At 54.8% G+C, this 57671-nt stretch carries 50 protein-coding genes and 1 other RNA gene (2 of these 51 only partly in view); 13 read left to right on the forward strand and 38 right to left on the reverse strand.

Annotated elements, in window-relative coordinates; translation table 11 throughout:
* Window positions 1-245, reverse strand: partial view of an RNA polymerase sigma factor gene (locus AEAE_RS03260; RefSeq protein WP_094689701.1) — the beginning only. 1285 nt of this gene lie to the left of the window's left edge; the window shows 245 of its 1530 coding nt (coding positions 1-245); the start codon lies at window positions 243-245; the stop codon falls past the left edge of the window.
* Between the two features lie 168 nt (window positions 246-413).
* On the reverse strand, window positions 414-1292 hold the full coding sequence (locus AEAE_RS03265; protein WP_158520480.1) for a hypothetical protein: 879 nt from the start codon (window positions 1290-1292) through the stop codon (window positions 414-416).
* 169 nt (window positions 1293-1461) lie between these two features.
* Here AEAE_RS03265 and AEAE_RS06780 point away from each other — a divergent pair, with 169 nt between their 5' ends.
* Window positions 1462-2820 (forward strand): polyprenyl synthetase family protein, encoded by a 1359-nt coding sequence (locus AEAE_RS06780; protein ID WP_158520481.1) that lies wholly within the window; start codon window positions 1462-1464, stop codon window positions 2818-2820.
* Between the two features lie 53 nt (window positions 2821-2873).
* Window positions 2874-5072 (forward strand): protein kinase domain-containing protein, encoded by a 2199-nt coding sequence (locus tag AEAE_RS03275; RefSeq protein WP_158520482.1) that lies wholly within the window; start codon window positions 2874-2876, stop codon window positions 5070-5072.
* A gap of 51 nt (window positions 5073-5123) precedes the next feature.
* Here AEAE_RS03275 and AEAE_RS03280 read toward each other — a convergent pair whose 3' ends face one another.
* A complete protein-coding gene (locus AEAE_RS03280) occupies window positions 5124-5879 on the reverse strand; it encodes a lysophospholipid acyltransferase family protein (RefSeq protein ID WP_094689704.1) in 756 nt (251 codons plus the stop codon).
* A 45-nt stretch (window positions 5880-5924) separates the two neighbouring features.
* On the opposite strand from AEAE_RS03280, the gene AEAE_RS03285 reads away from it, so the two are divergent.
* Entirely contained in the window at window positions 5925-6638 is a 714-nt protein-coding gene (locus AEAE_RS03285; RefSeq protein ID WP_094689705.1) for an AAA family ATPase, read from the forward strand.
* A 107-nt stretch (window positions 6639-6745) separates the two neighbouring features.
* On the opposite strand, the gene AEAE_RS03290 is transcribed toward AEAE_RS03285, so the two are convergent.
* The 3 genes from AEAE_RS03290 to hpf form a co-directional block, all read right to left on the reverse strand.
* Window positions 6746-7717, reverse strand: a complete 972-nt coding sequence (locus AEAE_RS03290; protein WP_094689706.1) for an ROK family glucokinase — start codon at window positions 7715-7717, stop codon at window positions 6746-6748.
* Window positions 7718-8068: 351 nt separating this feature from the next.
* Window positions 8069-11050 carry a preprotein translocase subunit SecA gene (gene secA, locus AEAE_RS03295; protein ID WP_094689707.1) on the reverse strand — a complete coding sequence of 994 codons (2982 nt, stop codon included), beginning with the start codon at window positions 11048-11050 and terminating at the stop codon, window positions 8069-8071.
* A gap of 281 nt (window positions 11051-11331) precedes the next feature.
* Entirely contained in the window at window positions 11332-12033 is a 702-nt protein-coding gene (gene hpf, locus AEAE_RS03300) for a ribosome hibernation-promoting factor, HPF/YfiA family (protein ID WP_094689708.1), read from the reverse strand.
* 318 nt (window positions 12034-12351) lie between these two features.
* On the opposite strand from hpf, the gene AEAE_RS03305 reads away from it, so the two are divergent.
* Window positions 12352-13371 (forward strand): SDR family oxidoreductase, encoded by a 1020-nt coding sequence (locus tag AEAE_RS03305; RefSeq protein ID WP_094689709.1) that lies wholly within the window; start codon window positions 12352-12354, stop codon window positions 13369-13371.
* A 77-nt stretch (window positions 13372-13448) separates the two neighbouring features.
* An RNA gene (gene rnpB / locus AEAE_RS03310) (RNase P RNA component class A) lies at window positions 13449-13800 on the forward strand.
* Between the two features lie 47 nt (window positions 13801-13847).
* Here rnpB and AEAE_RS03315 read toward each other — a convergent pair.
* The 8 genes from AEAE_RS03315 to miaA form a co-directional block, all read right to left on the reverse strand.
* Entirely contained in the window at window positions 13848-14633 is a 786-nt protein-coding gene (locus AEAE_RS03315; protein ID WP_094689710.1) for a regulatory protein RecX, read from the reverse strand.
* A gap of 127 nt (window positions 14634-14760) precedes the next feature.
* Complete coding sequence (gene recA / locus AEAE_RS03320; RefSeq protein WP_094689711.1) at window positions 14761-15873, reverse strand: recombinase RecA; 1113 nt, start codon at window positions 15871-15873, stop codon at window positions 14761-14763.
* A 158-nt stretch (window positions 15874-16031) separates the two neighbouring features.
* On the reverse strand, window positions 16032-16286 hold the full coding sequence (locus tag AEAE_RS03325) for a DUF3046 domain-containing protein (RefSeq protein WP_094689712.1): 255 nt from the start codon (window positions 16284-16286) through the stop codon (window positions 16032-16034).
* Between the two features lie 146 nt (window positions 16287-16432).
* Window positions 16433-16981 carry a helix-turn-helix domain-containing protein gene (locus AEAE_RS06995; RefSeq protein WP_275542014.1) on the reverse strand — a complete coding sequence of 183 codons (549 nt, stop codon included), beginning with the start codon at window positions 16979-16981 and terminating at the stop codon, window positions 16433-16435.
* Window positions 16982-17110: 129 nt separating this feature from the next.
* Window positions 17111-17680 carry a CinA family protein gene (locus tag AEAE_RS03335; protein ID WP_094689713.1) on the reverse strand — a complete coding sequence of 190 codons (570 nt, stop codon included), beginning with the start codon at window positions 17678-17680 and terminating at the stop codon, window positions 17111-17113.
* A gap of 94 nt (window positions 17681-17774) precedes the next feature.
* Window positions 17775-18491 carry a CDP-diacylglycerol--glycerol-3-phosphate 3-phosphatidyltransferase gene (gene pgsA / locus AEAE_RS03340; protein WP_094689714.1) on the reverse strand — a complete coding sequence of 239 codons (717 nt, stop codon included), beginning with the start codon at window positions 18489-18491 and terminating at the stop codon, window positions 17775-17777.
* A 63-nt stretch (window positions 18492-18554) separates the two neighbouring features.
* Window positions 18555-21824, reverse strand: coding sequence for a DNA translocase FtsK (locus AEAE_RS03345; RefSeq protein WP_244569607.1), 3270 nt, complete (start codon window positions 21822-21824; stop codon window positions 18555-18557).
* Window positions 21825-21866: 42 nt separating this feature from the next.
* Entirely contained in the window at window positions 21867-22835 is a 969-nt protein-coding gene (miaA, locus tag AEAE_RS03350) for a tRNA (adenosine(37)-N6)-dimethylallyltransferase MiaA (RefSeq protein WP_094690098.1), read from the reverse strand.
* Window positions 22836-23301: 466 nt separating this feature from the next.
* Between miaA and AEAE_RS03355 the strand changes: the two genes are divergently transcribed.
* The 3 genes from AEAE_RS03355 (at window position 23302) to AEAE_RS03365 (ending at window position 26782) form a co-directional block, all read left to right on the forward strand.
* Window positions 23302-24288, forward strand: coding sequence for a Bax inhibitor-1/YccA family protein (locus tag AEAE_RS03355; protein ID WP_158520483.1), 987 nt, complete (start codon window positions 23302-23304; stop codon window positions 24286-24288).
* Window positions 24289-24403: 115 nt separating this feature from the next.
* Window positions 24404-25351 (forward strand): DMT family transporter, encoded by a 948-nt coding sequence (locus AEAE_RS03360; RefSeq protein WP_094689716.1) that lies wholly within the window; start codon window positions 24404-24406, stop codon window positions 25349-25351.
* A 213-nt stretch (window positions 25352-25564) separates the two neighbouring features.
* Complete coding sequence (locus tag AEAE_RS03365) at window positions 25565-26782, forward strand: RNA-guided endonuclease InsQ/TnpB family protein (protein ID WP_094689717.1); 1218 nt, start codon at window positions 25565-25567, stop codon at window positions 26780-26782.
* A 102-nt stretch (window positions 26783-26884) separates the two neighbouring features.
* On the opposite strand, the gene AEAE_RS03370 is transcribed toward AEAE_RS03365, so the two are convergent.
* The 15 genes from AEAE_RS03370 to AEAE_RS03440 all read right to left on the reverse strand — a co-directional run bounded on the left by AEAE_RS03370 (window position 26885) and on the right by AEAE_RS03440 (window position 45892).
* Window positions 26885-29374, reverse strand: a complete 2490-nt coding sequence (locus AEAE_RS03370) for an HAD-IC family P-type ATPase (protein ID WP_094689718.1) — start codon at window positions 29372-29374, stop codon at window positions 26885-26887.
* 12 nt (window positions 29375-29386) lie between these two features.
* Window positions 29387-30511, reverse strand: a complete 1125-nt coding sequence (locus tag AEAE_RS03375) for a sugar ABC transporter substrate-binding protein (RefSeq protein ID WP_094689719.1) — start codon at window positions 30509-30511, stop codon at window positions 29387-29389.
* A gap of 313 nt (window positions 30512-30824) precedes the next feature.
* The gene (locus AEAE_RS03380; protein WP_211277522.1) at window positions 30825-31439 is read right to left on the reverse strand and encodes a Crp/Fnr family transcriptional regulator; all 615 of its coding nucleotides are present in this window, start codon (window positions 31437-31439) and stop codon (window positions 30825-30827) included.
* A 60-nt stretch (window positions 31440-31499) separates the two neighbouring features.
* Complete coding sequence (locus AEAE_RS03385; RefSeq protein ID WP_094689721.1) at window positions 31500-31781, reverse strand: iron-sulfur cluster repair di-iron protein, ric; 282 nt, start codon at window positions 31779-31781, stop codon at window positions 31500-31502.
* Window positions 31782-31831: 50 nt separating this feature from the next.
* The gene (locus tag AEAE_RS03390; protein ID WP_094689722.1) at window positions 31832-32059 is read right to left on the reverse strand and encodes a heavy-metal-associated domain-containing protein; all 228 of its coding nucleotides are present in this window, start codon (window positions 32057-32059) and stop codon (window positions 31832-31834) included.
* 21 nt (window positions 32060-32080) lie between these two features.
* Window positions 32081-34009 carry a heavy metal translocating P-type ATPase gene (locus AEAE_RS03395; RefSeq protein WP_094689723.1) on the reverse strand — a complete coding sequence of 643 codons (1929 nt, stop codon included), beginning with the start codon at window positions 34007-34009 and terminating at the stop codon, window positions 32081-32083.
* Window positions 34010-34248: 239 nt separating this feature from the next.
* A complete protein-coding gene (locus AEAE_RS03400) occupies window positions 34249-35583 on the reverse strand; it encodes a class I SAM-dependent RNA methyltransferase (protein WP_094689724.1) in 1335 nt (444 codons plus the stop codon).
* Window positions 35584-35613: 30 nt separating this feature from the next.
* Window positions 35614-36399 carry a DUF3159 domain-containing protein gene (locus AEAE_RS03405; protein ID WP_094689725.1) on the reverse strand — a complete coding sequence of 262 codons (786 nt, stop codon included), beginning with the start codon at window positions 36397-36399 and terminating at the stop codon, window positions 35614-35616.
* Window positions 36399-37313, reverse strand: a complete 915-nt coding sequence (locus tag AEAE_RS03410) for a DUF3710 domain-containing protein (protein ID WP_094689726.1) — start codon at window positions 37311-37313, stop codon at window positions 36399-36401. Before AEAE_RS03410 ends, AEAE_RS03405 begins: the two co-directional genes overlap by 1 nt.
* A 28-nt stretch (window positions 37314-37341) precedes the next feature.
* Window positions 37342-38199, reverse strand: a complete 858-nt coding sequence (locus tag AEAE_RS03415; RefSeq protein WP_094689727.1) for an exodeoxyribonuclease III — start codon at window positions 38197-38199, stop codon at window positions 37342-37344.
* Window positions 38200-38433: 234 nt separating this feature from the next.
* Window positions 38434-40512: a dipeptide ABC transporter ATP-binding protein gene (locus tag AEAE_RS03420; protein WP_094689728.1), complete on the reverse strand. Its 2079-nt coding sequence runs from the start codon at window positions 40510-40512 to the stop codon at window positions 38434-38436.
* Between the two features lie 18 nt (window positions 40513-40530).
* Entirely contained in the window at window positions 40531-41577 is a 1047-nt protein-coding gene (locus AEAE_RS03425) for an ABC transporter permease (protein ID WP_094689729.1), read from the reverse strand.
* 15 nt (window positions 41578-41592) lie between these two features.
* Window positions 41593-42519 (reverse strand): ABC transporter permease, encoded by a 927-nt coding sequence (locus tag AEAE_RS03430; RefSeq protein ID WP_094689730.1) that lies wholly within the window; start codon window positions 42517-42519, stop codon window positions 41593-41595.
* A gap of 228 nt (window positions 42520-42747) precedes the next feature.
* A complete protein-coding gene (locus AEAE_RS03435; RefSeq protein WP_094689731.1) occupies window positions 42748-44406 on the reverse strand; it encodes a peptide ABC transporter substrate-binding protein in 1659 nt (552 codons plus the stop codon).
* A 439-nt stretch (window positions 44407-44845) separates the two neighbouring features.
* Window positions 44846-45892 carry a tyrosine recombinase XerC gene (locus tag AEAE_RS03440; protein WP_094689732.1) on the reverse strand — a complete coding sequence of 349 codons (1047 nt, stop codon included), beginning with the start codon at window positions 45890-45892 and terminating at the stop codon, window positions 44846-44848.
* Between the two features lie 45 nt (window positions 45893-45937).
* Between AEAE_RS03440 and AEAE_RS07020 the strand changes: the two genes are divergently transcribed.
* On the forward strand, window positions 45938-46264 hold the full coding sequence (locus tag AEAE_RS07020; protein ID WP_338064394.1) for a DUF6725 family protein: 327 nt from the start codon (window positions 45938-45940) through the stop codon (window positions 46262-46264).
* Here the strand turns inward: AEAE_RS07020 and AEAE_RS06700 are convergent.
* The 9 genes from AEAE_RS06700 to infC all read right to left on the reverse strand — a co-directional run bounded on the left by AEAE_RS06700 (window position 46152) and on the right by infC (window position 53931).
* A complete protein-coding gene (locus AEAE_RS06700) occupies window positions 46152-46622 on the reverse strand; it encodes a hypothetical protein (RefSeq protein WP_148139954.1) in 471 nt (156 codons plus the stop codon). The two genes, AEAE_RS07020 and AEAE_RS06700, sit on opposite strands and share 113 nt — an antisense overlap.
* A 262-nt stretch (window positions 46623-46884) precedes the next feature.
* Entirely contained in the window at window positions 46885-48819 is a 1935-nt protein-coding gene (gene typA / locus AEAE_RS03450) for a translational GTPase TypA (protein ID WP_094689733.1), read from the reverse strand.
* A gap of 188 nt (window positions 48820-49007) precedes the next feature.
* Complete coding sequence (gene scpB / locus AEAE_RS03455) at window positions 49008-49721, reverse strand: SMC-Scp complex subunit ScpB (RefSeq protein ID WP_094689734.1); 714 nt, start codon at window positions 49719-49721, stop codon at window positions 49008-49010.
* On the reverse strand, window positions 49718-50503 hold the full coding sequence (locus tag AEAE_RS03460; RefSeq protein WP_158520484.1) for a segregation and condensation protein A: 786 nt from the start codon (window positions 50501-50503) through the stop codon (window positions 49718-49720). The genes scpB and AEAE_RS03460 overlap by 4 nt, the downstream gene beginning before the upstream one ends.
* Before the next feature lie 10 nt (window positions 50504-50513).
* Window positions 50514-51356, reverse strand: a complete 843-nt coding sequence (locus tag AEAE_RS03465; RefSeq protein WP_094689736.1) for a ParA family protein — start codon at window positions 51354-51356, stop codon at window positions 50514-50516.
* Window positions 51357-51508: 152 nt separating this feature from the next.
* A complete protein-coding gene (gene xerD / locus AEAE_RS03470; protein ID WP_094689737.1) occupies window positions 51509-52420 on the reverse strand; it encodes a site-specific tyrosine recombinase XerD in 912 nt (303 codons plus the stop codon).
* A gap of 216 nt (window positions 52421-52636) precedes the next feature.
* Window positions 52637-53020 carry a 50S ribosomal protein L20 gene (gene rplT / locus AEAE_RS03475; protein WP_094689738.1) on the reverse strand — a complete coding sequence of 128 codons (384 nt, stop codon included), beginning with the start codon at window positions 53018-53020 and terminating at the stop codon, window positions 52637-52639.
* Between the two features lie 37 nt (window positions 53021-53057).
* On the reverse strand, window positions 53058-53252 hold the full coding sequence (gene rpmI, locus AEAE_RS03480) for a 50S ribosomal protein L35 (RefSeq protein ID WP_094689739.1): 195 nt from the start codon (window positions 53250-53252) through the stop codon (window positions 53058-53060).
* Entirely contained in the window at window positions 53245-53931 is a 687-nt protein-coding gene (gene infC, locus AEAE_RS03485) for a translation initiation factor IF-3 (RefSeq protein WP_094689740.1), read from the reverse strand. The genes rpmI and infC overlap by 8 nt, the downstream gene beginning before the upstream one ends.
* A 397-nt stretch (window positions 53932-54328) precedes the next feature.
* Between infC and AEAE_RS03490 the strand changes: the two genes are divergently transcribed.
* The 4 genes from AEAE_RS03490 to AEAE_RS03505 form a co-directional block, all read left to right on the forward strand.
* Window positions 54329-55300, forward strand: coding sequence for a thiamine diphosphokinase (locus tag AEAE_RS03490; protein WP_094689741.1), 972 nt, complete (start codon window positions 54329-54331; stop codon window positions 55298-55300).
* A 205-nt stretch (window positions 55301-55505) separates the two neighbouring features.
* Window positions 55506-56567, forward strand: coding sequence for a type I glyceraldehyde-3-phosphate dehydrogenase (gap, locus tag AEAE_RS03495; protein ID WP_094689742.1), 1062 nt, complete (start codon window positions 55506-55508; stop codon window positions 56565-56567).
* Between the two features lie 188 nt (window positions 56568-56755).
* Complete coding sequence (ybaK, locus tag AEAE_RS03500; RefSeq protein ID WP_094689743.1) at window positions 56756-57265, forward strand: Cys-tRNA(Pro) deacylase; 510 nt, start codon at window positions 56756-56758, stop codon at window positions 57263-57265.
* Between the two features lie 153 nt (window positions 57266-57418).
* Window positions 57419-57671, forward strand: partial view of an aldose 1-epimerase family protein gene (locus AEAE_RS03505; protein WP_094689744.1) — the beginning only. The gene runs 707 nt beyond the window's last position; 253 of the gene's 960 nt are visible here — the first part of the coding sequence; the start codon lies at window positions 57419-57421; its stop codon lies beyond the right edge, outside the window.

Here is a 57671-nt window from a genome sequence, read left to right on the forward strand (position 1 = left end):
GCAGAACGATCGTCCTCGAGGTCGTCAACCTCTGCTTCCTTTTCCTTCTTGTCAGCAGGGGTGGCCTTAGCGGCAGCTCGTGTGCTTTTCGCCTTGGAGCTCTTTCGTGTGGTCTTCTTCGGCTTTACTGCCTTCGCAGCTTCTTCATCCTCAGAATCATCCACTGTTTGAGTGGCCTCTTCAGCTTTCTTGGTTGTAGCCTTTGCTGCAGTTTTCTTTGCTGAAGACTGTGTGGCTCGTGTCACCAAATGCCCTCCTCATCACAGTTACCTTCGTGGTAACAAGCAAACTCCACCAAGGCTATAAACAGTTAAGAAGGCTATTTTATTCCCATGCCACGAAATCCTACGCGAGTTGACACTCAATGAGCTCGCTCGCCCATCGAGAGGACCGTCAGCCTCTTGCCCACACGCTTAGGCTACGGGCCAGTGCGGTTCACTCTTCCAATGCGCAAGAACTCCGGCCTCATTCGCTTTCACCACAATACGAGCTAATGAGCACTGCGGGTCAAGGTCGAGTGCTTGGAATGCTAATGCCGTACTTTCCGCCACCCTTCCACCCCACCATAACAAGTAGGAACTCATTGCGAGAGGTTGCACCCTATCTGCACCTTCTAATTGTTGTAGCGCGCATAACAGAAAACTCACTGCGCGTGAAGCCCGGCACAGCAGATATTCTTGAGGCTTCTTCAATGCAGCCGTCAAATGCTCAGTGATCGCCTGCTGAGAGGTCGGCGCATGTGGAGTAAACGCCACATCAACAAGCTGCTCGAACGTCAGGCTCGTAAAGTTGCACAGCAGTATGGCATCGCGAAACGCGAGGCAATTGTGGCAGGCGTAAGCAAACAACGCAACCATACGCTCTCCCGCTCCACCTCTCACCTGCTGAGAATCATCCGCGGCGGCAGAACCATCGAAAAGTGCGCCTACTTGCCTACTCACCTGCTCCCCAATATCAAAAGAGGGGTTAGTGGAGACGAATTTAACAACGTCCTCTATTTGCTGCTCGCTCACAGGTGCTTCGCTGAAACGTCGCTTTACCGGCTTTTCGCATTGAACGAGGCTATACCACCACAGCAGAATGGGCAGGTAGGCAGCGAATTCAAAGCTCCTCCACAGTTCTACTCCTCGTGAGAGCGGACCAGTTCGCGAGGTCAGCGGTTGGCTTTTCGCTCCCCGTTTTTCCGCGGATTGCCCTTGAATGGCACTGCGTAGCGGGTCAGTGGTGATGGTTGCAGTGTAACGCAAGAATTCTTTATGCGCATGCTCCACGAAGGTTAGCGCAGAAGTCATGTAAGTAGAGGGTAACATTGCTCGTCCTTTCGTCGGTTGACTGATAATCTCAGGAAATCAGAGAAAGCAAGGGCGAACATGTTTTTTCTCAAAATGTGGATAAGTTGCGAGTGGGAAGCGAAACGCGCCTCAGAGTAGGATTTGAGTGGGGACCAACGGGAGGTACATTGTGGATTGGTACAGCAGTGCAAAAGATCAGGTAAACCAGCGTTTGCGCGCGCTAATCAGCGAACTGGCCTACCCTGACCCGGATTCCACGCCGTCGGCTGCCCTCATGCGTGCTGTTGCTGAGCAGGCGCACTCTTCTGATGAGGGTGGCAAGCGTCTGAGAGCCCTGGGTTTGCTTGCTTTTGCCGCGCTCAACCCTCGCAGCGACCCTCGCAATAACTCTGACGCCACCTCGAGCCCCGCCGCTACCCCTACCTCTGAGCCGCTCGATCCTTTTGCCCTCGACCTTGCTTGCGCGCTTGAGCTGTTCCAAACGGGAGCTCTCGTTCACGACGACATTATGGATGAGTCTGTGCTGCGCCGCGGAGAGGATTCCGCGTGGGTCGCCCTCGCCCAGCAATATTCGCATTATTCTGAGCTTTTCCACACGAGTGTTGACCAGCACTCCCAGGTGGTGGGTGGCCGCGGTCTGGCGATTATGTTGGGCGATCTTTTTGCCACTATCTCGCTGATTGCTGCGAATAACGCTTGCTCGCAGGCCCAAGTCGAAACCGCGGTACATCCCCGCATCGAGCCTCAAGCCCACGCTCAAACTCATGCTGAGCTTCAAGCCCACGCTCAAACTCACGTTGAGCCTCAAGCTCACGCCGAGTCCCAAGCCCAAACTGCAGCACAGCTCGCCTCTGCCGTCATGACGGCCATGCTCACCATGCAGCGCGAGGTGGAAATCGGCCAGGTTCTCGACCAGGCGAATTCTATCACGCCGCTTGATAATCCTGAGGAAATCGTCGCTAACTGTTGGAGCGTCTATGAGCGCAAAACGGCCTCTTACACCAGCATCATTCCGTTTACTTTGGGCTTGTTGTGCGCCGGGCTTGACGAGAATTTCGCCAGATTATCAGGCTTCGAGATTGGCAGGACGGTAGGAATCGGCTTTCAAATCCACGATGATCTGATGGACGTTGTGCCCTCGAACCCGCCCACGGGCAAACCTCTCGGCGGTGATATTCGTGAAGGCAAGCGCACTATTTTGCTCGCTGACGCCCTGATTTTGGCCGACCCGGATGACCGCCACACCCTCATTAACCTGTACAGCAAGTCTGCGCGCACCAACGAAGATGTTGCTCAAGTAATGGCTATTTTCCAGCGCTCTGGAGCTATCGAACGCTCCTGGCAGCGCTTGCAGGAGCTGAAGCATTCCTCCGACGAGGCTTTGGATAAGCTGGAACACGCTCTGCACGCTCAAGCTTCTGGCCAAGACGAACCTCAAGCCCAACACCAGCCGCAAGCGTCACCCATTTCCGAGCAAGCCTGGGAGCGAGTGCGCTCAATTTGCGCGCGTATGCTCGGCGTGAAGTGAAGCAGCCCTCGCCTGCCAAATAGCTTGTCACGGTTAGTATAGGAAGAATGAACATGAGTGAGATTATCGACGGGCGTTACGCTATTGAAAAGCTTCTCGCGCAAGGCGGTATGGCAAGTGTTTACGTTGCCATGGATCAGCGCTTGGAGCGTCGTGTTGCGCTCAAGATCATCCACTCGGGCCTCGCTCATGGCGAGCACGGCGAGCAATTCCGCCGCCGTTTCCACACGGAAGCCACTGCAGCTGCTCGTGTGGCCAATAATCACATCGTTCAGGTTTATGACACTGGCACCACATCTACTGGCCTGCCCTACCTCGTCATGGAGTACGTTGAAGGCCAGGATCTGCGTCACGTTCTCGAAACTTCTGCGCCGCTGAGCGTGAAGGATACGCTCAACATTCTTACCGCTGTTTTCGATGGCTTGGCGGCCGCCCATTCGGCTGGTATTACGCATCGGGATATGAAGCCAGAAAACGTGCTCATTTCCTCTCGCGGCGTTGTGAAAATCGGCGATTTTGGCTTGGCAAAAATGATGAGTACGCAGACTACCGGTACGTCGGGGCTCATGCTCGCCACTGCCGCATATGTGGCGCCAGAAACGTTGGAAAGTGACGTCGTTTCCCCTACTGCCGACGTCTATTCGGTGGGCATGATGGCCTGGGAAATGCTCACGGGTGACATCCCCTTCCGCTCGGAAAACCCGATGACCATGGTTTTCAAGCATGTCAATCAGGATGTTCCCTCGCTTACCAGCATCGACCCTCAGTTTGCCCGCCTTGTGGTGGAGTTGGTGGCCACCCTCACTTCTCGTTCGGCGGCGAGCAGGCCTCAGAATGGTCAAGCTGCTGGCAAGCTTGTTGCGCAGGTGAAGCGTGAGTTGAGCTCTGAGCAGCTCGCTTTTCGGCATGATCCCTCAAGATTACCAGCGTCGTCATCCGCTCTTTCTGCGCTTGCTGGTGCCGCCCCACGCCACCAGGCTTCAGCTTCCACCGCTCCTGCTCCGTCGGCTTCACGCTTTTCGCAATACCCACAGCGTACTGCGGTGCAAACTCCGCAACCTGAAGCGCGTAAGCCTTTCGAAACATTGCCGGACCTTGCGCACAGCGAGAACAGTGCTGGCAGCGCCGCCAATACCCAAGATTTGCAGAGCGCCTCTTACCCTGTGCACAGCACTACCGCAGCCGCTAGCTCGACTGGCGTGAGTTCCACTCAGCCAACACGCGTCCAAAGCAGATCACCGCGTCAGGCCCAGTCCGGTTCTGACTTGCGCTGGCAAACCGTGGTGAGCTCGAAAACCTCAGCACAGCAGGCGACCCGCCCGCTGCCACCTTCCACACATTCTTCCGTGCCAACTCAACCCACAGCGCCGACCCAAGCCATGGCTCGCGGCGCGGCAAAACCAAAGCACACTGGCCGCAAAGTTGCTATCACTGCTCTCGTCGTGGCCCTTCTCGCCGGCGGTGGTGCAGGCGGCTACTACGCCTGGTATCAGCTCGCCGGCCCGGGCAGTTATCTGCGTATTCCTGCGATCAGCGCAAGCTGTGACAATCTTTTGTCGACAACTTTGGCCAATGGGGAAACCAGCCAACACCTCGAGAAAGCGCCGACCAGCCCTGCCAGACCGTCGAATTTGCAAGGCGCCACCGGCCAGTGCGCAGTAGAGGGTAGCGTGTGGAGCGCCTACTCCTCGCGTCTGACTAGCGCGCACGTCAAGGCGAAGGTGAGCGAAGTTTATTCTGACGCCATCGGCAAGGGCAAGATTATCAGCACGTCCCTGCAGCCGGGCACTTTCATCAAGAAAGACCAGGCATCAATCTCCCTCGTCGTTTCTCAGGGCCCGCAGCCGGTCATCATTCCTGCAGTCGCCGGAAAGCTCGCCGACGAGGCGCAGAAAGAGCTGGAAAATGCGCACCTGAAGGTGAAAGTCAGCGAAGAGTTTAGCGATACCGTTGCTCAAGGTGCTGTCATCGCCGTTAAGCCTGGGGAAGGACAGCAGGTTGCGAAAAACTCGGAGATTACCATGGTGGTGTCTCGCGGCCCAGAAATGGCAACGGTTCCGAACGTCATCGGCTTGTCTAAAGACGATGCGGTCAGCAAGCTGGAAGCCTTGGGCTTTGAGGTGAAAACGCAGAAGTCGCTGATCGGCGAACTGCTCCACCAGGTGTTCAGCCAGTCGATTCCGGGCAACACGAAGGCACGCCTGCGCGATACCAACGGCAAGCCAACCGTCATCACTCTGACTTTGGTGTAACCTCTGATCCCGTCTCTGCAGCGACCCTGCGGAGCGGTCGCCGCGGCGGTCTCAGTTGCCCTTTGGCGCGGCCTCTGGCGAAGATTCTGACGCAGCCGCGGCCGCAAGCTGAGCTTCGCGCTCTTCCTTCATCCGCTTCTTCACCACCTGAGCGTACTCATTCACATACTCTTGGTCGGTAAGCTCGGCGATCTTCTTCATCATCTGGTCGGTCAGCTCGCGAACCTGCTCATGAGTGGGGTTCTCCACCTTCTCCACCTCAATAGGCTTGCCGTAGCGGATTTCAATGTGAACTTTCTTCGGCATCACTTGGCCGATCGGCTGCGCATCATTCGTGCCAATCAAGCCCACAGGAAGAATCGATACCCCAGTTTGCAAAGCCAAACGAGCTGCACCCGTATGTCCGCGATACAACTTGCCATCAGGCGAGCGCGTTCCCTCCGGGTGAATGCCGAACACTTCCCCACGCTCCAAAATCTCCTTAGCGTGCAGCAGTGCATCGGCTGACTTTCCACCGCCCGAACGGTTCACCGGGAAAGTACCCGCCGAGGTGAAGAAGAACTTTTTGAAAGCGCCGCGAATGCCTTTACCGGTAAAGTACTCTTCCTTGGCCATGTAGTGCACCATGCGCGGGAAGGTCAGCGGGATGACAGCGTCGTCGATCACCGCCAAGTGGTTGGCTGCCAAAATCAGCGGGCCTGCTTTCGGAATATTTTCCAGGCCTTTCACGGTTGGTGTGAAGCGGCGCCACGCAAATCCACCCAAGACTCGAATATAGAACCAGTACAGCTTGAGTGGCCTCTTCATAGTCTTCGCCTTTCCCACAACGTGAAACTCCTTTAGAATGGGAGCATGTCCACTCAGGATTTTAGCAACAATGACGAAACTCGACAGCCCGACACCTCGGCTCATGACACTTTCCCGGTATCTGCCACATCTGGTGCTCAACAGCCTTCTGGCAGCCCCGCCTCTCCCGCAAACTCACAGCCTTCCGCAAACTCTTCTGCCACATCTGATTCGCAGGCGTGGCAAGCTCTCCTCGACTCCACCGACCTTTCTGACCTTGCCCACTCTCGTACCGCACAAGAATTTGAGAAAGCCGCTTCCCAGGCCGATCAGCGCCGCCATAACGAGCTCGTGAAGCAACTCAAGCGCGAGGCCAAACAAGAAGCAAAACAGCGCAAGATTGCCACTACCAAGAAGTCACGCTCTGAGCACAGCCAGCAGCCTGACCGTCCACTGACTAACGAAGAGCTGCTCGAAGAGCGCGACCCTGACCCGCGCACTCTCACCACCTCATCAAACGCGCGCATTCAGCCGCGCGTGGCGATTACGAGCACGAGCCTGATTGCTGTGGGCTTGGTTCTTGCTTTCCTCGGCCCGCTCATTCCGCTCGTCGGTAACTTTGCGCAGTACTTGGGTGGCCTGCTCTTTGCTGTCGGCGTGTTGTGGCTGCTGGGTGAATGGCTGGGTTCTCGTCGTCACGACGAAGCCCCCTACCCCAACACTGCCGACCCATATGCTGGTGGCGATACGGAGAGTTTCGACTCTGGTGCTCGCCTCTGAATTTCTCCAGATTATCAGTACACAAAAAGTGGCCGGAAGCTCAGCTTCCGGCCACTTTCCATCAGTGCACCTCATTCAGCCTCTGCTGATGAAGTGCAGTGATAATCTCAAGCGTTCTGCTTGTTCAGGACTTCCTGCAGGGCGAGGTCAGCGACACCGATCATGCCAGCGTCGTTACCAGCAGTTGCCACCAAAACCTGAGCGTGAGGACGGTAAGCAGCAGCCTGGAGGAAGCGCACGAAGTTGTATTCGGCTGGCTTCATGAGCAGGTCACCCACAGCGACAACGCCGCCACCGATGATGAAGGTGTCAGGGTCCAAAACAGTAGCAATAGCAGCCATGGAGCGACCCAGCCACTCACCGATCTTGTTGAAGGCGTAAAGGCCGAGCTCATCGCCTTCCTTAGCAGCCTGGGAAACCATCTCGCCACGAATAGCGTCGATATCGCCACCGGAAAGCTCAAGCAGACGAGCGCCCTTCTGAGGCCGACGACGAACGGCAGAACGGGCGAAACGCTCGAGTGCAGTACCGGAAATGTACTTCTCAGCGCAACCACGCAGACCGCAACCGCAGGTCTCACCATCAGGAACCATGGGCAGGTGGCCCACCTCAGCGGCCATGCCGAAGGAGCCGCGGAAGAGCTGACCGTTGATGATAATTGCGCCACCCAGGCCAGTGCCGACGGTGAGCATGACCATGTTCTTAGTGCCCTTGCCAGCGCCGACGATGTACTCACCCCAGCCGGCGGAGTTAGCATCGTTTTCTACGATGACAGGAACTTCGTGGTCGATGAGTTCCTCAATGTGGTCGGCCAGTGGGTAGTCAATCCATGCAGGAATGTTGGCGGAGAAGGTCATGGTGCGACGATCTGCTGCAACATTGCCTGCTGCGGAAATGCCGATTGCCTCGATCTTGCCCAGTTCCTCAACGGCCTCACGGTACATGCTGGCGATCTGAGCATTGATTGCCGTTGCAGTCTGTGGAGTTGGAACTTGTGTGCGCTTGACCAGCTTGTGGTTTTCATCAAACACGCCAGCTGCGATCTTGGTGCCACCGATGTCAATACCCAACGAGTACATAGTGCTCCCTTGCAATTCCTAGCTTTCCAGCTAGCCTCTCTCACGCTGCGGCCTATTTTCGACTGCGAAAACCGCTAACGTTCCCATTAAGCTTTGTGATTATAAGTCTATCGATAAGCAACTACATTGTGCGCGTTTTCAACGTATGTGTGTTGTGCGCATGTGTGCGCCTGCACATCTTACTCGCTCTACCCGGTACCCGATCCAACCAGCGCCTATCCGCAGCGAGAGCACCGAAGTAACCAAGCCTGCGACGGATAACAAAAAAGCTGGCCCGAAGACCAGCTTTTTGGTTTGTTATCTCATGAACAGCTGAGAAGCTCTCCTCTCGCGCTGATGCGCGAAGCAGGCTCACTCGCCGCTCTCAGCCTTCTCATTCTGACCGTGGCACATCTTGTACTTACGACCAGAACCGCATGGGCACGGTGCATTCTTCGGAGTGCCTGGGAAGGTGCGACCATCCGACCATGGAGTGTGCTCCTGAGCAGCCAAGCCGCGACTAATGCGCTCCTTGGTCGAAGCCTCCTGGTCAGCGTGGCTCAGAGGTTGCATACCCACAATCGGGTCGCTGCCCTCTTCTGGATGAGCCGAAGCGCTAGTCTCGGTTCCCTCTTCTTCAGAAGCTTCAGCACCCTCGACTGCCTCATCAGAAGCGGCATCAGAAGCAGAAGCAGCGGAAGAGCTCTCCTCGCTTGGATCCTGCGGGCCGGAAGTCTGCAGCTCATCAAGAGCCTCAGCCTCCTGCGAGAGGTCACGACGAGCCTCAGCCAAATCAATGTGGAAGAGAATCTGGAGAGTCTCTTCGCGAATGGCGTCGGCCATCGAGTTGTACATGCGGTAGCCTTCACGCTGGTACTCAACCAGAGGATCGCGCTGGCCCATACCACGCAGGCCAATGCCGTCCTTCAAGTAGTCCATCTCGTAGAGGTGCTCACGCCACTTGCGGTCGAGAACAGAGAGCAGAACGCGGCATTCGAGGTTGCGCATAGCGTCCTCGCCCATTACGTCCTCACGCAGCTGATACTGCTTCTTAGCGTCCTCAACCACCAGCTTGATAATCAGGGCAACAGCCTTGTCATGCTTGAGTGGCTTCACACCCTTAGCTGGGCTGTAATCCTCTGGGTTGGAAGCGTCGAAGCCCTCTGGCTCATTACCACCGTTAGCGATGCGAGCGGCAACCTCGTTCATATCCAAGGTGATGGGGTACAAAGTTGCCAGCGCCTTCCACAAACCGGTGAGGTTGAGATGAGCGTCATCCTTCTGGCTCACCAGAGCGTTGTTCACGTAAGCGGTGACCGTGTGGCGCAGGAACATCTGAATATCCTTGGAGATGTCTTCGCCCTTGAGCACCTTCTGGCGCTCCTTGTAGATGACGGTACGCTGCTTATTCATCACGTCGTCGTACTTGAGAACGTTCTTACGAATCTCATAGTTACGCGATTCGACGGCCTTCTGAGCGTTGCGTACGCCCTTCGTCACCTGCTTGGAGACGATTGGCTCGCCCTCTGGCATGCTCGAACGCATGGTACGAGCCACCAGCTGGGTGTTGAACAGACGCATCAAATCGTCTTCCAGTGACAGGTAGAAGCGAGACTCACCGGGGTCGCCCTGACGGCCAGAACGGCCGCGCAGCTGATTATCAATACGGCGAGATTCGTGGCGCTCGGTACCCAACACGTACAGGCCGCCGAGCTTGACGACTTCCTCGTGCTCAGCCTTGACCTCTTCCTTGACCTTCTTCAAGGTTGGAGCCCACAGCTTCTCGTAATCTTCCGGAGTGTCCTCTGGCGAGTAGCCTTCCTTCTTCAGCCTCTGGTCAGCCAAGAATTCGACGTTACCGCCGAGCATGATATCGGTACCACGGCCTGCCATGTTGGTTGCCACGGTCACAGCACCCTTACGGCCTGCGACGGCGACGACGGCTGCCTCACGTTCATGCTGCTTAGCATTGAGCACAGTGTGAGGAATATGAGCGCGGTCGAGAAGCACGGACACCACTTCAGAAGATTCGACCGAAGCAGTACCGAGCAGGACGGGCTGGCCCTTGCGGTAACGCTCGGCAACATCCTTGATGATGGCGGTGAGCTTATCCTTCTTGGACAGGAAGATCAGATCATCCTTATCCTGGCGAATCATTGGCTTATTCGTCGGGATCGGGATCACACCCAGCTTGTAGGTGTTGTTGAACTCGGCTGCCTCAGTTTCTGCGGTACCAGTCATGCCCGACAGCTTGTCGTACATGCGGAAGTAGTTCTGCAAGGTGATGGTGGCGTAAGTCTGGTTCTCAGCCTTAATCTCCACGTTTTCCTTGGCTTCCAGCGCCTGGTGCAAGCCCTCGTTGTAGCGACGGCCTGGCAGCACACGGCCGGTGTGTTCATCGACGATGAGCACCTCTCCGCCTGTCACCACGTAGTCGCGGTCACGCAGGAAGAGTTCCTTGGCCTTGATGGCGTTGTTGAGGTAGCCGATGAGAGCCGTATTGTTTGGCTCATAAAGATTATCAATGCCAAGCCAATCCTCCACCTTGGCAATGCCAGGGTCGAGAATGCCGATAGTCTTCTTCTTCTCATCGACGGTGTAATCCACGTCGCGAGTAAGGTTGGGCACGAAGGTAGCGAACTGGCGGTACCAACGGGTAACACCGCCTTCTGCTGGACCAGAAATAATGAGTGGGGTTCGAGCCTCATCGATCAAGATGGAGTCGACCTCATCGACGATGGCGTAGTGGTGGCCGCGCTGAACCAGCTCGGACTTATCCCATGCCATGTTGTCACGCAGGTAGTCGAAGCCGAATTCGTTGTTGGTGCCATAAGTAATGTCGGCAGCGTACTGCTTGCGGCGCTCGGCTGGCTTCTGGCTGGTGAGAATGCAGCCCACGCTCAAACCGAGGAAGCGGTGCACACGACCCATCAACTCAGACTGATAGCTTGCCAGGTAGTCGTTCACAGTCACGACATGCACGCCCTCACCAGTGAGTGCGTTGAGGTAGCTTGGCATGGTTGCTACCAAGGTTTTACCTTCGCCAGTCTTCATTTCGGCGATATTACCCCAGTGCAGTGCAGCGGCACCCATAATCTGAACGTTGTAGGGACGCTGACCAATAACGCGCTTAGCAGCCTCACGTACAGTTGCGAAAGCCTCCGGCATGATGTCGTCCAGGGTTTCGCCCTTCTTCAGGCGTTCCTTGAACTTGCTGGTCTGTGCCTTCAGCTCCTCGTCCGTGAGAGCGGAGATCTTCGGCTCAAAGCCGTTCGTCTTGTCCACCACAGACTGGAGTTTTTTGAGCTGTCGACCTTCGCCAACACGCAGGGCTTTATCAAGAAGAGATGCCACTGTTCACTCCCGTCGTATGCTCGCCATGCGAGCTTCGATAACAAACATTCCCAATCTTAAAGGCTGGCGCGGATACATGCCAATAAAAACGGGGATTTTTCTGTACTTTTCCTCACAGATTATCAGCTTTGACACATATATACCCGCGTTTGCGTAATCTCAGACAAAATGAGCCTCTCCCTCAACCCAACAGCGTCAGGCGAGGAAGAGGCTCATTATTCTCTATCTGTTTCCTTCGCTGCCGTATTCCTTACACCAAGCAGCTTCGGGGAAAGCAAGTATCAGGCCTTCTTTGCAGCCTTACGTGCTGCTTCGCGTGCCTTGCGCAGGTTATCCGCAGTGTCAATCTCAAACACACCGTAGGAGTAACCGTGGCGACGATACACAACCGAGGCGCGACCATTGGCCGAGTTGGTGAACAGGAAGAAGTCGTGGCCGATCAGCTCCATCTGGTACAGAGCGTCATCGATAGTCATTGGCTCTGCGATGTGCAGCTTACGGCGGATGACGACTGGAGTGTCGCCCACCTGAACTTCAATCGACTCGCCTGGGTCCAGTTCCTTCGCCAGAGCGTCAGCACCGTTCGGAGCTTGCTCTTCGTTCTCAGCGCGCTCCACAGCCTTCTGCAGTTCGAACTCTGCTGCGAGGTCTGGTGCTGGCACGTTCTCCAAACCGCGACGATGGTTCTTACGGCGATCGCGCGTACGGCGCAGGCGCAGGGTCAGCTTATCCAGTGCGAGGTCGAGTGCGGAGTACTCATCAGTGCTCGAAGCTTCTGCACGCACCACGTCGCGGCCTGCGATGATGGTCAGCTCCACGCGCTTTGCAGTGTCGGCTTGGCTTGGGTTTCCTTCACGAGTCACCACAACCTGAATGCGAGAAACGTCAGGAGCGATCGTTTCTACTCTTTGCATCTTGGTGTCAACAACGTCGTGGAACTTGTCGCTCACAGTGGTATGACGACCGGTAACAACGATGTCCATGGTGACCTCCTTTGGTCGGACGATGAAAAATTCATCGAATGGGTCCTGAGCTCTTCCCTGTCTCAGGTTGCTTCTATCCTACCCCTTCTTCACTGAAAAATCACTGAGAGACACCTCTCTCTTGGGTAAGAAAACGCTAATTTCTTGAGATTATCAGCCAGTTTTCTCACGAAAATTTCTTTCTTTCCGCCTTTCTCGCAATTTGCTTCCGCGAAGCTTCCTAACGTGAGATTATGGAAATACTGTGTGTATTGGTTTTCGAGCATGCATGCAGTTCTGCTCATTAGGCAGATTCAAGTCGCAATGCAAAGGAGCAAAATGCGCGCATTACTTATTGGCGGAACAGGAACTATTAGTTCTGCTATCACTCGCCTCTTGGTGGAGAAGGGCTGGGAGGTCACACTCATCAATCGCGGCCATCGCAATGATGAACTCCCCCAAGGCGTGGAGTTACTCGTCGCTGACATGAATAATGAGGATGAAGTTCGCGAACTGTTGGAGGGCCGTCACTTTGACACGGTTGCCGAATTTATTGCCTTCGTCCCGGAGCAGGTAGAGCGTGATATCCGCCTGTTCACTGGTATGACGGATCAGTATATTTTCATCAGCTCAGCATCGGCCTATGCCAAGCCTAACCATGATTATCGCATTACAGAAGGCACTACCTTAGCGAACCCCTATTGGCAGTATTCGCGCAATAAGATTGCCTGCGAACGTGTGCTGATGGATGCTTACCGCAATGACGGTTTCCCTGTCACTATTGTTCGACCCAGCCACACGTATGATGAGCGTAATGTTCCCATCGGTGTTGACGGTAGCCAGGGAAGCTGGCAGATCTTACAGCGCATGAAGCAGGGCAAGCCGGTTATTGTTCAAGGTGATGGCACCTCGTTGTGGACTGTCACGTTCAACAAGGATTTCGCTGTTGGTTTTGTCGGTTTGATGGGTAATATTCATGCTCTTGGTGAGGCAGTGCATATTACTTCTGATGAAAGTTTGAGCTGGAACCAGATTTATGAAGCGGTGGGTCGCGCTTTGGGCGTGAAGCCAGTTCTCTACCATGTTTCCGCTGATTTCCTCGCCTCTGTTGCACCATATGATTATCAGGGCAGCCTTTTGGGTGATAAGTCTGTTTCTGTCGTCTTCGACAATTCGAAGATCAAGCGGTTGGTGCCTGAATTTAAATGCACCACTCGTTTTGATGAAGGCGCTCGCATCTGCGTCGATTATATGAATTCTCATCCTGAGTGCCGGAAGCAAGATCCTGAGTTTGATGCTTGGTGTGACCAGGTTATTGAAACACTGGAGAGGGCAAAGAAGGCGTTGAAGGAAAACTAAAAACTGAAATTGCTGATGTAATGCGTGAGAAATCTTCACATTTGAATTGTCGAGATGAGATGGAATATTCAAAGGGTTGAGATCCTTCGGTGATCGCGGAGGCTGTGTATCAGCCTATGAGGAACTTCCGGGCTCCGCAGAGCACGACGGCAGGTAACGCCTGCCCAGGGAAACCTGAGAGATAGCGCAGCAGAGAACAGACCGCCTCGCAAGAGGTAAGGGTGAAACGGCGGTGTAAGAGACCACCGGGTTGTTGGTAACAACAACCGCATGGCAAGCCTCGTCGGGAGAAAGACCAAATAGAAGGCAATGGGGCTGCTCGTCCCGTCTTCGGGTAGGTCGATGGAGCTTATTCGTGAGAGTAAGCCTAGATGGATGATCATCCGCGCTTCGGCACGACAGAACCCGGGGTATGAGGGATCTCAACAGTTTTCTTCCTCTGTGAACTACTGAGAACTACCGCAAGCTACTGCGAACTACTGAGAATCGTCAGTGAGAAATTCGTTCATCCACGGTTGTAATGCGCTCAAACTGTGCCCGTGGGAACGTGCTGATGAGGATAGTTTCCTCATCTTTTTGTCATAGTCCATTCCCCGTGTCGTTCGAATGAGTGTTTGCATAAAGCTGTGAGCAGCACGTTCGAAATCACCCTCTTCAAGAGCGTGAGCGATGGCGCAGTCGCGAACATCTTGTGGGACGCCTTTTGCTGTTAAGTTTCGCGATACCCAAGCGGGCCCATATCCATGAGCCACTCCTCGGCGTACCAGCGATTCGGCGAAGGCCCGCTCGTCGAGGAGATTATCACGCTGCAGTATTGCGATAGTCCAATCGACTGCTTCTGCGTTGAAGCCCTTGCGGCTGAGCCTTCGCCTCATCCCCCATTCGTTGCTTCCTGCTGCATCGAGGGATTTCACTGCACTGTCGAGGCAAGCATTTTTATCGGATGCAAGTTCTGTGCGTACCTGTCGTATCCTTCCCCTTTGTGTGCGAGCAGAAGTGCGGCGGCGGGTCTGTTTCTTTCCCCAAGTGCTGGAGAAACCATGGCCTGATGTGCCGAAAGAGCCCGTGAAAGTGACTGAAACCACAGGAGTATCAGCATCGTTTACAGAGGCTGCAGTTTCATGGTCAGCAGCTGCAGTATCGAGCAGAGCTGCTGCATCATTGTGGTCAGCAGCTTCAATTTCATGCTCAGCGACAGGCTCAGTGCTTGGCTGAGGGTTCTGGATGGGATGGTGTCGAAGGAACTCTTCGGGGTCGATCATCGCTCTCCTTCTCCCCTCTACTATGCTTGCCTTGGGAATCTGCTTGTGCAAAGACGACTGTGGCGCACAGTAACTGTGCGCCACAAAGTATGCCCATGCTCATCGGCAGATGAGCTGGACTGGCTAATCACTCATCATCCGAAGAGTCAGTAGCCTGTGCTGGAGCACCGCCAGACTCTGAATTCTCCTCAGATTCCTGAGCGTCGTCCTGTGGAATGACGTGGTAGGCTTGCTTGATCTTCGTCTCAATTTCGGCAGCCAAAGCTGCGTCGCCAGCCAACGTCTTACGAGCGTTTTCACGACCCTGGCCCAGCTGCTGATCAGCATATGTGAACCACGAGCCGGACTTCTTGACGATGCCGCTTTCCACGCCCAAGTCGAGAATCGAGCCTTCGCGCGAAACACCTTCGCCATACATGATGTCGAATTCGGCAGTCTTAAATGGCGGGGCCATCTTATTCTTAACAACCTTGACGCGAGTGCGGTTACCCACTGGGTTATCGCCCTGTTTGAGCATCTGAATGCGGCGAATATCCAAGCGAACAGAAGCGTAGAACTTCAGTGCCTTACCACCAGTAGTGGTTTCTGGGTTGCCAAACATCACGCCGATCTTCTCACGCAACTGGTTAATGAAGATTGCGGTGGTATTCGTCTGTGCCAGAGCGCCAGTCATCTTACGCAGTGCCTGGCTCATCAGTCGAGCTTGCAAGCCGACGTGGGAATCGCCAATATCACCTTCGATTTCAGCCTGTGGCACGAGTGCAGCCACAGAATCGATGACGATGATGGACAATGCTCCTGAGCGGATCAGCTGATCAGCAATGCCCAGTGCCTGTTCACCAGAATCAGGCTGGGAAAGGATCAAACTGTCAATATCGACACCCAGGGCTTTTGCGTAGCCAGGGTCCAATGCGTGCTCGACATCGATATAGGCTGCATTGCCACCCTCTCGCTGGGCGTTCGCCACAGCTTCGAGTGCGAGAGTGGTTTTACCAGATGATTCTGGACCGTAGATCTCAATGATTCGCCCGCGCGGGTAACCGCCAATTCCCAGTGCCAAGTCAAGGGCAAGAGAACCCGTAGGAATGACCTCCACATTTTGCTGGGGTTGGTCACCCATGCGCATGATGGAGCCTTTGCCATACGTCTTTTCCACCTGCTTAAGCGCAGTTTCCAAAGACGCTTGCCTTTGTTGGCGCAGACGGTCCTCTTCAGACTCAGTCGCTTTTTTCTGTGCCATATTTCCTCCTTGGAAGCAGTAACGCTCCCAACTTATCGGGTTCTCGCCGATCGAACAGGAATTTTTTCCATAATGTGGAAAACTTCTCGAACTGCCTTCAGTATAGCATCTTATCCGAACAGATGTTCGACTGGAGTGTGAACTTGTACATTCCCTCATCAATCAGAATACAAGTCTTGCTCAGGAACAGGCATCGGCGGAGCAACTGTTTGTGAACCCCAGCGTTTCGGATCAGGAACATCCATCTGGTCACACAACACATTCCACACAACACGCGGGCGAATTCCTGCAGCAAGCGCCTCACTCGCGGTCACATTATCCAATTTGGTGAGGTGCTCATCTTGAGCGAGGCTTTTACCGTATGCTCTGCCAAAAACCTCTTCGAGCAGAATCCAAAATTCTCTTTCATGCACGCTTCCAGTTCAGCACAGATTCACGACGCGTTACGCTGCACACGAAGCTACTGGCTAGAACACAAAAAACCGTGCTGATAATCTTGCTGAGCTCATGCTCAATGGCGAAAGATTACCAACACGGTTGAAGAAACTCTGATTGTCACTCAGGCAGCAGCGACTTCTTCGTTTGCCTTTTCCATCTTTTCGATGCGGTCGGCCACCAAGCGCAACGTCTGGGACAGCTTCAAGCCCAGTGCTGCGGAGATCGAACCCAAGAGTTCCGAGCTTGCTTCCTTCTGGCCGCGCTCGACTTCGGAAAGGTAGCCCAGGGAAACGCCGGCCTTATCCGAAACTTCACGCAAAGTCTTGTGATCATTACGGCGAACGTCACGCAGAACCTCACCCAGAACAATGCGGAAGGAGATAGTACCTGTGTTTTCCTCTTCTTCCTGAGCGACGGCAGAACGATTCATCGTCTGGCTGTACTCACGCTCGTCATCCTCACGCATACGGCGCAGTTGCTCTTCACGAGCTCGCTTCTCCTGGCGTGCCTTCTGAGCTCGCATGAACTGCTCGCGAGCGAAGGCGATGGCGCGACGCTGAGCTGGGGTCAGTTCGCGTTTCATTGCAGTTTGAGGGCGATCCATATGCTGCAGGTAGGCTGCCTGCGCAGTGGAACCCTCGACGGTCTTCGCATTGAGTGTCGTTACCATTTTCCACCCTCTCTCTTGATCTCCCATACATTTGTGTCAACAATCGAATGATATTTTTATTCCCACAGACGAAACGCCGACCGAAATGTTGACGAAACAATAAATTTGAGGGTATGAGCTTTCTTCAGCTCAGTCCAACGAGAGAATTTCACGCAAACCCGCGTGCAAGGCGGCCGTTACTGCGAGGCGGCGAATCTGGGAACGGTCGCCGTGCAGATGCAGCTCCTCGACGCTGATCGAACCGCCTGCTAAGCCTGCACCGACGAACACAGTGCCGACTGGCTGGAAGCCATCACTACTCGGGCCCGCAACTCCTGTCGTACTGAGAGCCAGGAGGCCATGCCAGGAGTATGAGGGCCGCTGCTGCACAGTGGTAATCTCAAGCCCATCGAAATGAAGAGCCGGAGCGTAAAGCTTAAGCGTACCGGCAACCATATCACTCGCAACTTGCGCATTGACGGCGCCTAAAGAATGCAAAAGATTACCTGGAACGCCCAAAATATGCTGCTTCGCACCCAGGTGATACGTCACCGCAGAGCCAAGGAAAACGGCAGAAGCCCCCGGAACGGAAACGAGAGTTGAAGCCAGCTCACCACCGGTCAGCGATTCCGAACAGGCGAGGTATACTCCCCTCTTCTTGCACTCGTCCAACAGAGTACGAGCAAGTTGAACGGGATCTTCCGAATCAAGTGATGGCATGAGACGCTCCCCATGAGTTAACGCAACGGGTACGCAGCAAGCAGTGACCAGCGGCAGTTACCAGCAGCGGCGACTAACCAGCGACCAGCAGCAGTTACTTCTGAGCTTGGGCGGCCTTCTGAGCCTTATGGAAACCAATGAGGTAGTTAGCGCCAGAGTATAGGCACAGCACCAGAGCAATACCGGTCACCACATAGGTGAGCAAGAGATACCACACCGACCAGGAGTTGAAGACCAGCGAAGTACCGCCATGAGTGAAGGGGAACTTCGGGTCAAACTGCCACAGAGGCACCAACAGCATCGAGGTAGAAATGCACTCGAACACCGTCTTGAGCTTTCCAGCCCAGTTAGCGGCGACAACCACATTGGCCTCGCTCACCGCGAAGAAACGCCAAATCGTGATGCCGAGCTCGCGCACCAGGAACAAGATGGTGACCCACCACCACAACTGGCCGTTAATCGAGAAGAGAATGAGAACTGAGCAGATGAGAAGCTTATCGGCAATCGGGTCGAGAAGCTTACCCAAGTCGGTAACCTCATGGCGAGAGCGGGCGAGGTAGCCGTCGACCTTATCCGTGCTTGCAGCAATGATGAAGAGCACGGCGGCAACCCACTCCAGCGCGTAGTTCTTCGCACCCCACGGGCCAGCAAGGCCTGCGAGAACGAGGGTGATAATCACCATGAAAATGCGAATAGTCGTGGTGATGTTAGCAGGAGTCTTCCATTGCGAAAGAATCTGGGCAGCGCGAGAATCACCGTGTGCTTCAGGTGCATTTTGCGACTGATCAGCCTGGGGATTAACTTGCGACATGAGAGACTCCTTTGTGACGAAATAATCTTTCTCCAGTTTAATAGCCACCGCCGATGAACGGCATCACTGAGGGCCGCCAGGCTGGGCAGGTGCTGCACCAATGCTGGAGGACTCGCCACGAATGAAGGCCAAAGCCTGCTGCAATTGGGCTGGCTGAACCAAAACCTCACGCGCCTTCGAGCCCTCCGACGGGCCCACGATACCGCGCGATTCCAAAATATCCATCAGTCGGCCTGCTCGAGCAAAGCCCACGCGCAGCTTGCGCTGTAACATGGACGTCGAGCCAAACTGCGAGGTGATAATCAGCTCAGCAGCCTGAAGAACATCGTCCATATCGTTACCGATATCCTCAATCGCCTCAGCCTGCTCTTCCTTCTTATCGGAAGCGTTCATGAGCTCTTGAATATCCTGACGGTAGCGAGGCTTGCGCTGCTGGCGGACGAAATCAGCAATCTGGTGGATTTCCGACTCCGTAACCCACGCACCTTGAACGCGCGTCGGCTTCGACCTACCCATCGGCAGGAACAAGCCATCACCCTGGCCAATCAGCGACTCTGCACCCACCGAGTCGAGAATGACGCGAGAATCGGTGGCCGAAGAGGTAGCGAAAGCCAGACGCGACGGAATATTTGCCTTAATCAGGCCGGTGATCACGTCGACGGACGGGCGCTGCGTAGCCAACACGAGGTGGATGCCGGCAGCACGGGCGAGCTGAGTGATGCGCTGGATCGAATCCTCCACATCATTCTTGGCGACCATCATCAAGTCAGCCATCTCGTCGATCACCACGAGGATGTACGGGTACGGCGCAACCATGCGGTCGGAACCCAGTGGAGCATGCACCTTACCTTGGCGGACGGCACGGTTGAAGTCCTTCATATTGTTGAATCCGAAGTACTGCAAATCGTCATAGCGGGCGTCCATCTCCTTGACCACCCACTGCAAAGTTTGAGCGGCCTTCTTCGGGTCGGTGATGATAGGCGTGAGCAGATGCGGGATTCCGGCATATGCTGTCAGTTCCACGCGCTTAGGGTCAACGAGGACGAGGCGAACCTCTTCCGGTGTGGCGCGCGAAATAATTGAGACGAGCATCGAGTTGACGAAGCTTGACTTACCAGAGCCAGTAGCACCGGCAACGAGAAGGTGCGGCATCTTGGACAGGTCGGCGACAACGGTATTACCCTCGACGTCCTTACCCACAGCGGTCAGCATCGGGTTGTGCGACTTTTGTGCCACCTCGGAGCGCAGAATGTCACCCAGGTGCACGATTTCGCGGTCCTGGTTAGGAATTTCGATGCCGATGGCCGATTTTCCGGGGATTGGCGCCAAAATACGCACGTCAGAGCTGGCCACCGCGTAGGCGATGTTGTTGCGCAGGTTGGTGACCTTCTCCACCTTGGTGCCTGGCCCCAATTCCACCTCGTATTGCGTAACCGTTGGGCCGCGCATGAAGCCGACGACATTGGCGTCAATGTTGAACTGTTGGAAAGTAGAGCGCAGGGCTTGAATGACACGCTCGTTTTCCTTGGTTTTGGCGGCATGCGCTTGGCCGGAGGAGAGCACGGAGATGTCTGGCAGCTGGTAGGACTGGATTTCCTGCAAGGTCACCCCGGCATTAGGGTTCATATCCTCGCCGGTTTTCGCTGCTGGTGCGCCGACGGTTTGCACGCTTCCCCCGCCTTGTGATGCGCTCAAGCCGATCGGCACTTGGGCTTGGCTCGCTGCTTCGTCTGCTGGCAAGGCTTGCAAGGTTGGCATCACCGGTGTGGCGCCAGGGTTTGGCTTGAGATTACCAGGCTGCGCTCCCGCTTGCTGTGCACCGGTCATCATCTGTGCTTGCTGCGAGAAGGCCGGCTGTGCATCAGCCGGTTGTGGTGCAGCTTGCTGGGCTGATTGTGGAAGCGGTGTCGAGGAAACGCTTGCCGGGAGCGAGGCATTCGGCGTTGGAGGGACGGGGACAGCGAGTGTGGCTGCAGTATGCGCGTTCAAACCGTTATTTGCCAAGTCGCGCACATCCTGTGCTGATAGTGACTGCGCCCACGGGTTTACAGCAGGGTTGGCAGCAGGATTTATGCCTGAAGTTACGCCATTGTTTGCATTCGCACTGTGGTCAAACACGCGCGGCTGCGCTGGGGCAGGCTGCGAAAGAGCTGGTTGTACGTGAGCAAGTTGCGCTTGAGCAGGCTGTACGGGAACAGACTGTGCTGCAACCGGCATAGCGGCAGGGTTCACCGGCGCTGTTTGCACCGGGCGGTGAGGCATAGCCAGATTCACCGCATTATCACGGCCGGTAGTATCTGCACTGTCAGCATGGTCAAAGGCCGTGTCATTCTCGTAATAATTCAGAGGCTCGTCCTGCTTCTTATGGAAGAGACCGCGGGAGAAGAAGCCTTTCACTTTATCCATGAACCCAGAGCGCGTAGCTCGAGGCTGCTCGGGAGCGTCTTCGTCGCCGGCTACTAGCGGCTCATCATCCAAGATCTCACCGGTATTCGGGTCAACACGGATGGAATGAGAATCCGCACGAACGGGATGAGCAACGCGGCCGATATCTGCATCATCCTCGTAGTCGGAGGAGGTGTCATCGGCTGATTCATGCGCACTGACAATCTGGGTGCGTTGTGAGGAAAGCCAGGCGGCCAGGTCGCGCACGTGCATGCCTGAGACCAGGAAAACCGAGAGCAAGATGAGCAAGATGAAGACGACGATGGCGGTCGGCTTGTTGAGACCCATCGACACGGGCGCGCCGAGCAGATAGCCCATCAGGCCGCCAGCCTCCAAAATGTGACCGGTCACTTTCGTGGTGTCCGGGTTCATCGTCACCTGCAGCAAGGAGCACAAGGACCATGCCAAAATGGCGAGGCCAGCCCAAACGCGCGCAGCAATTTTCGGACGATGGCGCTTGACCACGAGAACGGCGGCTACCAACAAGACGGGTGGGAGAAGCACCGAGAGAATGCCGAAGAGGCCGGCAGACACCCAATGCAGCGCCACGGCGAAAATGCCGCCAACATGGAACCATTCGGAAGCGATGAAGAGGGCGGCGAGCAGGAGCAACACGAAGAAGACGATGTCACGTGTCAGCTCAGTACTGGAATTACCTGTACTCGAGGAGCTGTCGGAGTAGCCATCATCGTCAGAGTTTGCCCGCGAAGAACGAGACGAGCGGGAAGAACGACCGGAACTACCCGAGCCTCGAGAAGAACGTGAGGAGCTGGAAGTGGTGCGAGAGGACCCACGTGTGGAGCGCGCACTGCTATCACGCGATGAGCGACGCGACGATTCCTCTGGCGAATCAACAATCTGCGTCTCGTCTTGTGCCCGTGATGGCATAGTCTCCTCCATCGTTTCCTCGTACAACCGTTTCTATGGTACTCACCCAATTTCGCCTAAATGGTGACGAATCGGCTGAACTTCATCATAATCAGCTATGAACTCTCCCCTATCGGCGGCCTTAACAAGGGAAATGATCTGTTCAGAAGCGTCAGAAGAGAGCGAATCAACCCAGTGGACGCGCGGATCGCGGCCAAACCAGCCCATCTGTTTTCGCGCCAAACGCTGTGTTTTCTGCGTAATTTCCGCGAAAGCTTCGTCTTCGCTGATCTCACCGCGCAGGTAAGCCTCAATTTGCGGGTAGCCAATCGCCTTGTGAGCGGTCACACCCAAGCGGCCCTGCAGACGGAGAACCTCATCAACGAAGCCGGCCTCACGCATTTGCTGCGTGCGCAGCGCGACGCGCTCATCCAGCTGCTCGCGGCTCAAATCAAGCCCGATTTGGACGGTGGGGATGACGTAACGGTAGCGCGGAAGCGTGGAGGAGAAAGGCTTCTTGGTAATCTCGATGACTTCTAAGGCTCGAATAGTGCGGCGAACATTTGCAGGGTCCATGCTTGCCGCTGCTTGAGGGTCGAGAGCTTGCAAGCGCGCGAAGAGAACGCCAGGGCCTTTCTCCTCAGCTTCTTGTTCCAAATGCTTGCGGATCGCTGGGTTTTGCGGCGGGAAGCTCATGTCGTCAATGGCAGCTCGCGCGTACAGGCCCGACCCGCCGACCAGGATGGGACGAATGTGAGCGTTCACAAGCCGTTCGATCGTCTCGCGCGCCAGAGTTTGGAAGCGCGCCACGGAAATGCTCTCTTCAGGCTCGTAACAGTCGATGAGCCAATGCTTGACTTGGGCTTGCTCCTGGTCGGTAGGCTTTGCCGTTCCCACGTCCATTCCGCGGTAAAACTGGTAGGCATCTTGGTTGATAATCTCGGCAGGCTCGCCTTTGCTCTCCAAATAACGGGCCAGCGAGATTGCCAGTGCCGTTTTCCCGGAGGCTGTAGGCCCAATGATGCTCACGATGGGATGATGTGGAGTGATAATCCAGCGGTTTCCCTCAAGATTGTGGCCTGAGGTGAGCTGATCGCGCTGCGGTTGAGCCTCGTTCTGCGGACCGTGTTGTAGCTCGTGTTGAAGGTTGCCTTGCGGCTCGTGCTGAAGGCTGTGTTGAAGCTCGTCCTGCGGCTCGTCTTGCGGCTCGTGCTGAGGCTGTTGTTGCGTCTGTTCCTGCGTCACTCTTTTATGCTACCGTTGAACCACGCTGAGCACATCACTCAGGCGGCAGTTATACTGCGCATGTATACCGCACATGTTCTGCGCGTCAGTCACTTCGAGGGAACGCGCAGAGGTTTTCAGCTTTTTCTCATATTTCTCTCAGCGCATGTGAATTGACATTCTCTAGAATAAAAAACATCACGAAACGATATGAGTTCTCAGACGAAGCCATGTCGTGATGGTGTTTTCGTCACAGGAAAGGTGTGAGGCAGAAATGTCGAACCCAGTGAATCCGAATAACGGCTTCAACAACGGTTATGGCTCCAATAACCGCACCAACGGCTATAACAACTACAACCAGCCATATGCTTCCAACGGCCAGAACAATGGCCAACCCTATCAGACGGACAATTCATATTCCAACGCTCAGCCGCAGTATGGCGCCTATGCTCCTCAGGGCAATGCCTACCCCAACAACGGATTCGCGAATAACGGTTACCAGCAGAACGCCTACTCGCAGAACACTTATGAGCAGACTGCATACAACCCGAACCCAGTGAACGCTGCCGTGCGAAGCGCATACCAGGTCACCGAGAAGGATGCCAACACTGCCGTCACTCGCACCTACGGCCTCATGGCTTTGGGCCTGCTGGTGAGCTTCGGCGTGGCATACCTCTCCTATGTGTCCGGCATCGCTGCTCGCTTCTACATGGCCAGCGGCATTATCGGACCTCTGGTTCTCTTCGCCGCCATCATGATGATCTCGATTAGCTTGTCGGCCAAGATTCAAACGATGAAGGTGGGCACTGCGTACGCGCTGTTCTTCACCTTCGCTGCTTTGATGGGCTTGGATTTGAGCTCGATCTTCTTCGTCTACTCCCCGATGGGCATCCTGGCAGCTCTGGTGCTGTGCTCCGTGTTCTTCCTGGCTTTGACCATGATTGGCCTGACCACTCGTAAGAACATGCTCGGCACGGGCAAGATTCTCATGACCGCTCTCATCGTGTTGATCGTGGCACAGGTGGTCATCAGCTTCCTGCCGTTCAACTCTTCGATGATGCGTCTGATCTGCCTGATCGGTGTCGCCCTCTTCTCCTTCATGACGGTTCGCGACGCTCAAATGACGAGGGCTCTTTTGGCACAAGTCAACGATGAGGCTATGCTTCAGCGCGTGTCCATTCTGGCTGCTCTGAACCTCTTCCTCGACTTCATCAACCTGTTCCAGTACTTGCTCTACTTGTTCAACAGCTCAGATAACTGATCTCATTGATCTTTGCTGAATGCCCATTGAAGTAAGTAAGGAAGGCATGCACCTCCATCCGCGAGTGTACATGCCTTCCTTTTATATATCGAGGCCTCTGATAATCTAGAAATTTATGACTAGGACAGTGAAAAACAAGATTCTCGGCGTTATCGCCCTTTTGACGGCCGCCGCCCTGTGGGGTGGCTCGTTCGTCACCCAACTTTTGGGCATGAAAGATCTGACCCCACTGGCCTTCAATTCGCTGCGTTTCACCCTGGGCGCCATCACTCTGCTTCCACTCTTAACCCTCAGTACAGGCAGGACGAAGCCGAAGAATTGGACCAGAACTATCGTCGACTGCTTCATCTCCGGAGGCCTGCTTTTTGCCGCCATCTCCGTCGAGCAGTATGCGCTGAACATGAGCTCCAATGCAGGACGCTCCGGTTTTATCACTGCCCTGTACATCATCATGGTCCCGTTTATGGGCCTGTTCTTGGGCGAAAAAGCGCAGTGGAAAACTTTCGTCGCACCTATTTTCTCCGTGGTGGGCTTGGCTATGCTCACCCTTTCCGGCCCACAAGGAAGCCTCACCGTTTCTGATGGCTTGCTGCTGCTTGGCGCTTTCGGTTTCGCTGTTCAGCTCATTGTGGTGAACCGCTCCACTATCAACCCGATTCACCTGTCGATCGGCCAGCTCTTCGTTGCTGCCGGTTTGTCGTGGTTGTGCACGCTTTTCATGGGCCAGATGCCGTCCGGTTCGGACGTTCTCGGCTCCCTGTGGCCAGTTCTCTTCTCTGGTGTTTTGTCGACGGGAATTGCGTACAGCTTGCAGGTGTTTGGCCAGCAGCATGTTGCCGCTGCTCCTTCAGCTATTTTGATGTCGATGGAATCTCTGTTTTCTGTCGTCTTTGGCGCGCTCTTCCTGGGCGAACGTATGGGCTTGGTGGCCTACATTGGTTGCGTGTTCATGCTCGCTGGAACGGTGATTTCTCAACTTCCGAATAAGAACCAGCCAGATATCACGGAAACTGAATATGTGGAGCATGAGCCGACGGGCCGAGAAGAGATGATGTCCAAGTAAATTCCCCGCCCCTACCTTCGACTTTTTTCCCACATATGCGCAGGGCTAGCGTTCATATACAAAGGGCCAGCTTTCACTGCTGGCCCTTTTTCATATATTCATACCGTTTTATGCGTTGCGCCGTAAAACCTCCGGCTTTAGCCGGGGGATATAAGGCGCTTCTCTTTTACCGTTCTAGCTCACATATGTAAAGTAGTGTGCTATATTGGAAACATGAACACCAAGACAGTAAAGCGGGCATACCGGTTCCGCTTCTACCCCACGACGGAACAGGAGAACATGCTCCGTCGTACTCTGGGGTGCTGCCGCAAGGTGTACAACATGGCCTTGGACGCCCGCTCGACCGCGTGGACTCTCCACCGGGAGAACATCAACTACTCGGACACGAGCCGAATGCTCACCGCTTGGAAGAAGACAGAGGAATACTCCTATCTGACGGAAGTGTCGTCTGTTCCACTGCAACAATCGCTACGGCATTTGCAGGCCGCGTTCAAGAGGTTCTTCGACAAGACCGGCTCCTATCCGAGATTCAAAGCGAAACACGAGGGCGGTTCCGCCACTTACACGGTCTCCGCTTTCACATGGGATGGGGAGCACAGTGCGTTGACGTTGGCGAAGATGCGCGAACCATTGCATATACGGTGGTCGCGCACCCTGCCACGTCCAAGCCGACCGTCCAGTGTGACGGTCAGTTTGGACGCGGCTGGACGCTGGCACGTCAGCATACTGGTCGAAGATGTCATCTTTCAACCAGCCAAGAATAGAAACATGGTTGGCATCGACATGGGATTGGAACACTTCGCCATCCTCAGCAATGGTGAAAAAATCGACAATCCACGATACTTGAGAAAACACTTGAAGAAACTCGGGCTGTTGCAACGAAAACTCGCCCGGAAGAAGAAAGGAAGCAACAATTATCGTAAAGCCCGGTTGAAGGTGGCTAAGGCGTATGCGAAGGTCAAAGACAGTCGCACCGACTTTCTCCATAAGCTCTCGACGAGAATCATCCGTGAAAACCAAACGGTTGTCATCGAGGACTTGGCTGTCAAGAACATGAGCCGACGCTGCAAGCCAAAACCTGACTCGGACAATCCGGGACAGCACCTCCACGACGGGCAGAAGGCGAAAAGCGGTCTGAACAAAAGCATCAGGGACGCAAGCTGGCGACAATTCCGCACCATGTTCGAATACAAGGCCGAATGGTACGGACGCCAACTCACGGTCATCGACCAATGGTATCCCAGCAGTCAAATCTGCCACACGTGCGGCAAAAACACTGGCAGGAAGACATTGGACGTCAGAACATGGGAATGCCCATACTGCCATACCGTGCAAGACCGCGACCTGAACGCCGCCGTAAACATACTATCCGCCGGGCTGGCGGTTCGAGCCTGCGGGGATTCACGCCTCACCGAAGCAACACTCCGGTGAACACAAGAGCGTGAATCGTCTCAACCTACAGGAAACTCTTCCCCGTGAGGGGAGGAATCCCCCGACTTCAGTCGAAGGAGGAAGTCAAACTCTCACTTCGCCTCAGCTCAATTGGTTCATCTTCTTGCTCAGCCTATCAATAATGCGTCGAGCAACATCATCAAAGGCCAGGAAGATTATCAGCGCAGCCACCAAGCAGCCGATCAAATACCTCCACAACACGTCCTGCGGCAACATGATAGCGAAGAATTGCGCCACCTGAGGAATGAGCGCGCCAATCACACCCACACTGAACAGGCCGAGAACGAGCAAGCCTCTCCACGACTTCAACGGTGTCGACACACGCGCAAGCGTCACAAAGCCCAGCACAAACACTAAGATCGCGCACAGCGAGCGCAACACCGCCAGCTGGTGCATATCGGTCAATACCGACCAACCAAACAGGCGCGGCATCGCCCAAGTTGCCAGGTTGACGCACACGCCAATCGCAAAACCGGTTGGCAGTGAGAAAGCCACTACGCGCGGCAAGAAACCTGGCCTATAGCGCTTATTATTTGCCGGCAAAGAGAGGATGAAGGCCGGAATGCCAATCGTGAGCGCGGAAATATACGTCATATGGCGCGGCAGGTACGGGTACGGCAAGCCCAGCAAGCACACGCCCAAAGCCACGATTGCCGAATAGCAGGTTTTCACCAAGAACAAGCTCGCGACGCGTTCCATATTCGCCATCACTCGCCTACCCTGCCCCACAACGGCTGGCAGGTGGGAGAAGCGCGAGTCGATGATCACCGCGTCCGCCACCGCCTTCGTCGCAGGAGTAGCGTTACCCATGGCGATTCCAAAATCTGCTTCCTTGATGGCGAGCGCGTCGTTCACACCGTCACCCGTCATCGCCACCGTATGGCCGGAAAGCTGCAAAGCTTGAACGATGAGCTTCTTCTGCTCCGGCAGCACACGGCCCAGCACGTCAACATTCTCCAGAATGGAGGCCACTTTCACCGCATCATCGGGCAGTTCACGCGCGTCCATCCATCGCGGCATCTGCCCGTCCCCGCGCAGATCAACACGCTGGGCAATAGCAGCAACAGTTTGCGGGTTGTCGCCCGATACAATTCGGCAACGCACATCCTGTTGCCTGAAGTATGCGAGGGTCTGCTTGGCGTCACTTCTCACCGTTTCGCCCAAGATTACCAGTGCGATGGGCTCGATATTCCTCGGCGCAACGCCGTCTTCCTCGCATTTTTCGAATTCCGCAGCGCTCATGCTGGCTCGTGCGATGAAGAGCACACGCTTACCCTGCGAAGCGTCTTTTTGCACCTGCGCTAAGACAGTCGGCGCGCAAGGCTCATTAGCCAGAAGCATTTCTGGAGCGCCAGCAAAGTAGGCAATCGCTTGCGAAGCCGTGTCACGGGATTCAACCAGCACAGCACTCCATTTGCGTGCGGAGGAGAAAGGAATCCTGTTAATCTCAAGAAATGTTGCGGCTGTGACACCCTGCGAGTTCAAACCCTCAGTAATAGCTTGAGAGGTAGCGTTCGAAGCGGCCGAAGTAAACAGCGCGAGAACTGTCGACTTGAGCTGCTCACTGGCTGGCGTCGACAGCGCGCTACCATCCGAAGCGAGCTGAACCAGCGAGTCGAACTCAATGCCGCCGTCAGTAATCGTGCCAGTTTTATCAAGATTCAAACTGTCCACGCGGGCGAGGGTTTCTACTGACTCCATCTGCTGGATGAGCACCTTTTGGCGTGCCAAGCGAAGAGAGGAAAGAGCAAAGTTCAAAGACGTGAGCAACACCAAGCCCTCAGGAATCATGCCTACGACCCCAGCGACAGCAGACACCGTCGCCGAACGCCACCCTCCAGCACTGGCTTGAACGCGCACCTGTGACCAAATGAGCAGCAAGCACAGCGGAATAACGACAACTGTCAACCATTTGAGGATCTTGTTGATGCCATCTTGCAAATCAGAGCGTACAGCTTTGAACTTTTTGGCTTGGGCGGTCAGGCCTGCGGCATAAGAATCCTTACCTACGGCTGTCACTTCCAGCAGCGCCATACCCGAGGTGCACACCGAGCCTGACAGCAGCTTCTCGCCCACCTGGTGGCGTACGGTCGCCGATTCGCCGGTGAGCATGCTCTCGTCCATCTCGATATTCCACGATTGCACGATCACACCGTCGGCCGGCACCTGCTCGCCCGCACGCACCCACAACAAGTCGCCAAGCACAATCTGCTGGCTGTCCACTTCGACGTCGACGCCGTCACGACGCACCCACGAGCGCTGGGCGACCAGAATAGAAAGATTATCAAGAGCCAATTTGGCGCGAGTCTCGGTGTAAATGCCGATGAGCATGTTGACGATTACCACACCGCCAAACACCGCATCCTTCCACGAACCGGTGAGCAGAACCGCCACCATTGCGGTGACGATGATGCCGTTGAACAGGGTGAAAACATTCGCCCTGATAATCTCAGCAAAACTGCGTGATGTCGTCTTTTCACTGGTATTGACTTCGCCTGCTTGAACGCGCTGATTGACCTCAGCATTGCTCAAACCCGGCAAGGAAATCGTTGGAAGACTCGTAATGCTCATTCCTTTAGTTTCTCATAATTGACTGGAGAAAGCCTGAGAAGCGAATTCCTGAGCTGCCACACTCGTATCCTTAGCAACAGCATTACCCGCCACCAGATTGGCAATAATATTCGTCAACTGAGGCGAATAATCATCCGGCAGGGACACACCGTATGTCACTACACCCTCGTGTGTCGACTTGTCTAACCACGATTTCTGCCCCAGCGCAACAATGGCGACATTCCAGCCTTGCTCACCTGAAGCAGAGAGCGTGGAATCCTTTTTCATCGCCTCGCGTGCTGAACCGACAATGCTCACGCCTAAACTCGTCAACGCCTTGAGGGTGCGTTGGGCAGCTACCGTATTCGTCGCAAAAATGACGTGAGGAAGCTCACCTTGCTCAGCAAGTTTCTCCCACGAATCACGAAAAGCAGATAAGGCTTCATCAGGATCTTGGCCAACAACCGCTTGATCAACACTGGCAAAAAACCTGCTTCCCACATCTTCCCAACCGTTGAAAGCATCACGATCAGTGGTCGAGCCCAAGAAGGAGCTCACCACTAAAGTTCTCGGAGCTGACAAGGCTTCAAAGCTTTCATCCTCATATTCTCCGAGCTTGAGCGCACGAACAACAGCCTGAGCAGCCTTCGTACCTAGCTGGCGAGTATTCGCCCCCACGTAGGCCGAGTAACGGGAAGGACGGATGCCGATGGGCTTGCGGTCGACGAACACCGCTTTCACTCCACCTGAAGTGATCGGCACGAGCAAATCCGTCCACGAATTGGAAAACTGGGGGTCGATGAGAAGAACATCCACTCCCTCGTTGGCGAAGCGGTTCATCGCTTCCAACTGCGGTTGCGGATTCAAGGAGAGTGATTTGAAGTAGCGAACGGTGTAACCAGCTTTGCGCAAACCGCGAATAGTGTTTGCTTCCATGGTGGCCGAACGTTCCCCTAACACGTCGCCCACACCTACATAGCCGATGGTGATAGCACGCGGGTTCGCAGGTGGGTTTACTTTCAGTGAAGAAGTCAGTGAATGAGACGTATTGTCAACGCTTCCACAGCCAGCAACAACCAGGCATGCGCAGCACAGAAAAGCCGCGCTGCAAGCTACACTCACAGCGCGTTCGACGCTTGCTGGCAATCTCTTAGCCATGGCTTACCTCGTCAACTCATCGGCGGAAAACGGCGAATGTTTCCACATGGATTGAAACGAGCACCTGAATGTCTACATTTTCCGTCCGTACGCGGGAACTGCTCAAAGCCGAAAATCGGCGTTTTCACAGGTGCTCTCCGTTTGCGGAAACTTTTCCATGTGCTTTCTCTACCATATATATACGACAGGCATGAGGGAGGCCAGCGTCTCGACCTGATCACTTTTGTAACCGCCTTGCTAAGCCGTCTTCATTTTTCTTTTCGATAGTAAAAAATCTCCCCCTAGTAATCTAGAGGGAGATTTTTCTTGGCTATTACAAATCCTGCAGGCCATCTTCATCAAGGATTTTCACCTGCTTGCCTGTCCTTTTCACATAGCCCATTTTTTCAAGGAGTTTGAATTTGCGGGAGAGGGTTTCAGGAGTAGTTCCCAAGTAGAAGGCGATATCTTTCATCTTCATGGACAGCTGGACCTGGTCGCTTCCAGCCACTTTAGCCAAGTCGAGCAGGTAGCTGGCCAGCCTTTCTTCGACCCGCTCCATGGCCAGGAACTGGGTCTGCCTTTCCGTGGCCAGCAGCTTCTGGGTGCTGAGTTCCAGCAGTTTGAGGGAGAGCTGGGGATTTTCTAGGAGAACCCGGTTGAAGTCGGCCTTGCTCAAGCTGCAGATTTCCGTATTCTCCATGGCCTCGCCGAAGAAGCTGTCATTTTCCAGACCAAAAAGCTGCTTTTCCCCTTCATAGTCACCCGGCTGGGCAACCCGGAGCAGCTGCTCGCGGCCGCTGGAGGTCAGCTGGTAAACCTTCATGTTTCCCCGGGCCACGATCTGCAGCTTTTCATCCCCTGGTTGAAAAATCGTCTCACCTTTTTGATAGTGCCGGTGGATGGCCAGGGAATTGATCTTAAGCTGGTCTTTTTCTGGCAGGTCCATGAATAAGGGAACCAGGCTGACACATGTATGCTGCACTTTGCTCTCCCCTGCTGGTAAAAATTAGCCCAAGACCAAGTGGTCGAATTCTTCCAGGGTCTGATAGGTCTTAGTCATCGCCCCGCAGGCATCGGCCGGAATGGCGTAATCCGCGGTCAAGGACCGCAGCTTGCTGAAGTCGGCTGTCAAGTCTTCCTGGCCGGCTTTCATCTTCTTTTGGATGTCTTCATAAACCTTGCGGACTTCAAAGACTTCCGGGTGATGGGAGCCGTGGGCCTTGGTAATTGCCTTCGTGTATAAGTCTAACATTTCATCGTTCTTGGTAAAAAATTCCTTGATCATCATTTTTCTCCTTTTTGCTTGATTAGTCGTTTTTCTTGTTTTTGCTTTTTCTCTTATTTAGCGCTGGCCTTCAAGACGTCATAGCCGATATTCTTCACGGCTTGAGTGATCGTGTCCACATTGGTTTTTTCCGGATCGAAGTTGGCCTTGGCCTTGCTTGCGTTGAAGAGAACCTTGACGCTGGTCTTTTCAACCCCGTCGACATTGGCGATGGCTCCCGCGATCTTCTGCATGCAGGTCGGGCAGGCCAATGTTTCAAGTTGTAAAATTGCTTTTTGCATGATTTCTTGTCCTTTCTTTTTCTATTGGATGCTTTCGATGCCCTTAGTATACGGGCCTGCTGCTTGCGAAAAATTGTTTTCTATCAACTTTCGCGATTTTTGTAATTTTGACCGGTATGCCAGAAGGCGCATGGCGTTTAAGATTACAATCAGGATGCTGCCTTCGTGAACGAACATCCCGATGGCCATGTTCATCCATGAGCTGGCTAACACGCTGACCAGCAGGACTGCTACGACAGCCAGGGCAATGGTGATGTTCTCAATCATGTTCCGCCGGGTGGCCTTAGCCAGGGCCAGGGACCGCGGAATCCGGTCAAAGCTGCCGTTCATGAGGACCACGTTTGAAGTCTCAATTGCCACGTCAGTCCCGCTGCCCATAGCAATCCCGATGTCTGCCCGGGCCAGTGACGGACTGTCGTTGATCCCGTCGCCGACAAAGGCCACGATTTCACCGGCTGCCTGCCGCTTTTTGACAAATTCGGCCTTGTCTTCTGGCAAAAGCTGACCATATGCCTCAGTGAGGCCCAGTTCCTCCGCTACCAGGTCTACCGTCTTCTGGTTGTCCCCGGACAAGAGGAGCAGGTTCTTGACGCCCAGCTTCTTTAAAGCAGCCAGGTCCTCCTTGACCCCGGCCCGGATCTCATCCTTTAAGCCTAAAGCAAGTTCCAGCTGGCCGTTAACAGCCACCAGAACCAGGGAATTACCAGCACTTGCCAGCTCTTCCATGTCCCTTTCCATTTCTTTTGTGACTGGGACATGGTACTGGTCAAGCAGGTGGCGGTTGCCAACCAGGACCTGCTGGCCAGCTACTTGAGCAACGATCCCGCCGCCCTGAAGGACCTGGGAAGCTTCAACTTCTTTGGCTTCCAGGTCTTCATAATAGCCAGTGATGGCTTTCGCCAAAGGGTGGGCAGATTCATTTTCCACGCTGACCAGAAGCTGTTCAGCCAGCTGGCCCTGGCCGTACTTTTTTATCTGGCTGACCCGCGGGTCTCCGTAAGTCAGGGTCCCGGTCTTGTCGAACATGATCGTGTCGACCTTGCTGAACTTGGTGATAACTTCGCTGCCTTTAAAAAGGATCCCTTGCTTGGCCCCATTGCCGATTCCGGCCACGTTGGAGACTGGAACCCCGATAACCAAGGCACCCGGGCAGCCGAGAACCAGGATGGTTACAGCCAGCTCCAGTTTTTGGCTGATGAGGCCAACAATAATGGCCAGGAGCAGGACGACCGGGGTGTAGTACTTGGAGAAGCGGTCAATGAGACGCTCAGCCTGGGACTTGGAGTCCTGGGCTTCTTCGACCAGTTCGATGATCTTGCCAAAAGTCGTCTCATCCCCGACTTTTTCCGCCTTGATCCGGATGGTCCCGTTTTCCAAAATAGTACCGGCATAGACCGAGTCGCCGGGCTTTTTGCCTAAAGGCATGGATTCACCGGTAATGCTGGCTTCGTTGGCCGTCCCGGAACCGGAGACGACTTCCCCGTCAACCGGGATCTTGCCGCCGGTCTTGACCAAAAGGATGTCCCCTTCGTCTAGGTCGTCTATGTCAACTTCTTCAAAGTCGCCGTCTGCCTTCTGCCGGAGGGCGGTTTCTGGCGCCATCTCCACCAGTTCCTTGATGGCTGACCGGGTCTTGGCCAGAGTCTTTTGTTCAAGGTAAGCCCCAAACAAAAAGAGGAAGGCCACGATGGCGGATTCTTCGAATTCCCGGATGACGAAGGCGCCTAAGATGGCCAGGGTCACCAGCAAGTCGATACTGATGACTTTGACTTTCAGGGCCTGCCAAGCGGATGCGGCGATCGGGAAGCCACCGATGAGGGAGGCGGCCAGGAGTAGTCCGGACTCTGCTGTTTCACTTTTAAAGAACCATTTTGCGGCAAAGGCCAGGACGATTAAGATGCCCGTAGCAGCCGTCAGCCGGTTGCGATTTTTCATTAACCATTTTTGCATTGATCTTTTGACCTCCTTGCTGTGAGGCTTTTAATATACCGGGAAAACGAAATTCCCCCATTGATTTCCATCAAGATCGGGAGTTTTGCAAAAACTGTTGTACGAAAATTTGTGTACGAAAAAAGCCATCCAGGGGAAATTGATCCTCTGAATGGCTTAGTTTTAGTCGACGCGCTATTTGGTCATAAACTGAGTCGCTTAGTTGGCCGGTTGACCGACTAAGTTATTCTTTCGTCAACTCAGCGGCGAAAAACAGCGATTGTTTCCACATGGTGAGTCATCGGATAAATATCATAAGCTTGCAGATCCACAGGATCATAGCCATCAGCAATGAACGTTGTCATATCGCGTGCCAAAGAAGTTGGATCGCAGGCCACATAAATCACCACATCAGGGTGAGCTGCAGTGATCTGGTGGACGACCTGAGCCTTCGCACCAGCGCGCGGAGGGTCAAGAACCACCAAATTCGGGTGCAAGAACCGCTCCGGAATGGAACGTAGCGCACGGTTCACCATACCCTGACGAGCCTGAGCCGCCTCCAAGCCCGCGTGACGCAAGTTCTTCCTCGCCGAACGCACAGCAACAGGGCTTCCCTCAACGCTAAACAAGCCGTTACCGCCCTTGCCGGCCAGCAAGCCCAGCGCCACGGTGAACAGGCCCGAGCCAGAATAGAGATCCCAAATCGTGTGCGGTGCAGAAGTAAGCTCGTTCTGAGCCGCCTGCAAAACTGCGTTCACCAGCGTCGACGGCGCCTGACGGTGAACCTGCCAGAAGCCATCTGCCGCCACCGAGTAGCTCAGCGTGCGTTTGGTCGAGCCGATTTGAACCTCAGGAACGGTTTCGGTAAGCGTGGAGCGGCCCGCCACTAGCTTGTCGTTAACGATGAGGGCGAAATTATCCTCACGCTTGTCGCTCCCATGCAAGGCAGGAACAGCAAGGCGGATGCTCGCATTCGGCTCAAAACCGCCCTTCCACACGCCCTCTTGAGTGGCGATACCGTTAAGCTCCTGGGTGGCCAAAGGCATGTCGTCAATGGCGAGGCGCTCGTGCGAACCACGCTGATGCATGGACGGACGGCCTGCTTCATCAGCGACCATCTCGATGCGCGTCCTCCAATGAAGGCCGCCGCGCTGCTCGTCGCTGGCAACCGCGTGCAGCTCGACGTCGCTATCCACATTGGCGAGGCGGTCCATCTGCTCGTCAATCAGCGTCTTTTTCCACAGATGTTGGCCCTCAAGATTGACATGGACCAAGTCGGCGCCTCCGACGCCGCCACCCATGGAAACTGGCCCGGCCGCTGGCCACGCCGGGCTTACGCGGTACGGGCTCGCCTCGAGGACTTCGACAACCTCACCCGTCCAAAAACGATCCTTGCGCTCTGCTCCCGGGTCAAGGCTAATGCGCACGCGCTCGCCAGGCAGAGCGAAGCGCACAAAGACGACGCGGCCGTCGACGTGAGCGATGCATCGGCCCTGATCAGCGAACCTCTCGATAGTAACCTCAAGGGTTTGCGCAGTGTCGACTGCGTTGGTGTGAGGAGAGTTCAAGCTGGACTGTACAGCTTCTGATGTCATGATGATCCAATCTCTATGAGGATGAAGGAATTACCCTTGTTTTTGTTTTTGTTGTGGTTCTTGTTCTTCTTTATGTTCTGGCGCTGCTGGTTTGCTGCTATCAGTGCGCAGCAGAGGTGACACCCACACCCAGGTCAGCCAGAAAACGAGGGCGAAGGCAGGGATGCCGAGCACGAGTCTGGCGATTCCCAAAGCGTCGACATGATGCGTCAGCCACAGAGGAAGTTCTACTGCTAATCTCAAGCCAAACAAGGCCAGCCAGAGCCAGGTCGAGGCCAGATATGCGCCAAAAAGCTTCTTTTTTGACACCCAAGAGCGGCGCCATTGCCCCGGCGCGCTACTCAAGGGCGTATGCACGAGCTCGACCACCACGCCGACTGCAGGAGTACGAGTCAGAAGCGAGAGGATGATGGCCAGCGACCAGCCGGCGTTGATCAGGAAGCCGGGAGTGTAGAAATTGCGCGCGTCATGCGAGGAGTACGCTGCCCAGCCGCTGATCGCCACCAAAAGAAGGCCAACGATCGCCTGCATCACGTTTTGGCGTTGGATGAGACGAGCAAGGACGAAAACCGCGCAGCAAATTCCCGCCAGGATGCTCGAAAGCATGATCTGACGGGAAATAATGAAGGCGACCATGAAAATCAGCGTAGGCAGCACTGACTCGAGCACTCCGCGCACTCCGCCGATTGAATCAGAGAGGGAGAAGTGGGAGGATTCGAGCAGCGCGACCTTGCTGTTGGCGGTGGCAGTGTTATTGGCCACAGTAGCGCTATTTGCGTTTACCTCACTGTGAGTGTCGCCAGGGTTCTCAGGCATCAGCGAACCTCAGAGAACATGTCGCGACGCTGCAGAATGTTATGACCCTGAGTTGCTTCCTCATCCTTGGACAGTGGACCACGAGGGCGAGCATCCGGAATGCCCTCCTCCTCGTCGTCCTCATCCTGAGCCTGAGGCTGAACAACAGGCAAAGTCAGAGCAATAATGTCCTTCGGTGCAACAGGCTCTTCACCACGGTCAACGACGAGGGAACGGAAGAGCTTATCGAACTCCTCAGCATCCTTGGTGCCAGCTACAGCAGCCTGACCGGTGAAAATACCGCGCAGCATCCAGCGAGGACCGTCTACACCCACGATGCGAGTAGGAACTTCCTGACCGGTAGGCAGCGGGATGGTGAGCAGAACCTCCTTGCCGAACGTGCCATCCACCTCATGAGGAGCTTCACCCTGGTTAATGCCCGCGCGCACCTCATTCCAAATGCCGTGGTAACGAGGAGCTGCCAGAACGGTGAGCTGCAAAGACGAACCCGACTGGGTGAGCGTCACATTCATCACACGGTTGGTTTCCTGGTCAACACCAAAGCGAATCTGAGTGTTCTCAAAGTGTGGCAGCTTCAAGCAACCCAAGTCGATGTAGGACTCATCCGGAATGTCCTCATCCTCAACATCCCATGGGCCGTTGGAACGGTCAAAAACGAGCTTGCGGTAAGCTTCTTCATCAAAATCCTGATCCTTGTCAGCCCAATTGCCGGCAGAATCGGCGTCCTTGCCAGCTGCTTGACCGGCAGCCTGGCGCTCACGCTCGTGGAAAGCATCCAGCTCTTCCTGAGCAGCCTCACCGAGCTCTTCCTCGCTCAAAGTGCCATTAACAGTGCGAGCCTTACGCTCCTGCTGCTCTTGAGCTTCTGCCTCTTCACGCTGCTTGCGCTTCTTACCAAAACCAAAGAACGACATTGCGTCCCCTTTACTCACTATGGACAGTTCAGTACTCGTACGTAATGCTCAGTGCCGCATGGTCAGACCAGCGCTGTTGATACGTTTCCGCCTTATCTACTCTAAACGAAAGCGCAGTCTTCGCGATCTCAGGTGTGGCGAACTCGTAGTCAATTCTCCAGCCCGCATTCGTGTCGAAAGCATGCCCGCGCTGCGACCACCAGGTATACGGGCCATCTACGTCACCGGCCAGCTCGCGCGTCACATCCACATAGCCAATATCGCTCAGCCAATGCGTGATATGTGCACGTTCCTCGGGCAGGAAACCGGAATGGTTCACATTGCCCTTCGCATTCTTAATATCGAGCTCAGTGTGGCAAATGTTGTAATCACCGCAAACCACAACCTGCGGGCCACCGTGAGCGGCCTTCTCAAAAAGCTCCTGCAAATGCTGATCCATGGTGTCGAGCATGCGGAACTTCTGGTGCATCTTATTGGGGTCAGCGACGTCGCCCGAATGAATATATGCCGTCACTACAGTGATTTCATTGCCCAGCGGCGTAGTGAGGTCTTGCTCAACCCACCGGCCAGAATCGACATCCTCGCTCAGCCCGGGAAGCCCGTAGCGCGTCTCGCCCACTTCGCAGTCAGTCAGCAAAGCAACGCCGGCACGCCCCTTAATCCTGCAAATCTCATTGACAACATGAACCTGACTTGCCTCGCTGGCAGCACCTTGCTCGACGTACAGCCCCGCATACTTGCTCATCAGAGGGTCAATTGCCTCTTGTGGCGCACGCACCTCTTGCATACACCATACATCAGGATGATGCTCACTCACCCAATTGGACAGCCCCTTACGCTCAGCAGCTCGAATACCGTTGAGGTTTGACGTGGCGATAACAACCATAAACTCCCTCTTTTCGCCTTGCCTACTGCTCTAGATTATCAGTCTGCTTTTCCCTGAGCGTACAAAAAACGGGTGCCACCGGTTAATCATTCCGGATGACACCCGTTTCTCTTAACTTTTTCTTCACTTGTCTATTGGGGAGATCAGGAGGCAAGTACTGAGTTTTGTCTCCAGACCTGGCCAAGAGGCCGGCTCAGCCGGTCGCGCTCCCCTTGGCCAGTATGACAGTGAAAATCACAGATCCACACCCAACGAGAGCTTGCCGCCTGGAATGGCGTCGAGCAGCTCGCGAGTGTAATCCTTTTCTGGATGCTCGAAGATCTCATCAGTGGTGCCGTGCTCGACCATCTTGCCGTGCTCCATCACCACCACCTCATCGGCGATCTGACGAACGACGGCGAGATCGTGAGTGATGAAGAGGTAGCTCAGGCCACGCTGTGCTTGAAGGTCGTTGAGCAGGCGAAGAACTTCGTCCTGAACAAGCACGTCGAGTGCGGAGACAGCCTCATCAGCGATGATGACATCAGGGTCGAGTGCCATGGCTCGAGCGATAGCAATACGCTGACGCTGACCACCAGAGAGCTCGCCTGGATGACGGTTCATCACAGACTCAGGAAGCTCAACCATGTCGAGCAGTTCCTTCACCCTCTTCAAACGCGATTCCTTGGTACCGATCTTGTGAATGCGCAGTGGCTCTTCAATAGAACGGTAGATGGAGTACATCGGGTCCAAAGAACCGTAGGGGTTCTGGAACACTGGCTGAACATGACGGCGGAAGTTCAACAAGTCCTTGCTATTGAAGGTGGAAGTATCCACACCGTTGTACAGGATCTTACCGCTATCCTGCTTGAGAAGGTGCAGCACCATGTTGGCCACGGTGGACTTACCGGAACCGGATTCGCCCACGATTGCCAGGGTCATACCCTTTTTCACAGAGAAGGAAACATCATCTACAGCGCGGAACATTTCCTTCTGGTGCGGAAGCTTGAACTTCTTCACCAGGTGCTGAACCTCAATAACTGCCTGACCGTTAGCAATGGCATCAGCAGCCTTCTGCTTATGAGCAAGGCCTGCATCAGCATCCTGGGCACCCTCTTCATATGCAGAAATCATGCGCTGAGAAGCCAGAGATGGAGCTGCTTTCACCAGACGCTGAGTGTAAGGATGCTGTGGGTGCTGGAGAACTTCCAAGGATGGACCAGATTCCACCACATGTCCGCGATACATCACGACGATGTACTGAGCACGCTCAGCAGCCAAGCCCAGATCATGAGTGATGAAGAGCACTGCGGTGCCGAGGGTATCCGTCATTTCCTGGAGGTGATCGAGAATCTTCTTCTGAACAGTCACATCCAAAGCAGAGGTTGGCTCATCAGCGATCAACAGGTCAGGGCGAGATGCCAAGCCCATAGCAATCAAAGCGCGCTGACGCATACCACCAGAGAACTCTCCAGGGTACTGACGTGCACGAGTTGCAGCATCTGGCAAGCCTGCTTCATCAAGAAGGCCAGCAACACGATCTTTCATAGAAGAGCCAGTGACATGGTTCTTGGCAATCTTCCAGGCTGTTTCTTCGTCCAAGCCTTCACGGATCAGAGACTGAGCAACAGCCCAGCGAGTTTCTGAGCCGACAACCCACTCATGGCGCAGCTTACGCATCTTGCCTTGAGCATTTTCAATATGAGAGCTGGCAAGTGCCTCTTGAGTAGTGCGAACGAGATCGTCGATATCCTGTGAGCCAATGAACAGCTCATCATCGGTACGACGAACCTTCACATCAGCTTCTTGCAAGGACTTTGACAGGGCGTTACGCTTCTCGCGCGCAACATCCATGTGGTTAGCCTTGAGAGATTCTTCGATCTGGGTGCCGATACGCCACACTGGGTTCAAATTGGACATTGGATCCTGTGGGACCAGGCCAATATAACGACCGCGCAGACGCTCGTAATCCTTCTCCCCCATGCCAACAAGCTCTTGCTCGTTGAACTTGATAGAGCCGCCAGTGACATGACCAGTACCAGGCAGAAGGCCCAAAACAGACATAGCCGAAGTGGACTTACCCGAGCCGGACTCACCCACGATAGCAACCCACTGGCCTGGATAAACCGTGAAACTGGCCTTATCAACAGCGTGGATGGCACGTCCCTTCTCACCGGTGAAATCGACAGAAAGGTCTGTCACTTCAAGAAGTGGAGCAAGGTCTTCCGTAGGGATGTTGTCATTGGTGTCAGCATCCCAGTCAGGAGCAACAGCATCCTTGTGAATGGTGACATTACGGCGAGGATCGAAGCCGTCATTATGCTTTGCAGACATTTTTCTCTCCGATCTTACTTAGCGCAATTCACCCGTTGGGTCGAGTGCGTCCTGAACGCAGTCACCCAACATAATGAATGCGAGCACGGTAATTGCCAGTGCAACGGATGGATAGAACAAGATCATCGGCGCAGAAGTCAACTGGGATTGTGCATTAGAAATATCCACACCCCAAGAAACCACATTGCCTTGCAGACCGACACCCAAGAAGTCGAGTGTTGCTTCAGCGACGATGTAAGAGCCCAACGACATGGTAGCGGTGACAATCATCGGTGCCAAAGAATTTGGCAGAACGTGCTTGAACAAGTTGCGCATGCGAGAAGAACCCAAAGCCGTAGAAGCGGTGTTGAACTCGAGATTCTTAGCGGACAACACAGCAGAGCGAGTAATACGCGCCATGCTCACCCAAGAGAACAGAGTCAGCGTAATGACAATCTTCCAAATGTTGGAGTCGTCGTGGAACATCTGAAGCAAGACGATAGCGCCCAAAAGCAGCGGAACCGCGTAAAAGATGTCGATAAGGCGAGAGAGCAGAGAATCGACAAGACCACCGAAGTAACCAGCAATAGCGCCAATCAAGCCGCCGACAATCACAACAGCGATAGTAGTCAAAATACCGATACTCACGGAGGTGCGAGTGCCGTAGACTACGCGAGCGTAAATATCGCAGCCTTGAAGGTCAAAACCGAAAGGATGACCTGCACGAGGACCTGCAATAGAATCGTTCAAACTGCATGCCGTTGGGTTCTGATGAGCAAACAAACCAGGGAACAACGCCATCAGCAAAATAATCACAATGAGAATGCTGGAGACGATGAACAGAGGGTTGCGACGCAGGCGACGCCAAGCCTGAGCCCACATGGATGATGCAGGAGCAGCTTCATCAACCTGGTCAATGCCCTGCATAGGAATATCTTCCACAGAAGCGACGAAACGCTCCTGGCCAGGGAGAGTTGTGGTGCCGTCTTCAATAACACGCACTTGTGCTGCAGAAATAGGAGCCTTGCGGTCGAACTCTGTTGGTTCTTGTTCGACTGGTGGGTTCACAGAATTTGCGTTAGACATATGTACTCACTCCCCTCACTCGTAGCGGATGCGCGGGTCGAGGACCACGTACAGAAGGTCAACCAACAAGTTGCAGATCACGAAGATCAACACCATGAGCGTCACCACAGACACAACCAGTGGGGCTTCTCCACGGACAATGGCCTGGTAGGTAACGTTACCAATTCCGTTGATATTGAAGATTCGTTCGGTCACCATAGCGCCACCCATCAAGGCACCAATATCAGCGCCGAGGTAGGTAACAACAGTAATCATGGAGTTACGAATAATGTGACGCATCGTCACGGAGCGATTGCTCATGCCCTTTGCTCGAGCGGTGCGCACGTAATCCATGTACTTATTGGCAGAGATTTCAGAACGAGTCAGTCGAATAATCGATGCCATAGAAACTGAGCCCAACACCATAGCTGGCATTAATAAATCAATGAAGCCAGGGTCTGCAGAAGCAGTCACAGGCAAAATGGCAAGCTGGACGCCGAAGACGTACTGCAGCAAGAAGCCAGTAACGAAGGTTGGTACAGAAATGAGAAGCAGGGAGAGCACGAGAATAACAGAATCGTACCAACGTCCCTTATTCATACCCGAGAGAACACCAAAGACGACGCCAAAGATTGCCTCAAAAACGAAGGCCATCAAGGCTAATTTCACAGTGTTCGGGAATGCGCGGCCAATAACATCCGAAACCAACTGACCAGAGAAAGTCTTACCGAAGTTAAAAGTAAGAGCATTCTTCAAGAACAGCAGGTACTGAATGAGGAACGGCTTATCGAGATTATAGTCAGCCTTAATTTGTGCAATCACCTGAGGCTGAGCAGGCTTGCCTTTAAAGATGGCGACAACTGGGTCACCCGGTAGCAGAAATACCAGAGCGTAAATCAGCAACGTGGAGCCAATAACGACTGGAATCATCTGCAAAATCCTCCGGAGAAGATATTTGCCCATTGATTCTCTCCTTCATTAATTCTGTCTGAGGCGTCAGTACACCACTGCTTCAAACAGAAAGTATGTGTTTCAACAATACACGTGTCCCAGCCAATCACCTAGTAGTGAAGTGGATTGCATTGCAAAAACATTCATTTCTCAATATAAGAAAAGGGGCTACCCGAGTGAGGGTAGCCCCAATCTCTATCAGCGATAGACGATGTTCTGTGCTACATCAACCTCACTGGCTCAGGCCTTGGTGAGATCGGTGAACACTGGCTCGTTCTGCCAGTTCATCTGGAAGCCGCCGATACCGAGAGCTGCGACACCAGAAGCATTGCCATAGTACATTGGCACAGAGCCCAGATCACCAAGAAGGATGTTGTCAATCTTCTGGTAAGCCTTGACTGCCTCTTCCTGAGTAGCTGCACTATCAGCATCGCTGAGGAGCTTATCAACCTCTGGGTTGGAGTAATCGTTATCGTTCGAACCATTGCCGTTACCTGCACCAGTGGAGTACAGAGGGGCCAGGTAGTTCTGAGCGGATGGGTAATCAGGCATCCAGCCGGCGCGGAAGATGTCCTGCATCTTGCGCTGACCAATGAGCTGACGGTACTGGGCGAAGGTTGGGTAAGCCTTCGAAGTAGCGTTGATGCCCAGGGTGTTCTTCACGCTGTTAGCAACTGCATCGAAGATCGGCTTTGCGCCACCATCTGCGTTGTAAGCGAAGTTGAGAGTATCCTTCTCAGTCCACTTGCTGATCTTATCAGCCTGTGCCCAGAGCTTCTTGGCTTCTTCTGGGTTGTACTTGACGTACTTGGAGTTCTCCAAATCGCTCTTATGACCAGTGATGACTGGTGGGATGAAGTCAGTAGCTGGGGTGCCGACACCGGAGAGAACCTTGTCGATGAGCTGCTGACGATCGATGGACATAGAAACTGCACGACGACGCAGCTGACCTTCCTCAGTGCCCTGTTCGAAGTGCTTCATGTCCTTCGGGAAGGAGAAGGCCTGAATGGTGGAACCTGGCTTGGAGTAGCCCTGAACCTTCTTATCCTTCTTATAGAGCTTGAGCTGGGACTGTGGAATGGTATCCATCACGTCGAGATTACCAGCCTGAACGTCGCGGTAAGCAGCTTCAGTGTCGAGGTAAACCTTGAAGGTAACGCCACCGTTCTTAGCTGGATCAGTGCCCTTATAATCAGCATTCTTCACCAGTTCGATGGACTGGTTGTGAGTCCAGCTCTTGAACTTGTAAGGACCGTAAGAAACTGGCTTCTCACCGAATGCCTTTGGATCCTTGAAGAAGGAATCTGGCAGTGGGGAGAATGCTGGGTAAGCCAGCATGGTGGTGAAAACAGACGATGGGTTGGACAGGTTCACAGTGAAGCTGTAGTCATCGAGCTTCTCAAGACCAGAGAGCTTCGTGTCGGAAGGAGTACCTTCCTTCTGCACATCGTCATAACCCATAATTGGGGCGAAGAAGTAAGAGGAGACCTGAGCGTTGGTGGCGACTGCACCATAGCTCCAAGCCTTGATGAAGTTGTCGGCCTTGACCTCAGTACCATCGGAGAACTTCAAGCCCTTCTTGATCTTGATGGTAAAGGTCTTGTTGCCGTTAGAAGGAGTAATGGACTCAGCCATGTTGTTCTCCACCTTGCCGTTTGTTGCAACGGAGACCAGGCCAGAGAACAGGAGCCCGATTGGGTTACCACCGCAGGTTTCGTTGGTGTTCTGTGGAACGAGTGGGTGCTCAGGCTCGCAACCATTAGTCAGAATGATGGCCTTTGGATTGCCCTTAGGAGCAGCCTTACCGTTACCGCCGCTAGCGGAGTTACCGCAGCCAGCCATTGCGAGTGCCACTGTGGTCAGTGCAGACACCGCAAGCGCGAACTTCGTCTTATTCATAATTTCTCCTCAATAATCATGATCTGGAACCCTGGGTTACGAGTGAGGGCGATTACTCCTCGCTATGTTCCGTAACCGTTCCCGTCCACCGATTCACCGTGGAGAGTGAACTCCAGTTGGCAACCGCACTCGGAAGACGAGAGGGAACCAAACCGCTGTGCGATTGGTTGAGTAAGAATTTAAAGATGAAAAGTTAAGCGAATATTACGAACCGTGTCCAAAATGTAAACTCGGACATTGTGAGCGGTCACAAATCCTATACTTTTCTCAGCTCTTGCCTAGTCATTTTGCACAAAAACGGCAGAATTTCAGCCTTTCTGAAGCTTCTCCCCTGAATTTCTTGAGATTTTCACTACGCGATTTTTGTTATCAGAAATTCTTTCAACGTGTTATTAATCCACTTCCCGTTGAGCTGAAACTCACGCGTCAGCCTGCGCCCTCAGGCACGAGGAAAAGCCTGATGGTACTTCTCGCGCATGGCCTCCATGCTCACATGCGTGTAACGCTGCGTCGTAGCCAGCGAAGAATGGCCCAGAAGCTCCTGAACATCACGTAAATCTGCTCCCCCATCCAGCAAGTGGGTTGCGGCAGAGTGACGCAGTGCGTGAGGTGAAATATCAGGAACGCCCGCACGCTGCGCAGCCTCGTGAACAACCGCGCGCACTTCACGCTGATTAATCCGCTTACCCCGAACGCCAAGGAAGGCGGCTTGGCCGGAACTGGTAGTGATAATCTCAGGCCGCCAAGTAGAAAGCCAGACCATCAGCGCGTCAGAAGCGGGCTTGCCAAAAGGAATGACGCGATCCTTGCTGCCCTTACCGTGAACGAGAACCGAGCGACGGTGAAAATCGAGGTCCGTCACGTCGATGCCCGTTAACTCCCCCACACGCATGCCCGTCGCGTAGAGCAGCTCAACAATGGCGGCATTACGCGCCTCGATGGCCGCCTGCTTCTTGCTCGAAGCGTCGTTCGCAGCAATCTCGTCGTGATGGGCCAAGCCGTCCGCATCGTCGAGCATCTCAGCCGCCTGGTCGCGGGTCAGGACGCGAGGAAGGTGCTTACCGATTTTGGGAGTCTGGAGGTTGACGGCAGGGTCGCTGGGAATGCTGCCTGTGTACGCGCACCATGAGAAGAACGAACGGATTGCCACGGTTTTGCGCGCCAACGAGCTTCTTGCGTGCGTGCGTGCCTCATGAGCCAGCCAGTTGCGGATCGCGATGATATCGACGTCTTTCAGGGCAGTTACTCCGTTGAGCTCGAGCACGTGCAAGCATTCGCGAATGTCGGAAATGTATGATTTCGCCGTGTTGGCTGACAGGCCACGGTTGACGAGGATGTAGCGCTGGTAATCGGCAATCGTCTCGTCGAAGCGGCTCGGTGTATGGCCAGTTGCTTGGCCAGTCGCCAGCCCAGTTGCGCTCACGTCGCTGGTCACATCGCCGGTCCCGTTGCTGCTCGCCCCCACGTCGCTGCTCACGTCGCTCATACGCTCTCCCCTCCTGCTCCTAGACTAGCTCGAAGGAGGGGAAACATGGAAAACGATGACAAACGCATACTCGCGAAACTTCCCCACCCCGGCACACGCATCAGCATTTCGATTCCTGCAGGCCGCGTCAACGGCAGGCCGCAGTTCTCGCACTATGTCGGCCACGTGCAAGCCTGGGAGAAGCGCTCGGATGGCTGGTATTTGCTCTTGTTGCGCGACGCTCCTGTCGATGGCAGTAGGCCTGAGCAATACCTTGAGATTAACATGACGCAGATTCTTCGCTTGAAGCCTGTTCCTGAGCGTCCGGATTTTTCTGCTCGAGCTGGCCTCTCGCACGACGCACGCGCGATACAACAGCCGAAGCAACAATAACTAGTATCTGCACCACCATCACGCCGTACAGCCACAGTATGCCGGCGTTCTTCGAAAAGTAGGTGGTGAAAGCTTCTGAGCGGCCCGCAATGAGAACATCACCGCCAGGACCCATATACATGGCAAAACTCCACACCAGCAGCGTGGAGACGAGCATATACACGGCTGCTCCCATCACGCCTTTCCTGCGGATGGAAATAGCGCTACCCGCGCCAACAAGTGCGAAGGCGAGGGTCAAACCCCAAGGCAGGTTCTGCGCAGCGCCTGAACGGTGCAGAAGAGTGCCGATGATCACGGCTGCTACTGCCGCGATGACAATCTTGAGATATTCCCAACCTGAGTGGTGTGCGTGTGCCATGAGTGCTCCTTTCACCAGCTACCCTAGCCGGGCAAGGTGAATGATTGCTGAAAGCGAGCCTGCGCCACATGGCTAAACGGACTAAACCTGGCCAGAAGACGCAAGGGAAACCCAAACGAAGCCCTGCGCCAAAACAAAACCCTGCGCCAAAACAAAACCTTGCGCAAAACAAAGGACGAGCCGCCGAAGCGACCCGCCCAACAGTTGATCAGAGTTGATCAGTGCTCATCACAGTTGATCAATGCTCATCAGTAAGTTTCACTCACTTCTGAGTGGCAGCAGCCTTCTCCTTGCGCAGACGGCGTGCGTTCCACTTGTACCACTGCTCGCGGTCGAGAATGATCTTACGAACGCGGATGGCCTCTGGGGTCACCTCCACGCACTCATCCTCGTTAGCGAAGTCCAGCGACTCTTCCAAGGACATCTGGATTGGAGGGGTCAGGGTTTCGAGCACATCAGCGGTCGAGGAGCGCATGTTGGTCATGTGCTTAGCGAGGGTGACGTTGACGTCGAGGTCGCCTGGCTTGGAGTTAATACCCACAATCTGGCCCTCGTACACCGGGCTCTGCGGCTCGACGAAGAAGTTACCGCGAGCCTGCAGCTTCTGCATAGCATATGGCGAAGCAGTACCTTGACGGTCGCACACCATAGAGCCGTTGAGGCGGGTCTCGATCTTGCCTGCCCATGGAGCGTAACCATCGGCAATACTGGATTCAATACCCGTGCCGTGAGTTGCGGTGAGCAGATTGGTGCGGAAACCGATCAGGCCGCGCGATGGCACGGAGAACTCGAGACGAACCCAGCCGGAGCCATGGTTCTTCATGGAGGTCATCTGGCCCTTACGCCCGGCCATGAGCTGGGTGACAGCGCCCATGTACTCCTGAGGCGTATCGATGGTGGCGTGCTCCATTGGCTCGCACAGCTGGCCGTCGATCACCTTGGTGACCACCTGTGGGCGGCCAACCGTCAGCTCGTAACCTTCGCGGCGCATCTCTTCAGCCAGAACGGAGAGGGCGAGCTCACCACGGCCCTGCACCTCCCAAGCGTCTGGGCGGTCGGTAGGAAGCACGCGAATGGAGACGTTACCCACGAGCTCGCGGTCCAAGCGATCCTTGATCATGCGGGCGGTGAGCTTATGATCCTTGCCCTCAGTACCAGCCAGAGGAGAATCATTCGTGCCGAAAGTCATGGAGATTGCTGGAGCATCGACGTGGATGAGCGGCAGCGGCTTCGGGTCGTTAGGGTCGACAACGGTCTCGCCGATCATAATGTCGGAAACGCCTGCCATTGCAACGATGTCGCCTGGGCCTGCTTCGTCGGTATGCTTGCGGTCCAAACCGTCGGTGCGCAGCAGCTCGGTGACTTTGAAGTTCTCGATGCTGCCGTCCACACGAGACAAGCCATACTGCTTGCCGGCCTTGATGGTGCCGTTGTACACGCGGATGAGTGCAAGACGGCCGAGGAAGTCAGAGGAATCCAGGTTGGTCACGTGAGCCTGCAAGGACATGTCAGGGTCGTAGTGAGGGGCTGGAATGTTCTTGATAATCGCCTCGAAGAGTGGCTCAAGATTATCATTGGCAGGAACTTCACCGTCGGCAGGACGAACCGTATCGCAGTGGCCCACCTTAGCGGCAGCGTAGAGCACTGGCATCTCGAGAATCTTGTCGAGGTCGAGGTCAACGCCTTCTTCCATCACATCTTGAGCAATGCCGAGAACCAGATCATTCGTCGCATCCAACACTTCGGCGATGCGAGCGTCTGGGCGGTCGGTCTTATTCACCACGAGGATGAGAGGAAGCTTAGCTTCCAAAGCCTTACGCAAAACGAAACGAGTTTGTGGCAGAGGGCCTTCGGAGGCGTCCACCAACAGAACGACGCCATCGACCATGGAAATACCGCGCTCGACCTCGCCACCGAAATCCGCGTGGCCTGGGGTGTCGACGACGTTAATAGTGATGCCTTCTGGGGAACCATACTTCTCAGCCAGAGGGCCCTTATAAGTAACAGCGGTGTTCTTCGCGAGGATGGTGATGCCCTTCTCGCGTTCGATATCGCCCGAATCCATTACGCGGTCAGGAACTGCTTCACGAGGTGAAAAGACGTGCGACTGCTCGAGCATCGCATTGACCAACGTGGTCTTGCCATGGTCGACGTGCGCGACAATGGCCACATTCCTGATATCGGAGCGAACTGCCATAGGGCAAACTTCCTATTCACGCAAAAACAAAACTTCTACCGGGGGCATGGCGTGTGAGAGGAGATGGCTCAGCCACACTCCCCAGGGCGGCCTTGCCAAAGGTTCAGTGTTACCATACTCTCGCGGGACGACGCGAAGCGGGTTGTGTGGGTGCGAAAGGGCTTGGAAAAGCTTGTCAGTGCGAGAAATTACACATTTTCTTCGCCGATTTCGTCCAAGAGCTGAGCTTGGCGCGGCCGGGCGGCGAGCCTCTTACTCTCTTCTTCGCTGATCTGAGCGACCTGGGAAACCTGAGGAAGCAGCGGTGCCAGCGGCTCAAGTTCGTCGAGAGAAGCGATGCCCATTTTTTCGAGGAACAAGTCGGTGGTGACCAGTTGTTTGGCCGTACTCGTGGCCTCTGAGCTGGCGGGTTTCGCGCCGGCGGCTTCCGCACGGGTATCCCCCGCGCTGCCAGGCTTGCTCGGCGACTTGGCACTGGCCTTTTCCTCGGCCACCAGCCCGCGCACAATCAGCGAGCGGACAACCGAATCCGAGTTGACACCGCGAATATTCGACACATCCGAGCGTGTCACTGGCTGTTTGTAAGCCACGATGGCAAGGGTTTCCACCGCTGCCTTTGACAATCTAGAGGTATTCTGCTGGCCCAAGAAGTTCGTGACCAGCGGGTCGCAGGCTGGCGCCGACACAAAAGCCCAACCGCGCACCGACTCGCGCAAATTGAGCCCGCGATGCTCGTAAGTTTGGGCAAGCTTGGTCATAGCCTCTTCGATCAGCTCGTCAGGAAGGTTGAGAAACGCCGCTAAATCCGCCACTTTCACCGGCTCGTCGCTGCTGATCAGCAAGGCTTCGAGGCTTACCGACAAGCTGGCAGGAAGGGCTGTCGGCTCACTCTTCTGGCTCATGCTTCTCCCCTCTCACTGACCTGATCGATGCGCTGACTGTCACTATGACGATGGCGCCCGTTCTCGCCGACCCAACGAATTTCCAGCGTCGCATTCGGCTCGCTTTGCCGCATCTGGATCGCGCCTTGCCGGTACAGCAGCAGCAAGCTCAAAAACCTTGCGACCACCACCGACATATCTTCCGCGTCGTCAATCAGTTCACTAAAAGTCAGCGATGCCACGCGCTTCAATCGTGCAGTGACGCGCCGAGTTTCGTGGCGCACATCTGCTAAAGGCGTGTGCAACTGCGCGAGGGTGACATGCTGCAGTGGCGCATTCTTCAACGCTTGGGCGGCAATCTGGGCGAATTGCTCAAGATTAACAGGGACTTCCACACTCGTGAGAGCGCTTTTCACGCTCTCACTGAGCTGAACAGGATGGACGTGCGCGCGATCGGCTGCGACGATACTCTTCGCAAAACTCTCCCCGGCCTGCTTGAAAGCGCGATATTGCAACAAGTGAGCGAAGAGAAGGTCGCGCTGCTCCAACGCCTCCAGCGAGTCGTCATCTCGAGGCGTGTCCACATCAGGAAGCAAAGCCACAGATTTTGCCTGCACTAACACAGAAGCCACCGAAAGAAAGGAACTCGCCCGGTCTGCCGATACGCTGGCATCGAGGTGTTTGACGTAGTCGATGAACTCGGAGGTAACGGCCGAAAGAGAGACTTCTGTCAACTCCAAACGCCTCGCCTGGATCAGGTCAAGCAGCACGTCAAAGGGCCCCGAGAAGTTCTCAAGGCTCACTTCAAAAGTTTCAGGCGACGATTCCACGAGCGATGATCTCACGAGTGACGGCGCGATACTCCTTTGCCACCTTGTGTTCAGGAGCGAACATGGTGATCGGCGTTGATGCGACAGTGGCATCAGGCAGCTTGATGGAGCGCGTGATCACCGTGTGGAAGAGCTTGTCACCGAAAGCTTCATAAGTACGCTCGAGCACTTCTTGCGAGTGTAGAGTGCGGGTGAACATGGTTGGCAAAACGCCGTAAACCTCCAGGCCGGGGTTAATGCGCTTCTTCACCTTGGTAATCGACTGCATGAGCAGTGCCACACCGCGCAGAGCGAAGTATTCGGCCGCCAGCGGGATGATGACGCCAGTTGCTGCGGTCAAAGCGTTGACGGTGAGCAAGCCCAAAGATGGCTGGCAGTCGATGATGATGGCGTCGTACTCGCTGACCAGCGGCTGGATGACGGTGGAAAGAATGGATTCGCGGCTCATTTCGGCGACGAGCTGGACTTCTGCGGCAGACAGGTCAATGTTGGCCGGAATGATGTCGAGATTGTCAAACTTGGTGTGTTCGACGCATTCGTGAACGTCGAGGTTCATGTCGAACATGGCGTCGTAGATGGTTTTGATGGAGTCATCGTTGCCGTTGATGCCCAGGCCGACGGTAGCTGCACCTTGCGGATCGAAGTCGATGAGGAGCACTCGCCTGCCGTATTGGCTGAGCGCGCCGGCAATATTGATGGAGCTGGTCGTTTTGCCGACACCGCCCTTTTGGTTGCACATAGCAATGATCGACGCTGGTCCATGCTCTGCCAGTGCTTGAGGCGCTGGGAACTCTTCATATTCGCGATTCAACAGATCCTGTGGCATAGCTTCAGGTTATCAGCTTTTCTGCCCTTTGTTCCCCTTGAAGGGAGAAATACAAGATTACCACGTATGTACGCCTATTTGATGTACATCGGAGGGGTGCCCTGCGCCCGCTCTAACTACTGGGTGTAACTACAAGGGTGTAGCGAGCGCACTCAGAGTGCGCGAGGATGAGCCTGCTGGTAGGTATCGCGCAAGCGCTGCTGAGAAATATGAGTGTAAATCTGGGTGGTCGTTACTGAAGCATGACCCAGCAACTCTTGCACTGTTCGCACATCAGCACCGCCCTCCAACAGATGCGTGGCAAAGCAGTGGCGAAGGGTGTGAGGGTGGACGGGCTTGACGATACCCGCGCGATCACGGCACAGTTGCAACACTTCCCACACGCTTTGACGAGACAAGCGCTTACCTCGCTTATTAAGGAAGACCGCGCTCAACTCAGGCTTACCACTACTCGCCCACTTCAGCTGCGGGCGGCCAGCATTGAGGTAGCGCTGCAAAGCCTCGCACGCATACGAGCCGAGGGGCACGATACGCTCCTTATTGCCCTTGCCTAGCAGCCGGACCAGCTGAGAGTCAAGGTCAAGATTGGGAAGGTCGAGGCCACAGGCTTCTGAAACGCGAGCGCCGGTGGCGTAGAGAAACTCGAGGAGCGCCCGATCGCGCAAACTCACGGGGTCGTCCCCCGTTCCCACGCTGGCTGCTTCAATGAGGCGTTGCACCTCTTCAACGCTGAGAATATCGGGCAGCGGTTGTGGACGGCGCGGTGGGTGAACGAAGGCGGAAACATCTGTTTTCACGAGCTCTTGTGAGAAGGCGAAGCGGTGCAGGCCATGAATGGAGGCGAGCATGCGTGTGCGAGAGGATGCGGAGAGGTCGACGAGGGAGCCAAGGAAATCTTCAATGCAGGCTGTGGTGATGTCGTCCATGCGGGTTTTTGCGTGCCCGGCGAGCCAGCTGGAGTAGCGTGCACAGTCGGTTTTATACGCGTTCACGGTGGCCTGTGAGAGGCCTCGTTCTGCATCGATGTACACCAAGAACTGGTTGATCACCTCGTTGATCTGCATAGTCTTCCTCCCCTCTCATATGGTATCCGCCAGGCTTGGCTCAGCGACAGGCGATACATCAAGCGCCACTAGCTAGCGTTAGCGTGCGGTTCAGATGCCAGCGCGGGCGGGCGTGACGCAGGGTACAAAAAAGCGCCACCACGCAGGCGGCGCTTTCACAGTTACGCTAGCTACTGTGTGAATTCATTTCTCAATGAATTCGAGTAACTCGATAACTCAGGCTTCCACAGGAGCGTTGACGTCCTCTGGCAGAGCTGCCTTAGCAGCTTCCACGATGGTCTTGAAGGTGTTTGGATCCTCAATAGCCATCTGGGACAGAGCGCGACGATCGAGCTCGATGCCAGCCAAACGCAGACCCTGCATGAAGCGGGAGTAAGTCATGCCCTCAGCGCGGACGGCAGCGTTGATACGCTGAATCCACAGCTTGCGGAACTGACCCTTGCGGTGACGGCGGTCACGGAAGGAGTAGTTAAACGAGTGCAGGAGCTGTTCCTTCGCACGGCGATAGGAACGGGAACGTGCGCCACGGTAACCCTTTGCACGTTCGAGAACTGTACGACGCTTCTTATGCGCATTCACTGCGCGCTTCACACGTGCCATTTTTCCTCAGCTTTCTTCGTGTTTATGCCTCGTTGCCTCAGCGGCCGAGGAGATGACTCATACGCTTAGCCTGATCCTTGCTGACGATACCGTCGCGGGACAGTGCGCGGCGCTTCTTGGAAGACTTGTGCTCCAAGTTGTGGCGCATGCCGGATCCGGCGACAGCCAGCTTACCGGTGCCAGTGAAGCGGATGCGCTTCGCTGCTGCGGTGCGAGTCTTGTTCTTAGGCATTGCTGCTCTCCTTGCTATCGGTTTCCTGTGCGGAAGTCTCAGTGTTCAAGGCATCCGCTTCAGCTTGCAAAGCTTCTTGCTTGGCCTTGAGTCGGGCTGCTTGACGAGCCTGACGCTCGGCGCGCTGCTGCTTACCGCGGCGGCGCTGTTCGGACTCGAGGTGCACCTTCTTGCCCTTCGGGTCCAAAGTCATGATGATGTCACGACCCATTTGGCGTGGACGAGACTCAACAGTTCCGAACTCTTCCACGTCCTGAGCGAGGCGTTCCAACAGCTCGACGCCACCGATCGGCCGCGACCTCTCGCGGCCACGAAGCATAATGGTGACCTTGACCTTGTCTCCGCCTTTGAGGAATCGGGCTACCTGACCCTCTTTCGTCTGGAAGTCGTGGTCATCGATCTTGAGACGGAAGCGAACTTCCTTGATCTCGGCGGTGTTCTGGTGACGACGAGCTTCCCTTTCCTTGAGAGCTTCGTTGTACTTGAACTTTCCGTAATCGATGAGCTTCGCAACCGGCGGATTGGCGTTAGCTGCAACCTCAACCAAGTCCAAACCGGCTTCACGCGCGAGGTTCAACGCCACGCTCGTAGCGATGACGCCGGCCTGCTCGCCGTTAGGACCAATCAGGCGCACCTTTGGTACGCGAATGTCCTCGTTGATTCTCGGATCGCTGATGATGACTCCTTACAACAAATGTTTGTGTATAAAGCACCCCATCGCCTCAAGCACCACTGTGCATGCTAAAACCCATGCCTAAACGCATGTGCATAAGCAGTACATACCAGCGCGAAAACGCGCGCACAAACCGAAGTTCGCGTTTCATACCCGCTACCATAAAAGGCAGCCAGGTGGGATACTCCACTTTCTTGATTCCTCAAGCCAAAGCGATACTATAGCAAACCCTCACGAAAAGTGCAAACTATTAGTGCAAACACTGAGTACAAACGCCGAGTTCAGCCACCAAGCGCAAACACTCAATGCAAACACCACGTACATGCACCGAGCGCAAGCGCACCTACACTGATCGAGTGCTTTCTTATCGCTCGCACCCGAGACTATCAGCTAAGCTAGATGTATGACACACTCCAGCCCAGCACCGCAATTCGAAGTTAACACTCGCCCCACCTCAGGCGAGGAAGCCTACCCTACTTCCCCGCTTCTGGACTACTTCCGCCACATTGAACTCACAACAACTCCCGCCTGCATCATCGTGGGCTCTCTTCCTTTGAGCGACTCCGAGCAGATCAGCGTGCGCAGCCGTGACATGGTGATTGCCGCAGACGGTGGCGCGCAGAGTTTGCTCGAGCGAGGAATCGTGCCTGACGCCATCATTGGCGATTTTGACTCGGCGAGTGCCTCCAGTAGTCAGATCTTGGAGAAAATGCGTGCTGTCAATCTGGAGAAATGCCAGAAAATGGAGCTGATCAAGCTGCCGGTCGACAAGGACGACACTGACCTTACCGACGCCGTGCGCCTAGGCTGGCTGAAAGGCTACCGCTACTTCCTTATTTATGGCTCGCTCGGTGGGCGTTGGGACCTGACCCTGCTCAACCTCAACCTTCTGACGCATATCAGCCTCAACGGCGGGCTAGGCGTGCTCATTTCTGAGCGGCAAAAGATTACCAGTATGAATAATGGTGAACTGACGTTGCGCTCCCCCGAGCTGATTGATCTCGATGCGCGCGAAAGCGCAGTGGGCATTATCCCCACCTCTGATGTCGTCGAGGACGTGAGCATCACCGGGCTGCTCTATGAGGCACAGCACGTCGATTCCGGTTATGACGAGCCACTGTGGTCATCCAATCGATTCCGCACCCGCGCGGAGAATATTCGCTCCGGCCTTCCCGTTGGCCCGCAGACGGCACGGATGAGTATAGGCCAAGGCTCGGCTCATGTGGTGGTACCTGCTGATGTGCAGTTGGTGAGCTTAGCGACACGACGCAGCGACAACGAAAGTTTAGGGCAGGCGTACCAAGGCATTACTGCTAATCTCAGTGTGGCCGGGCTCAGCGAGGACGCTCAACGCAACCAAGCCAAGCAGCTGTAAGCACAAAACTGTGTGAACGGTCACAAATTCCTTTATTCCCACACGCGCCGAGCTATCGCCCGTAGCTCAAAACTGCGAGAAAAGCGCGTAATAATGCGGAAAGAGAGCTGATTTCGTCTGCCCAAACTGTATGATAGGAACTGTCCACAGCAGAGCAGGCTTTTGAGGTTTGACTCCTTGAGCCTCCGTTCTCAAAGGAATATAAATGACAGTTCGAATTGGTATTAATGGTTTCGGTCGCATCGGCCGTCTGGCCTTCCGCCGCATCTTCCAGCTTCAGGAGCAGGGCGGTTCCGCCAGTGACATTGAGGTCGCAGCCATCAACGATCTGACCACCCCATCCATGCTGGCTTACCTGCTCAAGTACGACAGCACCCATGGTCGTTTCCGTCACCTGGACGGTTCCTTCGTTGAGGTCACTTCCACCGATCACTCCATCGTCGTTGATGGCAAGGAGTATGAGGTCTACGCAGAGCGCGATGCTCGCAACCTCAAGTGGGTTGAGAACGATGGTGTTGACTTCGTTCTCGAGTGCACCGGCTTCTACACCTCTGCTGAGAAGAGCCAGGCACACCTCGATGCTGGCGCAAAGAAGGTTCTGATCTCCGCTCCAGCAAAGGATGACGTCACCCCAACCGTGGTTTATGGTGTCAACCATGAAACCTTGAAGCCAACCGACAACATCGTGTCCGCTGGCTCCTGCACCACCAACTCCTTGGCTGCTATGGTTCAGCTTCTCGATGAGAAGTTCGGCATTCGTGCTGGCCTGATGACCACCATTCACGCTTACACCGGCACCCAGATGATTCTTGATGGTCCTCGTGGCAAGAATGGCCGCAGCAACCGTGCTGCTGCTATCAACACCATCGAGCACTCCACCGGCGCAGCAAAGGCAATCGGCAAGGTCGTCCCATCCGTCGATGGCAAGCTCAACGGCCATGCACAGCGTGTTGCCGTTCCTGATGGCTCTGTCACCGAGCTGACCACCCTTCTCAACAAGAAGGTCACCGTTGAGGAGATCAACGATGCCTTCAAGGCTGAGTTCTCCGACAAGGAGTACTTCGGCTACAACGATGAGGGCATCGTCACCACCGACATCATCGACGACACTCACGGTGGCGTCTTCGATGCAACTCAGACCGCCGTTCAGACTGTGGGCGACGATCAGCTGGTTCGCACCGTTTCCTTCTATGACAACGAGAATGGCTTCACCTGCAACATGGTTCGTACCCTGCTGTACTTCGCCAAGCTCGTTGAGAACAACTGATTGAACACTGACAATTAGTCAGGTTTCATGATGAGCCGCCCTTCGGGGCGGCTTTTTTATGCGCAAATTCAAGGCACAGCGTTACGCTGCGACTCACGCCAAGGCCCAAGCCACGACTCACGCTCGCAACTGACGTTCTGCCTCGCGCTAGGCTAGGAGAGCATACTGAGAAGAAACGAGGCGAAGCAATGGCAAAGAAGAAAAAGCAGAATAGCGCTTCTACTCCCGCAACAGCGGTTCTCGAAAAACTCGGAATTTCCTTCGAAACAGTCTCCTACGAGCATGACGCTGACCACATGGACAAGGGTTACGGCCTCGAAGGAGCAGCAAAGCTGGGAGTCGACCCCCATCAAACCTTTAAAACGCTCCTCGCTGAAGATGAGAGCACGCATGAGATTGTGGTGGGTGTAGTGCCGGCTGCGGGCCACTTGGATATGAAGGCGCTGGCTCAAGCAGCTGGTTTGAAGAAGTGTGAGATGGCTGACCCAGCGAAAGCCATGCGTGTGACCGGTTATGTGACAGGAGGAATCTCACCGCTCGGCCAAAAAGTGACTCACCGTACGTTCATTGACACATCCGCTCACGACTTCCCGACTATTCTCGTCTCCGCAGGAAAGCGCGGGTTCTCGCTGGTTATTGACCCTGATAATCTGGCGAGCGCCTGCAACGCGCAATTCGCGCCGATTGCCAAGTGGTGAGTGGCGGACGAGCAACAGCCAGCCGCACGGCACACTAGCGTGACACTTCTGAGACTCGGCCTAGAAAACCTTGAGACTATTCCGTTGTGAACGGTCACACCTTTACTGTGCTCGCGATAGGATGAAGCTGTACCAATTGTTCAAAGGAGCACAATGACTCAATTGACCAAGCCACTGACTGGCAACCAATACACCATCACCCATGGCGACTACAAGGCAACCGTATGCGAGCAAGGCGGAATCCTTCGTCAGCTCAGCTGGAAGGGCAAGAACCTGCTTGCTGGTTTCGACCCGGATAAGCCAGTCCCCTGCTGCAACGGCTACATGCTCATTCCTTACCCCAACCGCATTGAAGGCGGCTCTTACACTTTTGAGGGCAAAGATTATCAGTTCCCAATCGACGAGG

Origin of the sequence: Aeriscardovia aeriphila, assembly GCF_002259595.1 — a bacterium.
GTDB classification, from domain to species: domain Bacteria; phylum Actinomycetota; class Actinomycetes; order Actinomycetales; family Bifidobacteriaceae; genus Aeriscardovia; species Aeriscardovia aeriphila.

Coding starts and splice junctions, on each gene's coding strand:
- AEAE_RS03265 (WP_158520480.1), bottom strand. CDS start 1,292: ATGACTTCTGCGCTAACCTTCGTGGAGCATGCGCATAAAGAATTCTTG.
- AEAE_RS03275 (WP_158520482.1), top strand. CDS start 2,874: ATGAGTGAGATTATCGACGGGCGTTACGCTATTGAAAAGCTTCTCGCG.
- AEAE_RS03280 (WP_094689704.1), bottom strand. CDS start 5,879: ATGAAGAGGCCACTCAAGCTGTACTGGTTCTATATTCGAGTCTTGGGT.
- AEAE_RS03285 (WP_094689705.1), top strand. CDS start 5,925: ATGTCCACTCAGGATTTTAGCAACAATGACGAAACTCGACAGCCCGAC.
- AEAE_RS03290 (WP_094689706.1), bottom strand. CDS start 7,717: ATGTACTCGTTGGGTATTGACATCGGTGGCACCAAGATCGCAGCTGGC.
- hpf (WP_094689708.1), bottom strand. CDS start 12,033: ATGGACATCGTTGTTACCGGTCGTCATACCACTGTGAGCGACAAGTTC.
- AEAE_RS03305 (WP_094689709.1), top strand. CDS start 12,352: ATGCGCGCATTACTTATTGGCGGAACAGGAACTATTAGTTCTGCTATC.
- AEAE_RS03315 (WP_094689710.1), bottom strand. CDS start 14,633: ATGATCGACCCCGAAGAGTTCCTTCGACACCATCCCATCCAGAACCCT.
- recA (WP_094689711.1), bottom strand. CDS start 15,873: ATGGCACAGAAAAAAGCGACTGAGTCTGAAGAGGACCGTCTGCGCCAA.
- AEAE_RS06995 (WP_275542014.1), bottom strand. CDS start 16,981: ATGGTAACGACACTCAATGCGAAGACCGTCGAGGGTTCCACTGCGCAG.
- AEAE_RS03335 (WP_094689713.1), bottom strand. CDS start 17,680: ATGCCATCACTTGATTCGGAAGATCCCGTTCAACTTGCTCGTACTCTG.
- pgsA (WP_094689714.1), bottom strand. CDS start 18,491: ATGTCGCAAGTTAATCCCCAGGCTGATCAGTCGCAAAATGCACCTGAA.
- AEAE_RS03345 (WP_244569607.1), bottom strand. CDS start 21,824: ATGCCATCACGGGCACAAGACGAGACGCAGATTGTTGATTCGCCAGAG.
- AEAE_RS03355 (WP_158520483.1), top strand. CDS start 23,302: ATGTCGAACCCAGTGAATCCGAATAACGGCTTCAACAACGGTTATGGC.
- AEAE_RS03360 (WP_094689716.1), top strand. CDS start 24,404: ATGACTAGGACAGTGAAAAACAAGATTCTCGGCGTTATCGCCCTTTTG.
- AEAE_RS03365 (WP_094689717.1), top strand. CDS start 25,565: ATGAACACCAAGACAGTAAAGCGGGCATACCGGTTCCGCTTCTACCCC.
- AEAE_RS03370 (WP_094689718.1), bottom strand. CDS start 29,374: ATGAGCATTACGAGTCTTCCAACGATTTCCTTGCCGGGTTTGAGCAAT.
- AEAE_RS03375 (WP_094689719.1), bottom strand. CDS start 30,511: ATGGCTAAGAGATTGCCAGCAAGCGTCGAACGCGCTGTGAGTGTAGCT.
- AEAE_RS03380 (WP_211277522.1), bottom strand. CDS start 31,439: ATGGACCTGCCAGAAAAAGACCAGCTTAAGATCAATTCCCTGGCCATC.
- AEAE_RS03385 (WP_094689721.1), bottom strand. CDS start 31,781: ATGATGATCAAGGAATTTTTTACCAAGAACGATGAAATGTTAGACTTA.
- AEAE_RS03390 (WP_094689722.1), bottom strand. CDS start 32,059: ATGCAAAAAGCAATTTTACAACTTGAAACATTGGCCTGCCCGACCTGC.
- AEAE_RS03395 (WP_094689723.1), bottom strand. CDS start 34,009: ATGCAAAAATGGTTAATGAAAAATCGCAACCGGCTGACGGCTGCTACG.
- AEAE_RS03400 (WP_094689724.1), bottom strand. CDS start 35,583: ATGACATCAGAAGCTGTACAGTCCAGCTTGAACTCTCCTCACACCAAC.
- AEAE_RS03405 (WP_094689725.1), bottom strand. CDS start 36,399: ATGCCTGAGAACCCTGGCGACACTCACAGTGAGGTAAACGCAAATAGC.
- AEAE_RS03410 (WP_094689726.1), bottom strand. CDS start 37,313: ATGTCGTTCTTTGGTTTTGGTAAGAAGCGCAAGCAGCGTGAAGAGGCA.
- AEAE_RS03415 (WP_094689727.1), bottom strand. CDS start 38,199: ATGGTTGTTATCGCCACGTCAAACCTCAACGGTATTCGAGCTGCTGAG.
- AEAE_RS03420 (WP_094689728.1), bottom strand. CDS start 40,512: ATGTCTGCAAAGCATAATGACGGCTTCGATCCTCGCCGTAATGTCACC.
- AEAE_RS03425 (WP_094689729.1), bottom strand. CDS start 41,577: ATGTCTAACGCAAATTCTGTGAACCCACCAGTCGAACAAGAACCAACA.
- AEAE_RS03430 (WP_094689730.1), bottom strand. CDS start 42,519: ATGGGCAAATATCTTCTCCGGAGGATTTTGCAGATGATTCCAGTCGTT.
- AEAE_RS03435 (WP_094689731.1), bottom strand. CDS start 44,406: ATGAATAAGACGAAGTTCGCGCTTGCGGTGTCTGCACTGACCACAGTG.
- AEAE_RS03440 (WP_094689732.1), bottom strand. CDS start 45,892: ATGAGCGACGTGAGCAGCGACGTGGGGGCGAGCAGCAACGGGACCGGC.
- AEAE_RS07020 (WP_338064394.1), top strand. CDS start 45,938: ATGGAAAACGATGACAAACGCATACTCGCGAAACTTCCCCACCCCGGC.
- AEAE_RS06700 (WP_148139954.1), bottom strand. CDS start 46,622: ATGGCACACGCACACCACTCAGGTTGGGAATATCTCAAGATTGTCATC.
- typA (WP_094689733.1), bottom strand. CDS start 48,819: ATGGCAGTTCGCTCCGATATCAGGAATGTGGCCATTGTCGCGCACGTC.
- scpB (WP_094689734.1), bottom strand. CDS start 49,721: ATGAGCCAGAAGAGTGAGCCGACAGCCCTTCCTGCCAGCTTGTCGGTA.
- AEAE_RS03465 (WP_094689736.1), bottom strand. CDS start 51,356: ATGCCACAGGATCTGTTGAATCGCGAATATGAAGAGTTCCCAGCGCCT.
- xerD (WP_094689737.1), bottom strand. CDS start 52,420: ATGCAGATCAACGAGGTGATCAACCAGTTCTTGGTGTACATCGATGCA.
- rplT (WP_094689738.1), bottom strand. CDS start 53,020: ATGGCACGTGTGAAGCGCGCAGTGAATGCGCATAAGAAGCGTCGTACA.
- rpmI (WP_094689739.1), bottom strand. CDS start 53,252: ATGCCTAAGAACAAGACTCGCACCGCAGCAGCGAAGCGCATCCGCTTC.
- AEAE_RS03490 (WP_094689741.1), top strand. CDS start 54,329: ATGACACACTCCAGCCCAGCACCGCAATTCGAAGTTAACACTCGCCCC.
- gap (WP_094689742.1), top strand. CDS start 55,506: ATGACAGTTCGAATTGGTATTAATGGTTTCGGTCGCATCGGCCGTCTG.
- ybaK (WP_094689743.1), top strand. CDS start 56,756: ATGGCAAAGAAGAAAAAGCAGAATAGCGCTTCTACTCCCGCAACAGCG.